At 74.5% G+C, this 55213-nt stretch carries 55 protein-coding genes and 1 pseudogene (1 of these 56 only partly in view); 30 read left to right on the forward strand and 26 right to left on the reverse strand.

Features of this window, described 5'->3' with window-relative positions:
• Window positions 1-129: 129 nt before the first annotated feature.
• The 6 genes from ACZ60W_RS09660 to ACZ60W_RS09685 all read left to right on the forward strand — a co-directional run bounded on the left by ACZ60W_RS09660 (window position 130) and on the right by ACZ60W_RS09685 (window position 6889).
• Window positions 130-747: a hypothetical protein gene (locus ACZ60W_RS09660; RefSeq protein ID WP_469754793.1), complete on the forward strand. Its 618-nt coding sequence runs from the start codon at window positions 130-132 to the stop codon at window positions 745-747.
• A gap of 123 nt (window positions 748-870) precedes the next feature.
• The gene (locus tag ACZ60W_RS09665; RefSeq protein WP_469754794.1) at window positions 871-1230 is read left to right on the forward strand and encodes a hypothetical protein; all 360 of its coding nucleotides are present in this window, start codon (window positions 871-873) and stop codon (window positions 1228-1230) included.
• A gap of 879 nt (window positions 1231-2109) precedes the next feature.
• Entirely contained in the window at window positions 2110-2604 is a 495-nt protein-coding gene (locus ACZ60W_RS09670) for a DUF6643 family protein (protein WP_469754795.1), read from the forward strand.
• A gap of 52 nt (window positions 2605-2656) precedes the next feature.
• Window positions 2657-3481, forward strand: coding sequence for an MOSC domain-containing protein (locus ACZ60W_RS09675; protein ID WP_469754796.1), 825 nt, complete (start codon window positions 2657-2659; stop codon window positions 3479-3481).
• A gap of 191 nt (window positions 3482-3672) precedes the next feature.
• Window positions 3673-4281, forward strand: coding sequence for an Rv1733c family protein (locus tag ACZ60W_RS09680; RefSeq protein ID WP_469754797.1), 609 nt, complete (start codon window positions 3673-3675; stop codon window positions 4279-4281).
• Between the two features lie 196 nt (window positions 4282-4477).
• Window positions 4478-6889 (forward strand): right-handed parallel beta-helix repeat-containing protein, encoded by a 2412-nt coding sequence (locus ACZ60W_RS09685; protein WP_469754798.1) that lies wholly within the window; start codon window positions 4478-4480, stop codon window positions 6887-6889.
• Here ACZ60W_RS09685 and ACZ60W_RS09690 read toward each other — a convergent pair.
• Window positions 6859-9282: a hypothetical protein gene (locus tag ACZ60W_RS09690; protein WP_469754799.1), complete on the reverse strand. Its 2424-nt coding sequence runs from the start codon at window positions 9280-9282 to the stop codon at window positions 6859-6861. The two genes, ACZ60W_RS09685 and ACZ60W_RS09690, sit on opposite strands and share 31 nt — an antisense overlap.
• Window positions 9283-9416: 134 nt before the next feature.
• Here ACZ60W_RS09690 and ACZ60W_RS09695 point away from each other — a divergent pair, with 134 nt between their 5' ends.
• The 3 genes from ACZ60W_RS09695 (at window position 9417) to ACZ60W_RS09705 (ending at window position 11267) form a co-directional block, all read left to right on the forward strand.
• A complete protein-coding gene (locus ACZ60W_RS09695) occupies window positions 9417-10244 on the forward strand; it encodes a DeoR/GlpR family DNA-binding transcription regulator (RefSeq protein WP_469754800.1) in 828 nt (275 codons plus the stop codon).
• Complete coding sequence (locus ACZ60W_RS09700) at window positions 10241-10678, forward strand: SRPBCC family protein (RefSeq protein WP_469754801.1); 438 nt, start codon at window positions 10241-10243, stop codon at window positions 10676-10678. Before ACZ60W_RS09695 ends, ACZ60W_RS09700 begins: the two co-directional genes overlap by 4 nt.
• Window positions 10679-10766: 88 nt before the next feature.
• Window positions 10767-11267, forward strand: coding sequence for an SRPBCC family protein (locus ACZ60W_RS09705; RefSeq protein ID WP_469754802.1), 501 nt, complete (start codon window positions 10767-10769; stop codon window positions 11265-11267).
• On the opposite strand, the gene cds1 is transcribed toward ACZ60W_RS09705, so the two are convergent.
• Complete coding sequence (gene cds1 / locus ACZ60W_RS09710) at window positions 11227-12414, reverse strand: L-cysteine desulfhydrase Cds1 (protein WP_469754803.1); 1188 nt, start codon at window positions 12412-12414, stop codon at window positions 11227-11229. The two genes, ACZ60W_RS09705 and cds1, sit on opposite strands and share 41 nt — an antisense overlap.
• A 175-nt stretch (window positions 12415-12589) precedes the next feature.
• On the opposite strand from cds1, the gene ACZ60W_RS09715 reads away from it, so the two are divergent.
• Both ACZ60W_RS09715 and ACZ60W_RS09720 read left to right on the forward strand, forming a co-directional pair.
• Complete coding sequence (locus ACZ60W_RS09715; protein WP_469754804.1) at window positions 12590-12910, forward strand: hypothetical protein; 321 nt, start codon at window positions 12590-12592, stop codon at window positions 12908-12910.
• A 185-nt stretch (window positions 12911-13095) separates the two neighbouring features.
• Window positions 13096-13701 carry an ATP-binding protein gene (locus ACZ60W_RS09720; RefSeq protein WP_469754805.1) on the forward strand — a complete coding sequence of 202 codons (606 nt, stop codon included), beginning with the start codon at window positions 13096-13098 and terminating at the stop codon, window positions 13699-13701.
• A 106-nt stretch (window positions 13702-13807) separates the two neighbouring features.
• Here ACZ60W_RS09720 and ACZ60W_RS09725 read toward each other — a convergent pair whose 3' ends face one another.
• Window positions 13808-14095, reverse strand: a complete 288-nt coding sequence (locus tag ACZ60W_RS09725; protein WP_469754806.1) for an SHOCT domain-containing protein — start codon at window positions 14093-14095, stop codon at window positions 13808-13810.
• Window positions 14096-14249: 154 nt separating this feature from the next.
• Here ACZ60W_RS09725 and ACZ60W_RS09730 point away from each other — a divergent pair, with 154 nt between their 5' ends.
• Complete coding sequence (locus ACZ60W_RS09730) at window positions 14250-14840, forward strand: TetR/AcrR family transcriptional regulator (protein ID WP_469754807.1); 591 nt, start codon at window positions 14250-14252, stop codon at window positions 14838-14840.
• A 75-nt stretch (window positions 14841-14915) separates the two neighbouring features.
• Window positions 14916-15500 (forward strand): DUF4865 family protein, encoded by a 585-nt coding sequence (locus ACZ60W_RS09735; protein WP_469754808.1) that lies wholly within the window; start codon window positions 14916-14918, stop codon window positions 15498-15500.
• A 168-nt stretch (window positions 15501-15668) separates the two neighbouring features.
• Here ACZ60W_RS09735 and ACZ60W_RS09740 read toward each other — a convergent pair whose 3' ends face one another.
• Window positions 15669-16439 (reverse strand): SAM-dependent methyltransferase, encoded by a 771-nt coding sequence (locus ACZ60W_RS09740; protein ID WP_469754809.1) that lies wholly within the window; start codon window positions 16437-16439, stop codon window positions 15669-15671.
• 115 nt (window positions 16440-16554) lie between these two features.
• Here ACZ60W_RS09740 and ACZ60W_RS09745 point away from each other — a divergent pair, with 115 nt between their 5' ends.
• Entirely contained in the window at window positions 16555-17028 is a 474-nt protein-coding gene (locus ACZ60W_RS09745) for an SRPBCC family protein (RefSeq protein ID WP_469754810.1), read from the forward strand.
• 54 nt (window positions 17029-17082) lie between these two features.
• Here ACZ60W_RS09745 and ACZ60W_RS09750 read toward each other — a convergent pair whose 3' ends face one another.
• Both ACZ60W_RS09750 and ACZ60W_RS09755 read right to left on the reverse strand, forming a co-directional pair.
• Window positions 17083-17997 carry an LLM class flavin-dependent oxidoreductase gene (locus ACZ60W_RS09750; RefSeq protein ID WP_469754811.1) on the reverse strand — a complete coding sequence of 305 codons (915 nt, stop codon included), beginning with the start codon at window positions 17995-17997 and terminating at the stop codon, window positions 17083-17085.
• Between the two features lie 236 nt (window positions 17998-18233).
• Complete coding sequence (locus ACZ60W_RS09755; protein ID WP_469754812.1) at window positions 18234-19460, reverse strand: ROK family protein; 1227 nt, start codon at window positions 19458-19460, stop codon at window positions 18234-18236.
• A gap of 125 nt (window positions 19461-19585) precedes the next feature.
• Between ACZ60W_RS09755 and ACZ60W_RS09760 the strand changes: the two genes are divergently transcribed.
• Window positions 19586-20818, forward strand: coding sequence for an MFS transporter (locus ACZ60W_RS09760; RefSeq protein ID WP_469754813.1), 1233 nt, complete (start codon window positions 19586-19588; stop codon window positions 20816-20818).
• 101 nt (window positions 20819-20919) lie between these two features.
• A complete protein-coding gene (locus ACZ60W_RS09765) occupies window positions 20920-21681 on the forward strand; it encodes a maleylpyruvate isomerase family mycothiol-dependent enzyme (protein ID WP_469754881.1) in 762 nt (253 codons plus the stop codon).
• A gap of 27 nt (window positions 21682-21708) precedes the next feature.
• On the opposite strand, the gene ACZ60W_RS09770 is transcribed toward ACZ60W_RS09765, so the two are convergent.
• The 3 genes from ACZ60W_RS09770 to ACZ60W_RS09780 form a co-directional block, all read right to left on the reverse strand.
• Window positions 21709-22371, reverse strand: coding sequence for a response regulator transcription factor (locus ACZ60W_RS09770; RefSeq protein ID WP_469754882.1), 663 nt, complete (start codon window positions 22369-22371; stop codon window positions 21709-21711).
• A gap of 62 nt (window positions 22372-22433) precedes the next feature.
• On the reverse strand, window positions 22434-23645 hold the full coding sequence (locus ACZ60W_RS09775; protein WP_469754814.1) for a sensor histidine kinase: 1212 nt from the start codon (window positions 23643-23645) through the stop codon (window positions 22434-22436).
• A 201-nt stretch (window positions 23646-23846) separates the two neighbouring features.
• A complete protein-coding gene (locus ACZ60W_RS09780) occupies window positions 23847-24542 on the reverse strand; it encodes a TetR/AcrR family transcriptional regulator (protein ID WP_469754815.1) in 696 nt (231 codons plus the stop codon).
• Between the two features lie 130 nt (window positions 24543-24672).
• On the opposite strand from ACZ60W_RS09780, the gene ACZ60W_RS09785 reads away from it, so the two are divergent.
• On the forward strand, window positions 24673-25176 hold the full coding sequence (locus ACZ60W_RS09785) for a nitroreductase family deazaflavin-dependent oxidoreductase (RefSeq protein WP_469754816.1): 504 nt from the start codon (window positions 24673-24675) through the stop codon (window positions 25174-25176).
• 100 nt (window positions 25177-25276) lie between these two features.
• On the opposite strand, the gene ACZ60W_RS09790 is transcribed toward ACZ60W_RS09785, so the two are convergent.
• Complete coding sequence (locus tag ACZ60W_RS09790) at window positions 25277-26596, reverse strand: geranylgeranyl reductase family protein (protein WP_469754883.1); 1320 nt, start codon at window positions 26594-26596, stop codon at window positions 25277-25279.
• A 470-nt stretch (window positions 26597-27066) separates the two neighbouring features.
• Here ACZ60W_RS09790 and ACZ60W_RS09795 point away from each other — a divergent pair, with 470 nt between their 5' ends.
• The 3 genes and pseudogenes from ACZ60W_RS09795 to ACZ60W_RS09805 all read left to right on the forward strand — a co-directional run bounded on the left by ACZ60W_RS09795 (window position 27067) and on the right by ACZ60W_RS09805 (window position 29824).
• Window positions 27067-28431 carry a M20/M25/M40 family metallo-hydrolase gene (locus ACZ60W_RS09795; RefSeq protein WP_469754817.1) on the forward strand — a complete coding sequence of 455 codons (1365 nt, stop codon included), beginning with the start codon at window positions 27067-27069 and terminating at the stop codon, window positions 28429-28431.
• Window positions 28432-28516: 85 nt separating this feature from the next.
• Window positions 28517-29209, forward strand: a pseudogene (locus ACZ60W_RS09800) (MBL fold metallo-hydrolase); the annotation flags it as partial.
• A gap of 87 nt (window positions 29210-29296) precedes the next feature.
• Entirely contained in the window at window positions 29297-29824 is a 528-nt protein-coding gene (locus tag ACZ60W_RS09805; protein ID WP_469754884.1) for a MarR family transcriptional regulator, read from the forward strand.
• 39 nt (window positions 29825-29863) lie between these two features.
• Here ACZ60W_RS09805 and ACZ60W_RS09810 read toward each other — a convergent pair whose 3' ends face one another.
• Window positions 29864-30913, reverse strand: a complete 1050-nt coding sequence (locus ACZ60W_RS09810; RefSeq protein WP_469754818.1) for an NUDIX hydrolase — start codon at window positions 30911-30913, stop codon at window positions 29864-29866.
• A gap of 137 nt (window positions 30914-31050) precedes the next feature.
• On the opposite strand from ACZ60W_RS09810, the gene ACZ60W_RS09815 reads away from it, so the two are divergent.
• A complete protein-coding gene (locus ACZ60W_RS09815) occupies window positions 31051-31230 on the forward strand; it encodes a hypothetical protein (protein ID WP_469754819.1) in 180 nt (59 codons plus the stop codon).
• A 127-nt stretch (window positions 31231-31357) separates the two neighbouring features.
• Here ACZ60W_RS09815 and ACZ60W_RS09820 read toward each other — a convergent pair whose 3' ends face one another.
• The gene (locus tag ACZ60W_RS09820; protein WP_469754820.1) at window positions 31358-32419 is read right to left on the reverse strand and encodes an ROK family protein; all 1062 of its coding nucleotides are present in this window, start codon (window positions 32417-32419) and stop codon (window positions 31358-31360) included.
• Window positions 32420-32567: 148 nt separating this feature from the next.
• On the opposite strand from ACZ60W_RS09820, the gene ACZ60W_RS09825 reads away from it, so the two are divergent.
• Complete coding sequence (locus ACZ60W_RS09825; RefSeq protein WP_469754821.1) at window positions 32568-33602, forward strand: LacI family DNA-binding transcriptional regulator; 1035 nt, start codon at window positions 32568-32570, stop codon at window positions 33600-33602.
• Between the two features lie 113 nt (window positions 33603-33715).
• On the opposite strand, the gene ACZ60W_RS09830 is transcribed toward ACZ60W_RS09825, so the two are convergent.
• From ACZ60W_RS09830 to ACZ60W_RS09855, 6 genes are all read right to left on the reverse strand, one after another.
• Window positions 33716-35701, reverse strand: coding sequence for a serine/threonine-protein kinase (locus ACZ60W_RS09830; protein WP_469754822.1), 1986 nt, complete (start codon window positions 35699-35701; stop codon window positions 33716-33718).
• Window positions 35702-35769: 68 nt separating this feature from the next.
• Entirely contained in the window at window positions 35770-37059 is a 1290-nt protein-coding gene (locus ACZ60W_RS09835) for a DUF6986 family protein (protein WP_469754823.1), read from the reverse strand.
• Window positions 37060-37212: 153 nt separating this feature from the next.
• Window positions 37213-38187 (reverse strand): electron transfer flavoprotein subunit alpha/FixB family protein, encoded by a 975-nt coding sequence (locus tag ACZ60W_RS09840; RefSeq protein WP_469754824.1) that lies wholly within the window; start codon window positions 38185-38187, stop codon window positions 37213-37215.
• Window positions 38188-38241: 54 nt separating this feature from the next.
• Entirely contained in the window at window positions 38242-39027 is a 786-nt protein-coding gene (locus ACZ60W_RS09845; protein ID WP_366301187.1) for an electron transfer flavoprotein subunit beta/FixA family protein, read from the reverse strand.
• 199 nt (window positions 39028-39226) lie between these two features.
• The gene (locus tag ACZ60W_RS09850; RefSeq protein ID WP_469754825.1) at window positions 39227-39751 is read right to left on the reverse strand and encodes a flavin reductase family protein; all 525 of its coding nucleotides are present in this window, start codon (window positions 39749-39751) and stop codon (window positions 39227-39229) included.
• A gap of 306 nt (window positions 39752-40057) precedes the next feature.
• A complete protein-coding gene (locus ACZ60W_RS09855; RefSeq protein WP_469754826.1) occupies window positions 40058-40369 on the reverse strand; it encodes a TlpA family protein disulfide reductase in 312 nt (103 codons plus the stop codon).
• Between the two features lie 221 nt (window positions 40370-40590).
• Here ACZ60W_RS09855 and ACZ60W_RS09860 point away from each other — a divergent pair, with 221 nt between their 5' ends.
• A complete protein-coding gene (locus ACZ60W_RS09860; protein WP_469754827.1) occupies window positions 40591-41313 on the forward strand; it encodes a lysophospholipid acyltransferase family protein in 723 nt (240 codons plus the stop codon).
• Window positions 41314-41352: 39 nt separating this feature from the next.
• Here ACZ60W_RS09860 and ACZ60W_RS09865 read toward each other — a convergent pair whose 3' ends face one another.
• From ACZ60W_RS09865 to ACZ60W_RS09885, 5 genes are all read right to left on the reverse strand, one after another.
• Window positions 41353-41949, reverse strand: a complete 597-nt coding sequence (locus ACZ60W_RS09865; RefSeq protein WP_469754828.1) for a transglutaminase-like domain-containing protein — start codon at window positions 41947-41949, stop codon at window positions 41353-41355.
• 77 nt (window positions 41950-42026) lie between these two features.
• On the reverse strand, window positions 42027-43106 hold the full coding sequence (locus ACZ60W_RS09870) for a threonine aldolase family protein (RefSeq protein WP_469754885.1): 1080 nt from the start codon (window positions 43104-43106) through the stop codon (window positions 42027-42029).
• The gene (locus ACZ60W_RS09875; protein WP_469754829.1) at window positions 43103-43864 is read right to left on the reverse strand and encodes an SDR family NAD(P)-dependent oxidoreductase; all 762 of its coding nucleotides are present in this window, start codon (window positions 43862-43864) and stop codon (window positions 43103-43105) included. The genes ACZ60W_RS09870 and ACZ60W_RS09875 overlap by 4 nt, the downstream gene beginning before the upstream one ends.
• 35 nt (window positions 43865-43899) lie before the next feature.
• Entirely contained in the window at window positions 43900-45300 is a 1401-nt protein-coding gene (locus tag ACZ60W_RS09880) for a DUF6421 family protein (RefSeq protein WP_469754830.1), read from the reverse strand.
• A 156-nt stretch (window positions 45301-45456) separates the two neighbouring features.
• Window positions 45457-46008 carry a GNAT family N-acetyltransferase gene (locus ACZ60W_RS09885; protein WP_469754831.1) on the reverse strand — a complete coding sequence of 184 codons (552 nt, stop codon included), beginning with the start codon at window positions 46006-46008 and terminating at the stop codon, window positions 45457-45459.
• A gap of 187 nt (window positions 46009-46195) precedes the next feature.
• On the opposite strand from ACZ60W_RS09885, the gene ACZ60W_RS09890 reads away from it, so the two are divergent.
• From ACZ60W_RS09890 to ACZ60W_RS09905, 4 genes are all read left to right on the forward strand, one after another.
• The gene (locus ACZ60W_RS09890) at window positions 46196-46759 is read left to right on the forward strand and encodes a DUF5134 domain-containing protein (RefSeq protein ID WP_469754832.1); all 564 of its coding nucleotides are present in this window, start codon (window positions 46196-46198) and stop codon (window positions 46757-46759) included.
• Window positions 46760-46922: 163 nt separating this feature from the next.
• Window positions 46923-47858 (forward strand): M56 family metallopeptidase, encoded by a 936-nt coding sequence (locus tag ACZ60W_RS09895; protein ID WP_469754833.1) that lies wholly within the window; start codon window positions 46923-46925, stop codon window positions 47856-47858.
• A 225-nt stretch (window positions 47859-48083) separates the two neighbouring features.
• Entirely contained in the window at window positions 48084-48824 is a 741-nt protein-coding gene (locus ACZ60W_RS09900; protein ID WP_469754834.1) for a phosphatase PAP2 family protein, read from the forward strand.
• A 129-nt stretch (window positions 48825-48953) separates the two neighbouring features.
• Entirely contained in the window at window positions 48954-49625 is a 672-nt protein-coding gene (locus ACZ60W_RS09905; RefSeq protein WP_469754835.1) for a TetR/AcrR family transcriptional regulator, read from the forward strand.
• Here the strand turns inward: ACZ60W_RS09905 and ACZ60W_RS09910 are convergent.
• The gene (locus tag ACZ60W_RS09910) at window positions 49604-51034 is read right to left on the reverse strand and encodes an LVIVD repeat-containing protein (RefSeq protein ID WP_469754886.1); all 1431 of its coding nucleotides are present in this window, start codon (window positions 51032-51034) and stop codon (window positions 49604-49606) included. The two genes, ACZ60W_RS09905 and ACZ60W_RS09910, sit on opposite strands and share 22 nt — an antisense overlap.
• Window positions 51035-51315: 281 nt before the next feature.
• Here ACZ60W_RS09910 and ACZ60W_RS09915 point away from each other — a divergent pair, with 281 nt between their 5' ends.
• Window positions 51316-51966, forward strand: a complete 651-nt coding sequence (locus tag ACZ60W_RS09915) for a DUF305 domain-containing protein (protein WP_469754887.1) — start codon at window positions 51316-51318, stop codon at window positions 51964-51966.
• A gap of 126 nt (window positions 51967-52092) precedes the next feature.
• Here the strand turns inward: ACZ60W_RS09915 and ACZ60W_RS09920 are convergent, their stop codons facing one another.
• Complete coding sequence (locus tag ACZ60W_RS09920) at window positions 52093-52464, reverse strand: ArsR/SmtB family transcription factor (RefSeq protein ID WP_469754836.1); 372 nt, start codon at window positions 52462-52464, stop codon at window positions 52093-52095.
• A 121-nt stretch (window positions 52465-52585) separates the two neighbouring features.
• Between ACZ60W_RS09920 and ACZ60W_RS09925 the strand changes: the two genes are divergently transcribed.
• Both ACZ60W_RS09925 and ACZ60W_RS09930 read left to right on the forward strand, forming a co-directional pair.
• Window positions 52586-53668: an NADH:flavin oxidoreductase/NADH oxidase gene (locus ACZ60W_RS09925; RefSeq protein WP_469754837.1), complete on the forward strand. Its 1083-nt coding sequence runs from the start codon at window positions 52586-52588 to the stop codon at window positions 53666-53668.
• Window positions 53669-53824: 156 nt separating this feature from the next.
• Window positions 53825-54907 carry a WD40/YVTN/BNR-like repeat-containing protein gene (locus tag ACZ60W_RS09930; RefSeq protein WP_469754838.1) on the forward strand — a complete coding sequence of 361 codons (1083 nt, stop codon included), beginning with the start codon at window positions 53825-53827 and terminating at the stop codon, window positions 54905-54907.
• 208 nt (window positions 54908-55115) lie between these two features.
• Here the strand turns inward: ACZ60W_RS09930 and ACZ60W_RS09935 are convergent, their stop codons facing one another.
• On the reverse strand, window positions 55116-55213 hold the 3' end of the coding sequence (locus ACZ60W_RS09935) for a uracil-DNA glycosylase (RefSeq protein ID WP_469754839.1). The gene runs 580 nt beyond the window's last position; 98 of the gene's 678 nt are visible here — the last part of the coding sequence; its start codon lies off the right edge, out of view — the gene reads right to left on this strand; it ends in the stop codon at window positions 55116-55118.

Consider the following 55213-nt stretch of genomic DNA (forward strand, 5'->3'; position numbering starts at 1 on the left):
ACCGCCCGGGGCCCACCCGCGGGAAGCAGTCGGGACCCCTCGATCTCATGTGCCGACGCCGTTGGGGCAGCGGCCTGTCGACCGTGTCCGGAGCCGCGGGCTTGACCGTCGGCCTGCCCGGCGAGGGTCGTGCCTCTGGGGGAGCGGGCGCGGGCGAGCGGGGACCACGCCGCCGCGCTGCAGTCGCTGTGCGACCAGGGGTACTGGGAGCACCGGGCCGGCGGCACGAAGGCGGCGCTCCGCTCCTTCCGGGCGATGGAGCAGGAGGCGGTACGGCGTTTCGGCACGGGGCACACGCTCGCGGACACCGCGCGGACGCGGTACGCCGAGCTGGCCGACGACCTGCCGTTCGGCTCGCCGGGCGGGCGGGCGGCGGTGACGTCCCTGCTGCACGCCGCGGTGGACGTCGCGGAGGCCGGGGACGCGGTTCGGGCGGAGCGGCTGTACGGGAAGGCGGCCGAACGGGCGGTCGAGGTGTGCGGTCCGGCGGGCGGGGAACGGCTGACCGCCCTGGTGGGCGTCGCCGAGCAGCGGGTGCGGGCGGGTGCCCGGGCGGCGGCCGCGGCGCCCCCGAAGGCGTACGTGCACGGGACGGCGGAGGCGCTGGGCGGCCGGCGCACGCCGGAGCGCGCCTGGAGCGCGGACGGGAAGGAGACCTGGTTCGGGCCGTACCGGGCCCTGGAGGAGGTGGGGCGCGGCGGATACGGGAGGGTGCTCCTGGGTCAGGACGCCGACGGGGCCTCGTGACGGTGAAGATCCTCCTCCGCATCTGGCCGACGAGCGGGGCAAGCGCACCGGGGCTTCGCCGACCCGTACCGGTTCGCGGCTCCGGAGCAGCTGAGGGGCGGGGAACTGACGTGCGCGGCGGACGTGTTCGCACTGGGGACGACGCTGGTGTGGCTGGCGCGGGGACGGGGGCCGTGGGGCGGGGACGAACCGCTGTCCGTGGCGTGGCACATCTGCGAGACCGAACCCGACCTGACGGACCTGCCCGCCGGCTTCGCCGCCGTGGTCGCCCGCCGCCTCGCCAGGAAGCCCGCCGAGCGCCCCGCGCCCACGGAGATCGCCCGCGTCCTCGCACCGGACGGTTCGGGGGCGCCGCGCCTCTCCCTCGCACCGCACACCCGTGATGTCGTCCGCACCCAGGCCGAGTTGCCCGCGACTCGGCGCCTGACGGTCCGTGAGACCGTCGCGGAGGAGGAGTGGACGACGGTCGACCCCGCCGAGTGACGCACGGGGACGGCGGGTCCGGGCACGGTATTGCGCGGCGGTGCGCGAGAGCGTTCGGGGGGCGGTCGCCGGGTGGCGACGAAGCGTTCTCGACATGGTCGTCCAAGTGCCTTCCGATACGCATTCTTTGACGCCGCGTCCGGCGCGGGCCACTCGCCGCCGGACCCCGGGGCGCGAGCGGTTCCGGCATCGCCGGGGACGTCAGGATCCGCGCGGCGCTCGGGTGTTCATGATCCTTGAAGGACGGCCGCGCGGCCGGAGCGAAGATCCTTGCCGACACCCGGCCGAGAAAGACACAAGTGAAGACGGGATAAAAGAAAGAGGAACCGCGCGGCGGGGAGAGGCGTGGACCTCGGCCCAGGGGCGCGCACGCGCGACCCGGCCCGGACGGAACCCCCCGCACCCTCCGCACGCGACGGCCCCCCGCCGGCGCATACGCCGGGCACCTGGCCTGGGAATCGGCCGGACACTGCTCTCCCCCGGCCACGCGGCGCCCAAACCCCGTACAGCCCCGCGGATACGCCGCTGCGAGGGGAACACGAAATCCTCACTCCCTCCGTGATCGCGTGACCACCATGCGTATACGGAACGGCGGGGAAAGGGAAAGCGAGCCCAGTTACCTTCAGTAATCGGATGATAGACACCTGGTGGCGGGGGCGAGGGATTGAAGAGGCCGCCCGGAAGAGCGTCTTTCGGATGTCGGCTCGGGGCCTGGCCGACACTTCTCGTTAACCAGGGAGCGCGGGCCGGGGAAAACCCTTGGCGTTAACACCGGCTTAACGACGTTTCGGCAGGTCAGGCGGGCAAAACCAGCGTAAAACGGATAACCGCAAGATGGGGGCTCCCCAACCAGCACATCGTGGGCTTAACTTATGTGCCATGACCTCCCCCCGCTCCACCTATGGAGGCGGTTACCACACCGCGCCGTCCTTCCCGGACACCCCCATCTACGACTCCCTGGTCGCGGAGCGGGGCACGCCTCAGATCGCCCCGATCCGAGTGCCCGCCGCCTACGACACCGGCAGCGGCTTCTCCGGAAGCAGCTCGTACCTGCCGGCCCTCCCGTCGGCGCTGCCCGCCCTCCCGGCGGCGCCCAGCCCGCACCCCGCCCCCGCGTACGGCGGCGGTTACGGCTACCCCCAGCCCTCGCAGCAGATGGCCCCCGTTCCGCTGCAGCACGCGCCCACGCCGTACATCCCGCAGCAGCCCGTCGCCCCGCGCGGCTACCAGCCGGGGCAGTACCCGCAGCAGGCGCGTCCGGCGCCCGTGGGGTACGAGGCGATGCGCCCGGCGGCTCCCCGGCCCGCGCCGGTGCCGTCCCCCGCGCCGTACGACGACCCGTACAACCGCCCCTACCAGGGCGGGGGTTACTGACCGGCCCCGCCCACCGGCCGACGACGGCCGGAGCGGCTGGCAGGATGACGGCATGCCCACTCCTGTTCTCCGCTCCGTCCACGTCCACCCGGTGAAGGCCATGCGCGCGCTGGCGCCCATGGAGGCCGAGGTGCAGCCCTGGGGGCTGGCCGGAGACCGCCGCTGGGCGGTCGTCGACGCCGGCGGGAAGGTCGTGACCCAGCGCCGTCACCCCCGGATGGCGCTGGCCACCGCCGAGCTGCTGCCGGACGGCGCGATCGCGCTGTCCGCTCCCGGCCACGCGACGCTGACGGTCGAGGTTCCGCACCCCTCGGCCACCGTCACGGTGGAGATCTTCGACTCGTTCGTGGAGGCCGTCCCCGCCGGCGAGGCCGCCGCCGCGTGGCTCTCGGCGTACCTCGGGTCGGAGGCCACGCTCGTGCACATGGACGCGCCCGAACACCGGCGCCCGGTCGACCCCGCGTACGCGCTCCCCGGCGAGACGGTCAGCTTCGCCGACGGGTACCCCCTGCTCATCGCCGCCACCTCCTCGCTCGACGCGCTGAACTCCCTGATCGCCCAGGGGGACCATGCCGACGAGGGCCCGCTGCCCATGAACCGGTTCCGCCCCAACCTGGTCGTCGAGGGGACCGTGCCCTGGGCCGAGGACGGCTGGACCCGGCTCGCGGTCGGCGAGGTCACCTTCCGCGTCGCCAGGCCCTGCGGTCGCTGCGTCGTCACGACGACGAACCAGTTCACCGCCGAGCGGGGCAAGGAACCGCTGCGGACCCTGGCCCGGCACCGCACGCAGGCCGGCAAGGTCATCTTCGGCCAGAACCTCGTCCCCGAGCACACCGGCACCGTCCGGGTCGGCGACGAGGTGAAGATCCTCGACTGAGCCGCCCGGCACACCGCCGTCGCGTCCCCCTCGCGGCGGCTCCGGCTCGCGCTCGCGACCCGCTCGCCCCCGCCTCGGACGGGCTCCCCGCGGGCCGGTGACGACGCCCCGATCCCCCGGCCCGGCGGGCGGGGAGCCGTCCCCCGGGGCACACTCGTCGGAGCAACGGCGGACAACGAGGGGGTACCTACGTGCGCGCAGCCATCGGAGTCTGGCGCTGGCGGCACAACCCCCTGCGCCGGCCCACGGATCTCGTCGAGGCGTGGATCGCCTTCGCGGCCGCCGTGCTGCTCTGCGTCGCGGTGCCGCTGACGGGCTGGGCCGCCGGATCCTCCGCGAACGGCTCGCTCCAGCGCGCGGTGCGGACCCAGGCCGAGCAGCGGGTGCAGACGACGGCGCGGGTGGTGCGCCCCGCCGAGGGACCCTCGGCCCGCCCGCGCACCGCCGACGCCGCCGGGGAGGACCGGCTGCGCCGCGCGGTGGTGGCCCGCTGGACGGCCCCGGACGGATCGGCCGTCACGGGGACGGTGACGACGGCCCGCCGCCACTCCGCGCCCGGCGACTCCTTCCCGCTCTGGACGGACCGGAGCGGGCGGCAGACGACTCCGCCCCTGCGGGCCGGCACGGCCCGCGGCCACGCGGTGATCGCCGGCCTGATGGCCGCGCTGCTCACCGGGCTCATGGTGGAGACCGTCCGTCGCCTGGCCGTGCGCCGGATGCTCCTCGCCCGGTACGCGCGGCTCGACCGCGCCTGGGCCGCGACGGGCCCCGACTGGGGCCGTACGGGCACCGGCAGCTGACCCGCCGGGCGCGTCGGCACCGGCCCTCGCACGGGGGTACGGTCCGGGCCGACCGAGCACGATCGTCCCGGACCACTGCCGACCGTGCCCGACCACCTCGGACCGGCCCGGCGACCCGTCATCCCCGCACCGCCGCGCGCGCTACGGTGGGACCTCGGATCAGCGGCGAGGCATGAGGCGGGGGCAGGACACACCCATGGCACAGGGCACGGTCCAGGTGACGCACACCGGCACATCGCGGTGGCGGCGCCGCACGGGTGAGTACCCCTCCCTCGCCGCCGCGCTGGAGGCCGCCGGCGACGGGGACGTCCTCACGGTCGCTCCGGGCACGTACCGCGAGAACCTCGTGGTGCGGCGCGCCGTGACGCTGCGCGGCCCGGAGGGAGGGGTCGGCTCGGTGCGGATCGCGCCCCCGGACGGCGTGCCGCTGACGCTGCGGGCCTCCGTCACCGTCCAGGACCTGCACATCGAGGGGCAGGACGTGGCCGCGCCCGCGCTGCTCGTCGAGGACGGCACGCCCGAACTGCTCGACCTGCGGATCATGACGCGCTCGGCGGCCGGGATCGAGGTGCGCGGCGCCGCCCGTCCGACGGCCCGCCGGTGCACGATCGACAACCCGGCGGGCGTCGGCATCGCCGTGCTCGACGGCGCGGGCGGGGTCTTCGAGGAGTGCGAGGTCGTCTCGGCCGGACAGGCGGGCGTCTCGGTGCGCGGCGGGGCCCATCCGCGGCTGGAGCGGTGCCGGGTCCACCACGCCTCCGGCGCCGGGATCGCGGTGACGGGCGAGGGCAGCGGACTGGAGGCCGTCGGCTGCGAGGTGTACGAGATCAAGGGCGCGGGCCTGCAGATCGCGTCCCGTGCGACCGCCCATCTCAGCGACTCGTCGGTGCACCGCACCTCGGGGGACGGCATCACGCTCGACACGGACGCGGTGCTGACGCTGTCGGACTGCGACATCCACGACGTGCCCGAGAACGCGGTGGACCTGCGGTCCCGCTCGGTGCTGACGCTGACCCGGTCCACCGTCCGCCGCTTCGGCCGGAACGGCCTGTCGGTGTGGGACCCGGGGACGCGGGTCGACGCCAACCAGTGCGAGATCCACGACAGCACGGGCGACTACCCGGCGGTGTGGGTGAGCGACGGGGCGACCGCCGTCCTCGACGCCTGCCGGGTGCACGACGTGCCGGACGCGCTGTTCGTCCTCGACCGCGGGTCGCGGGTCGACGTCGTCGACAGTGATCTGACGCAGGTGCGGAACACGGCGGTGTCGGTGAGCGACGGGGCGACGGCCCAGCTCGACGACTGCCGCATCCGGGAGGCGTCCACCGGAGCCTGGTTCCGGGACCACGGCAGCGGCGGCACCCTGGGCGGCTGCACGATCGACTCGGTGCAGACCGGGGTCATCGTCACCAAGGGCGCCGACCCCACGATCGACCGGTGCACCGTCACCTCCCCCGCCGAGGCCGGCTTCTACGTCTCCGCGGAGGGCCGCGGCTCCTTCCACGGCTGCCGGGTGACGGGCAGCGGCGGGTACGGCTTCCACGTGACCGACGGCTGCCGGACGACGCTGCGCAAGTGCCGCACGGAGCGGTGCGCGCGCGGCGGGTACGAGTTCCCCGAAGAGGGCGCGAGCGCGGAGGACTGCACCAGCGACGAGAGCGCGGTCCGCTCGTCCGTGCCCGACGGCGGGACGGTCCTGACGGCCACGCAGTCGGCCGGCCTGCTGGGGACGGTGCCGGTGCCGCGCGCGCAGCCCCCGGCCGCGGCGCCGCCGGCCGACGGCCCGGCCCCCTCCTCGCGTGCGTCGCAGGACGTGCTCGGAGAGCTGGACGCCCTGGTGGGCCTGGACAGCGTCAAGCTGGAGGTGCGGACCCTCACCAACATGATCGAGGTGGGGCGCCGACGCCAGGAGGCGGGCCTCAAGGCGGCCTCGGTCCGCCGCCACCTGGTCTTCACCGGCAATCCGGGCACGGGCAAGACGACCGTGGCACGGCTGTACGGGGAGATCCTGGCGTCCCTCGGGGTGCTGGAGCGCGGGCACCTGGTGGAGGTGTCCCGGGTGGACCTGGTCGGCGAGCACATCGGCTCGACCGCGATCCGCACGCAGGAGGCGTTCGACCGGGCGCGGGGCGGGGTGCTGTTCGTCGACGAGGCGTACGCGCTGTCGCCGGAGGACTCGGGGCGTGACTTCGGCCGCGAGGCGATCGACACCCTGGTGAAGCTGATGGAGGACCACCGGGACGCGGTGGTGGTGATCGTGGCCGGGTACACCGCGGAGATGGAGCGCTTCCTGACCGTGAACCCGGGTGTGGCCTCGCGCTTCTCACGGACCATCACGTTCGGCGACTACGAGCCGGAGGAGCTGCTGAGGATCGTGGGCCAGCAGGCCGACGACCACGAGTACCGGCTCGCCGAGGGCACGGACGAGGCACTGAGGGCGTACTTCGCGAAGCTGCCCAAGGGGCCGGCGTTCGGCAACGGCCGTACGGCGCGCCAGACGTTCGAGTCGATGGTGGAGCGGCACGCCGGCCGGGTCGCCGAGCTCGCCGAGGCGAGCACGGACGACCTGACCCTCCTCTACCCGGAGGATCTGCCCGAACTGCCCTGATCCGAGGATGCGTCGGCGTCGGACCGGCCGGGAGGCCCGTTCGGGTCGCGCTGGCGCGGCATCGCGGGCAGCAGCCGGTCGAGGAGGGCCGAGCGCCGCAGGGCGAACGCCGGGTCGGCCTGGTAGTCGGAGTGGCCCAGGATCGGTTCGGGCAGCGGATGGCGCCGGGTCCGGCCGTAGGCGACGGGGTCGAGGAGGACCTCCGCGTCGACGGCGGGCCGGCCGTCCTCGGCCGGCACCCGGACGGGTCCGCCGATGGGGTCCGTGGCGCGGTACAGGTTGCTCCAGCAGTCGACCGTGCGGTGCAGGGCGCGCAGGGCCTCGGGGCCGAAGTAGGCCGGGAACCACCGTCCGTAGAGCCGCTCCAGGGGTGAGCCGTAGGTGAGGAGCGCGACCCGCCCCCGGGTGGCGGGCGGCAGCTGCCAGACGGCGGCCGCGGCGAGGACGCTGCCCTGTGAGTGGCCGGAGATGACGAGCCGCCCGCCGGTGGCCCGCGTCCAGGAGCTCATCCGCCAGGTGAGGTCGGGCACGGCCCGCTCCGCGTAGCAGGGCGGGGCGAACGGGTGGGCGGCGCGGGGCCAGAAGGTGCCGACGTCCCAGAGGATGCCGATGGTGCGCCGGGCGGACGCGTCCCGGTAGGCGCGCCGTCCCCAGGTGACGAAGAGCAGGAAGCCGAAGCCGATCATCCAGGAGCCGAGCGCCTGGGTCACCGAGGCGAGGGAGGCGATCGCGGGATGGGCGCCGTCGAAGGCGCGGCCGGGGACGTTCCCGCTGGCCCAGGCGCCGGCGACGGAGGCGGCGCCGAGGAGCAGCGTGGCGCCGGAGACGACGCCGACGAGGACCGGGGCGGAGTCGGTGAGCCCGGCCCGCGCCCGGCCGGACGCGATGCGGCCGGTGCGGACCGGGTCGCGCTCCTCGGCCGGGGCTGCGTAGTCCTCCTCGACCCGGGGCCGCAGCCGCCGGGCGGTGAGCAGGGTCCGTACGGCGAGGAGGGCGGCGGGCGCGAGCAGCAGCAGGAGCAGGACGGGGATGACGGACGCCTGCCAGCTGAGCAGCACGGGCGGGCCGATGCGCGGTCCGTCGCCCATGCCGGGGGTGGCCGGGCCGTCGAGCCAGTCGGCGACGCGCTGGGCCACGCCGCCGGACATGACGCCGGCGAGGGCGCAGGCGAGCATGGCGACCGCGGGGCCGCCGAGGCCGCGCAGTGCGGTCCGCGGGTCCCGGCGGGGCCGCTGGAGGAGCAGGGCGACGACGCCGAGGGCGACGACCAGGCCGCCCTGGGCGAGGGTGAGGGCCCCGAAGACGGCGTCGCCGGGGAGCGTCCCCGCGGAGCTCCAGCCGGGGCGGGCCCAGCCGGTGTGGAGAGCGGTGACCGCGAGCACCGCGAGGGAGGCGGCGGGCAGCCAGGAGACGACGGCGCGTTCGACGCGCAGGTCGAGCCGGCTCTCGCTGCGGCCCCGGCGGCAGACGACCCAGACGACGAGGACGCAGAGGACGGCGAGGGCGGCGCGCAGGGACCAGCCGAGGGCCGTGAGCGCGCCCGGCCGGGCGGCGTCGTGGCGGGCGGTGGCCGAGGCGAGGGCGGCGGAGACCGTGAGGAAGCCGGCGGCGGTGTGGGCGGCCCTGAGCCGGGCGACGAGCCGGCGCCCGTACCAGAAGCCGGGGCGGCCGAGGGCGGGGCGCGGCTCGGCGGCCCCGGTGTCGCCCGCGCCGTCGGCGCTCTCGGTGTCGGCCCGCGGTTCCGCGACCGGTGCGTCGTAGCCGGCGGGGGGACGCTGGGCCTCGTAGGCGCTCCAGGTCCGGTTGGAGAGGTACCAGAGGAGGCCGACGAGGGCGACGGGCACCAGGGCGGCGACGACGAGCCGCCGGCCCGGCAGGGACCACCAGCCGCCGCGTCCGGCGGAGAGGAAGCCGAGCCAGGAGTACGCGTCGGCGCACGCGGCGGTCCCGGCGCACTGCCAGGCCGTCAGGTCGAGTGCGACCTCGCAGGCGGCGGCGGTGAGGAGCACGGTGAGGGTGAGGGCGACGAGGCGGACCAGGACGCCGTAGAGCCGGACGGCCCCGGGCCGGTTCCGGGCGGGCGGGCGCATCCAGTGCGCCAGGTTGGCGACCATGAAGGGCAGGAGCAGCAGCCACAGCGCGCGGGCGCCGTCGCCGGAGGTGAGGTTGGACCAGCAGTACGCCTCCGGGACCGGGCGGGCGGCGTACCGATCGGGGTGCTCCTCGGCGTCGACGTCCTCGCCGCGCCGGTACATGGCCGCGGTCCGGTCGCCGGTGATGCGGACGGTCCTGGGGTCGTCGAGCATGTCCTGGGGGGTGGCTCCGCCGACTCCGTGGACGAGGAGTTCGAGCGCCGCGCCCCCGTCCTCCGGGGCGGGTGTGGCAGGGGACACTGAGGCGACTTCCTCTCGGAGTGGGAAGATGCGACGTCGGCACCAGGATCGCGGACGGCCGCGCGCTCGCGCACCGTCCCTCACCGAATCCGACACCCATCCCCTTGTCTCCTGCGGAAGGACCGGCCCCGGCGGTGACTGACAACCAGAACCTCCTCGCGGAGCAGCGGCGCGCCCTGATCCTCGACGAGGTCCGGCGGCGCGGCGGTGTCCGGGTCAACGAGCTGACCCGTCGCCTGAACGTCTCGGACATGACGATCCGTCGCGACCTGGACGCGCTGGCGCGTCAGGGCATGGTGGCGAAGGTGCACGGCGGGGCCGTTCCGGTGGTCGAGGCCAGCACCCACGAGCCGGGGTTCGAGGCGAAGTCGGTGCTGGAACCGAGCGCCAAGGACGAGATCGCGCGGGCGGCCGCCGCCCTGGTCGCCCCGGGCACGGCGATCGCCCTGTCCGGGGGCACGACGACGTTCGCGCTGGCCCGGCACCTGCTGGACGTGCCGGATCTGACGGTGGTGACGAACTCGGTGCGGGTCGCGGACGTGTTCCACGAGGCGCAGGCGACGGGTGCCGGGAGCGAGGCGCGGCGCGGGGCGGCGACGGTCGTCCTGACGGGCGGTGTCCGGACGCCGTCCGACGCGCTGGTGGGTCCGGTGGCGGACCGGGCGATCCGCTCGCTCCACTTCGACCTGCTGTTCCTGGGCGTGCACGGGGTGTCGGCGGAGGCCGGCCTGTCGACGCCGAACCTGGCGGAGGCGGAGACCAACCGCTGCCTGATGCGTTCGGCGCGCCGGGTGGTGGTCGTCGCCGACCACACCAAGTGGGGGACGGTGGGGCTGAGTTCGTTCGGCGACCTCGGCGAGGTCGACACCTGGGTGACGGACGGCGGACTCCCCGACGCGGTGCGCGCCGAGGTGGCGGAGCACCTGCCGGGCGTCGTGGTGGCGGGGGAGGAACCGGCGTGAGCCTGTTCCGGATCGAGCGGACGGTGCCCCTCGCGCCGGACGAGGTGTGGCGCCGGCTGACGGACTGGCCCGCGCACGGCCGCCAGGTGCCGCTGACCCGGACGCGGGTGCTGACGCCGGGTCCGAACGGGCTCGGGACGCGGTTCACCGCGCGCACGGGTGTCGGCCGGCTGTCCTTCGACGACCCGATGGAGGTCGTGCGCTGGGAGCCGCCGGCCCCGGGCGTGCCCGGGGCGTGCCGGCTGGCGAAGTCCGGCCGGGTCGTCCTCGGCTGGGCGCTGGTCGAGGTCGCCGAGGCGCCGGCCGGGTCCCGGGTGGTGTGGACGGAGGAGGTGGCGGTGCGCGGTGTGCCGCGGTTCTTCGATCCGGTACTGAGCGGGGCCGGGCGGGTGCTGTTCGGCCGGGCCCTGGACGCGCTGCTGCGGTCGGCCTGAGGCGTCCGCCACACCGCCTCCCTCTTTGCCGCTGACATGGTGTCAGTTAGGGTGCACTTCCGTTGTCCGACCCGGGGAGGTCCGGTCCATGGCACGCCGACTGAGGCCGGTGGAGCTCGACTTCACCGCGTCCGCGCCCGTCCGCCTGGTCTTCACCGCGCGGCTCGCCGCCCCTCCGTCCGCCGTCTACCGGTCGGTGGCGCTGGAGGTGGGGAGCATGCCGGCCTGGTTCACCGCCGTCACCTCCGCCGTCCCCACGGGCGACGGCACGGGCCGCACGGTCCGGCTGCGCGGCGGGATCGCCTTCGAGGAGACGATCCTGGCCGCCGAGCCCGACGTCCGCTACGCCTACCGGATCGACGAGACGAACGCGCCCGCGGTGACCGCCATGGCGGAGGAGTGGGCCCTCTCCCCCGCCGGCAGGGGCACGCGGCTGCGCTGGACCATGGCCCTCGACGGACCGGCCGCGCTCCGGCTGGCGCTGCGCGCCGCCGCGCCGGGTGTCGGCCTGTCCTTCCGGGACGCGGCGCGGCGGCTCGACCGCCGGCTCACTCCGGCCAGACCCCCGTCGACAGGAAGCGTGCGATAGCGGCGGTGTAGGGGGCGATGTCGAGCCCCTGCGCGGCCAGCCAGTCGTCGGAGTAGTACTTGTCGAGGTAGCGCTCGCCGCCGTCGCAGATCAGGGTGACGACGCTGCCGGTGCGCTCCTCGGCGACCATCTCGGCCACGATCTTCAGGGCGCTCCACAGGCCCGTGCCCGTGGAGCCGCCCGCCTTGCGGCCGATGGCGTCCTCCAGGGCGCGGACGGCGGCGATGCTCGCCGCGTCGGGCACCTTCATCATGCGGTCGATGGCACCGGGCACGAAGCTCGGCTCCATGCGGGGCCGGCCGATGCCCTCGATGCGGGAGCCGCAGTCTGCCGTGGCGTGCGGGTCCTGGCGCGTCCAGCCGTCGAAGAAACAGGAGTTCTCGGGGTCGGCGACGCAGATCCGGGTGTCGTGCTGCATGTAGTGGACGTAGCGGGCGATCGTCGCCGACGTGCCGCCGGTCCCCGCGGTGGCCACGATCCAGGCGGGCTCCGGGTAGCGCTCCAGCCCGAGCTGCTGGTACATCGACTCGGCGATGTTGTTGTTGCCGCGCCAGTCGGTGGCCCGCTCCGCGTAGGTGAACTGGTCCATGTAGTGGCCGCCGGTGCGCTCGGCGAGCGCGGCGGACTCCTCGTACATGGTGCGCGAGTCGTCGACGAAGTGGCACTGCCCGCCGTGGAACTCGATGAGCCGGCACTTCTCCGGGCTCGTCGTGCGGGGCATGACGGCGATGAACGGGACGCCGATGAGCTTCGCGAAGTACGCCTCGGAGACGGCGGTCGAGCCGCTGGACGCCTCGATGACCGGCTTGCCCGGCCGGATCCAGCCGTTGCAGAGGCCGTAGAGGAACAGGGAGCGGGCGAGCCGGTGCTTGAGGCTGCCGGTGGGGTGGGTGGACTCGTCCTTCAGGTACAGGTCGATGCCCCACTTCTCGGGCAGCGGGAACCGCAGCAGATGGGTGTCGGCGGAGCGGTTGGCGTCGGCCTGGACCTTGCGGACGGCCTCCTTGAGCCAGGTCCGGTACGCCGGGTCGCTGTGGTCGACGTCGCGGGTCACCGCGGCCGCCGCCGCCCCCGGCGTCCCCGGCGCCGCCGGCGCCTCCGCGGCCCCCCGCGCCCCCGCCGCCGCGCCGTTCTCCGTGGTGCTCATCCGTGCCTCTCCTCGGTCGCTTCCACTCGCTTCCCGACTGTCGACGATACCCCTCTCACCTGGGCAAACGTTCCCTTTGGGGATCCATAGGGATGACTTGCGGGAGGGCCCCTGGTGCGCTCGCGGAGGGCCCGGCACACTGGAGGCGACAACCGGGTGAAAGGGGCGGATCCACATGGCGGAACCGGAGTTCACGGCGCGGGGCGTACGGATCGCACGCTGGCCCCGTTCGCTGACGCGCGCGGGCGAGGTCCGGATCGAGGACGGCCGGCTCGCCCTGCTCACCAGCTACGGCAGCGAGATCGACAGCGCCCCGGTGAGCGCCGTCCGGGCGGGACGGCCCTGGTTCGCGAAGTCCGACGAGGCGGTCGCGACCGTGAACGGCACCCGGTACCGGCTGACGCTGCACCGGGACGGCGACGACCGGGCCGGCGAGGAGTCGGTCGAGTCGGGGCGGTTCCTGGCGGCGCTGAAGCGGGCGGCCGGCCGGCGCTGACCGCGGCACCCCGCTGACCTGGCCCGAGTCGCCGCGAGTTGCGGGCCCGTCACGGCTGGCTCACTCTGGAACAGTCTCACCAAGCGTCATCGGCGGTGACACAGTGTTTCTGTCACCGCCCTGCTGTACCGCATGAGCAAGCGGAATCTTCGTCTTCTTCCGGACTACTTCGGGGAGTCGCAGCCGTGATCAGCGAGCCGAGCAGGTACTACGCGGTGGAGCTCCAGGCCCTGCCGTCGCGGATCGGACAGGTCCGCAGAATCGTTTCCGCCCATTTGCGCCACTGGCATCTCGACGCCTTGATCGACCATGCCGCGCTCGGGGTCACCGAGCTTCTCAGCAACGTCCACCGGCACGCGCAGCCGGACAAGCGGTGCACCGTCGAGATCGAGCTGCTGCTCGACCGGCTGACGGTCTCCGTCCGGGACCACGACCCCCGCCTGCCGGAGGCCGCGACCCCGGAGCCGTACGACCCGGCCGACGCGCTCGACGCCCTCGACTCCTACGAGCGCCTCGCGACCTCGGGCCGCGGCCTCGCGCTCGTCGGCGCCGTCAGCGAGAGCTGGGGCGTCCGTCCGTGCGGCGCCGACGGGAAGGTCGTCTGGTTCACCCTCGCGGCCCCGCCGGCCGACCCGGTCCACGCGGGCGTGCAGGCGGCGTACGGCGTCCTGACCGACGGCCCCCTCGCGGGCTACGGCCGCTTCCCGGTCGGCGTCCCCCTCAGCACCCCGATCGACCCGGTCCTGAGCCCGCTCACGGCCCGCTCGGTCCTCGTCGGCCGGCCCGGCTGACCCGACGGCCGACGAGGGCGACGCGGACGGCCAGGCCGACCCGGCTCTGCCCCCGCCCGGCCGACCCGGCCCTGCCCCGCCCGGCAAGCCCGCCCGCCGGTCACGGTCAGCTCCGGCGTCCCTTCCCGGTCGCGGAGCGGCCGAACTGCTCCTCCAGGACCGTCAGACGGCGCCAGTACTCGTCCTCGTCGATCTCGCCGGCGGCGAACCGGTGGCCGAGCAGGGCGAGCGGCGAGTGCTCGCCCGGTCCTCCGTCGAAGCCCCGGCGCCCGGGGCGGCCCGGCCGCCATCCGGCCCGACGGGCCACGGTGACCACCGCGAGGACGACGGCGGCCCACACGAGGGGGACGAAGAGGATCCACGGGCCGGGGCCCGCGTGGGCGAGTGTGTTCATGTCGGTTCAGCTCCTCGGTGAGCGGTCGTGATGTCCGTGCTTCGAGACTCCCGCGCCGAGGGGGTCCGGGGCGTCGTCCCCCCGGCGGCTCCCCGCGTACGACGGCGGGAGTAGACGAGCGGAGCGACCGGACCTTCCCTCTGTACCTACCGGTATGTACAGTGCGGCCATGAGCACGAGCACCTCCGAACGGCTGATCGAGGCCACCCGCGCGCTCCTCTGGGAGCGCGGCTACGTGGGGACCAGCCCCAAGGCCGTCCAGCAGGCGGCCGGCGCCGGCCAGGGCAGCATGTACCACCACTTCGCGGGCAAGCCCGACCTCGCCCTCGCCGCCATCCGGCGCACCGCCGACGAGCTCGTCGCTGCGGCCGAGACGGTGCTCGGCGCCGAGGGGTCGGCGTACGCGCGCGTCGAGGGCTACCTGCTCCGCGAGCGCGAGGTCCTGCGCGGCTGCCCGGTGGGGCGGCTCACGATGGACCCGGAGGTCGTCGCCCGTCCCGAGCTGCGCGCCCCGGTCGAGGAGGCCCTCGGCCGGCTGCGCGGCCGGCTCGCCGAGGTCGTCCGGGAGGGCCTGGACCGGGGCGAGTTCCCCGGCCGCCCCGACCCCGAGGAGATCGCGGCGACGGTGGTGGCCACCGTGCAGGGCGGCTACGTCCTCGCCCGCGCCACCGGCTCCCCGGCCTCCTTCGACAGCGCCGTACGCGGCCTGCTCTCCCTCCTCGCCCCGCGCACCGACCCGTCCTGAGCCGTCGTACGACCGCCGCGAGGAGCCGGCGGCCGCACGACACGCCGCACCGTCCCGAGAAGCGGAGCCCGCCCCGTGCACGCGATGCAGTACGAGATCACCCTGCCCGCCGACTACGACATGGGCGTGATCCACGCGCGCGTCGCGACCCGGGGACACCTGCTGGACTCCTTCCCCGGGCTGGGCCTGAAGGCCTATCTGGTCCGGGAGCGGGCGGCCGGATCGCCGGTGAACCAGTACGCGCCGTTCTACCTGTGGACCGCGCCCGAGGGCATGAACGCGTTCCTGTGGGGGCCGGGGTTCCAGGGCATCGTGAACGACTTCGGCCGGCCCGCGGTGCGGCACTGGGCAGGGCTCTCGTACGAGGAGGGCCCGGCCGCGGCGGCGGCTCCGGGTGCCGCCACGCGCCGCCGGACCCCGCTCGGGGAGGCGGTCGATCCGGGCGAGGCGGTGGCGGACGCGGTCGCCGGGCACGCGCGCGAGGCGCGGCGGGACGGCGTCGTCGCCTCCGCCCTCGCCATCGACCCGCACCACTGGGAACTGCTCTCGTTCACCCTCTGGGCCGACGCGGAAGCGCCCGCCGACGAGGGCGAGCGCTACCGGGTGCTGCGCCTCTCGGCCCCCGAGCGGGCGCGGCTGGGGGCCGGGCGCCAGTGGTGAGGCGGCCGGCCGGGACGTGATCCCGTACGGCCCGGGGACGTACGGCCCGAGGGCATGCGGCCCGGGGACGTGCGGTCCTCGTCGGGCGACCCGCGTCGGGGACGCGCGTCGCGTGCACGGGGGCGCTCGCGCTCGGGAGAACCGTTGCCCGGCCGGCGGGAAGGTGCCTCAGGCCACGGCGACCAGGGTGAGGTAGGCGATGCCGAGGACGCCCCGGTAGCCGTTCAGCCAGGACGCGCGCTGCCGGTCCACCCGCTCGCGGGTCTCGGCGGCGAGCGGGTGGTCGGGGTGGGCGGCGAGCCAGACCTCGGTGTCGTACCGGTAGCCGGACTCGAACTCCTCCCACTCGCCCCGGCTCGCCGTCTCGATCCACGCGGGCCGGAAGCCCGCCTCGATCGCCAGGTCGACGAGCGCGCCGAGGGCGACGTGGTCGTCGGTCCGGGCGCCCGGCCACATCCCGGCGAGCTCCGCCTCGGTCGGGGTGCGCTCCCAGAAGCCCTCGCCGAGCACGACGCGCCCGCCCGGCCGCACGAGCCGGCGCAGCTCGCGCAGGGCGACGGCCGGGTCGTGCGGCAGCTCCGGGTCGCACAGCGCCTGGCTCGATCCCAGACAGAGCACCGCGTCGACCGGGCCCCGGTCCGTGCCGAGCGCCGACTCCTCGACGAAGGCCACGCGGTCGGCGAGCCCCCGCTCCTCGGCGAGGGCGCGGCCGCGGGCGAGGTCCTCGGCGTCGATGTCGAGCCCGGCCCCCTCGGCGCCCGGCGCGGCCTCCAGGACGCGCAGCAGCAGTTCGCCCCAGCCGCAGCCGATGTCGAGGACGTCGGCGGGTCCGGTGGCGGCGAGCCGCTCGATCATGCGCGCGGCGCGTTCCTCGGAGAGCGGCCCGTGGAAGGTGAGGCTGCCGAGGCGCGGGGGGAGATCGGATTCGGTGGTGATCATGAGGCGGAACGGTACGTCGTGGGGACGGCCCCGCCAACCGGTTTCCGGCCGCGCCCGGGGGCGGCCCGCGCGCTCACCGCCCTCCCCCGGCCGGTCGGGTACTAGCCTGGTAGGCGTGTACACCACACGCGCGGCCCGCCACATCGACGCCCCGCCGTCGGCCGTCTACCGGTCGCTGCTCGACCGCGACGCGGTCGAACGGTGGCGGGTGCCGGACGGGATGACCTGCGAGGTGCACTCCTTCGACGTCCGCGAAGGGGGCGAGTTCCGGGTCTCCCTGCACCACGGCTCCGGGGACGGCACCGGGAAGTCGGGGGCCGGCACGGACACGTACCACGGCCGCTTCGTGGAGCTGGTGCCGGACGAACGGGTCGTCGAGATCATCGAGTTCGAGTCCCCGGACCCCCGTCTGCACGGTGCGATGACCCTCACCACGACCCTGATCCCGGTCGGCGGCGGCACCGAGGTCCGTCTCGTCCACGAGGGGGTTCCGGACGCGATCGCCCCGGCGGACAACGACACCGGCACCCGCATGGCCCTGGACCGGCTTGCCGCGCTGGCCGAGGAGCGGCAGGACCCGCGGGGGTGACGGCGGGGCCGGCCTCCCGGCCGGGCCCGCGCCGGGACCCGGAGCCCTCGGCCGTCAGCCGTTCTCCTTCGCGACGGCCTCGCGTACGGCCGGGACGATCTCCCGGCCCCAGCGGGCGAGCGCGTCGAGGTCCTGCGCGCCGCCGCCCTCCGAGAAGAGGACGAAGCCCGAGGCGTCGTGCTCCAGCACGGCTCCGGTGAGCTCCTCGACCCACTGGTCCACGGAACCGCCGATCCAGCGCCCGTCCTCGCCCCGGGTGGCCGTGAGGGGCCGCTCGGTGATCCGCCCCGGGAGGTTGTAGACGGTACGGATCTCCCGCGGGTCGCGCCCGACGGCGGCGGCCGCCTCGTCGATGACCGGCCGCGAGGTGCGGTAGCGCTCACTGAGCCAGTCCGCCGCGTGCCCGGGGAGCCAGCCGTCGGCGACCCGGCCGGTGACGGCCAGGGACTTGCGGCCGTTGGACCCGGTCCACACGGGCGGCGCGGCGACGGGCGCGGGCTCGATGCCGTCCACCCGGTAGTGACGGCCGTGGTGGGTGACCGGCCCGCCGCCGCCGGAGAGCGCCTTGATCAGGACGATGGCCTCCTCGAACGCCTCCACGGCCTCGCCCGGGGAGAGCTTCGGCACGCCCATGTCGGCGATCCGGTCCCACAGGCCGCCGGCGCCCATGCCGAGCACGACGCGGCCGCCGGTGAGCGCCGAGAGGGTGGTCACGGTGCGGGCCAGCATCGGGGCCGGGCGCGTGGGCAGGTTGGTGACGTTGGCGAAGCCCGCGATGTGCCGCGTGCCGCCGAGGAGGAAGCCCAGGGTGGCGTACGCGTCGAGGCGCCCGCCGAGGTAGGGGTGGTCCGACAGCGAGAAGAGGTCGAGCCCGTCGGCGTCGGCCTGCCGCACCCTGCGGATCAGTTCGGGGCCGTCGTCGACGCCGCTGTGTGCGCCGAAGCCGAAGACCACCTGTCGTCCGGTCATTGTCTCGCCCTTTCCCCGTGGAGCCGCCGAGCGGCCGTATCGTGCCGAAGGACCGCACCCGCAGGCGCAGTTCGCATCACGAACATTATTAGTTCGTGATGCGAACCGCAACCGGCGGGATCGACGCGGGCGGAGTGGGGGCGCGCCGCCGGGCCCGGGCGGCACGGGCGCGGAGACGGCGCCGGGCGGCACGGAACCTCCCCGTGCCGCCCGGCGCTCCGCCCCGCGGGCTTCCCTCAGACCGCCTCGCGCCCCAGCGCGGCCAGCGGGTCGTCGAGCACCGGCTGCCAGGCGAGTTCGGCCGCGCCGACGAGGCTGTTGTGGTCGAGGGTGCACGGCAGGATCGGGACGCCGCCGCTGCGGCCCCAGAGGCTGCGGTCGGCGACGACCGCGCGCAGCCGCTCCGGGTCGGCGTCCAGGAGCTCGCGGTGGAGGCCGCCGAGGATGATCCGGTCGGGGTTGAGGATGTTCACCAGGCCCGCGAGCCCCAGGCCGAGGCGGTCGATGAGCTCCCCGACCGCGACCCGTACGCCGGGGTCGTCGCGCTGGGTCCGCAGCAGGTCGCGGGCCTGCTGGAGGAGCGAGACCTCGGGCCCCGGGGCGCGTCCGGCCACGGTGAGGAAGGCAAGCGGGTCGGTCTCCACGTCCAGGCAGCCCCGGCTGCCGCAGTGGCAGGGCCGCCCCTCGGGGTTGACCGTGAGGTGGCCGACCTCCAGGGCGAGGCCGGCGCTGCCGGTGTGCAGACGGCCGTCGAGGACGAGGGCGCCGCCGACGCCCCGGTGGCCGGTGGCGACGCAGAGCAGGTCGCGGGCGCCGCGCCCGGCGCCGTGGCGGTGCTCGGCGAGGGCGGCGAGGTTGACGTCGTTGCCGGTGAAGGCCGGGCCCTCGATGCCGGCGGCCCGTACCCGCTCGGCGAAGATCTCGCGCACCGGCGCACCGGCGGGCCACGCCAGGTGGAGCGGGTTGAGCGCGGTGCCCTCCGGTTCCGCCACCGCGGAGGGGGCCGCGAGGCCGGCTCCGACGCAGCGGCGGCCGCTCTCGTGGAGCAGGGCGGCTCCGGCGTCGACGACGGCACCGAGGACCTGGGCGGGGTCGGCGGAGACGGTGACGCAGCCGGGCGCGGTGGCGACGATGGTGCCGCCGAGGCCGACGAGGGCGGCGCGGAAGCCGTCTGCGTGCACCTGGGCCGCGAGCGCGACAGGACCCTTCTCGTCGACCGCGAGCCGGTGCGAGGGGCGACCCTGGGAACCGGCGGCGGCCCCCGGGTTGGAGTCGACCCGGATGAGACCGAGGGCCTCCAGCTCGGCGGCGACGGCGCCGGCGGTGGCCCGGGTGACCCCGAGCTCCGCGGTGAGGACGGCCCGGGTCGGGGCCCTGCCGGTGTGCACCAGCTCCAGTGCGGGGCCGAGCGCGTTGCGCCCCCTGTCCAGCCGTGTCCGGGCCGTCGTCGCCTTGCCGTTCATGGGGGCGAGTCTCCCATGATCGGACCGCCCCGCGGCCCGTGCCCCGGCGGCGGGCGGACGGTCCGGATCCGGCGGCGCCGACGGCCCGGTTGATTCCACGGGCCGCCGCCCCCTATCCTGAGTTTGTGCCGCTACTAAACAAAGTACGGACGGCCGCATCGGGGGACACCGGCGGAGACACCGCCGACCACTCCCTGACCCGCCTCCGCTCCGCCCTGACCCTCTTCTTCGCCCTCGACGGCTTCCTGTTCGCCGGCTGGGTGGTCCGCATCCCCGCCGTCAAGCAGCAGACCGGCGCCTCGGCCGGCGACCTCGGCCTCGCCCTGCTCGGCGTGTCGGCGGGCGCCGTGATCACCATGACGCTGACCGGCCGGCTCTGCCGCCGCCACGGCTCCCACCCGGTCACCGTCGCGACCGCCGTCCTCCTCTCCCTCTCGGTCGCCCTGCCGGCGCTCACCCGCTCCCCCCTCGCGCTCGGACTCGTCCTGCTGGTCTTCGGGGCCGCGTACGGCGGGATCAACGTCGCCATGAACAGCGCGGCCGTCGACCTGGTCACCGCCCTGCGCCGCCCGGTGATGCCGAGCTTCCACGCCGCGTTCAGCCTCGGCGGCATGCTCGGCGCCGGCATCGGCGGGCTGCTCGCCGGCAGCCTCTCCCCCACCGCGCACCTCCTCGGCCTCACCGTCGTCGGCCTGGCCCTGACGGCCGCCGCCGGACCCGTCCTCCTGCGCCACCCCGCCCCCACGCTGCCCGAGACCCTCGCGGCGCCCTCCGGTTCCGGCGCGACCGGCCCGCGGACGCGTGCGTCCCGCCGCGCCGTCGTCGTCTTCGGCGTGATCGCGCTCTGCACGGCGTACGGCGAAGGAGCGCTCGCCGACTGGGGCGCCCTCCACCTCGAACAGGACCTCCGGGCCCACCCCGGCGTCGCGGCCGCCGGCTACTCCGTCTTCGCGCTGACCATGACCGCCGGCCGGCTCTCCGGCACCGCGCTGCTCGAACGCCTCGGCCAGACCCGCACCCTGGTCGCCGGCGGCGCGACCGCCGCCGCCGGCATGCTGCTCGGCGCGCTCGCGCCGACCGTCTGGGCCACGCTCCTCGGCTTCGCGATCACCGGACTCGGCCTCGCCAACATCTTCCCCGTCGCCGTGGCCCGCGCCGGCGCCCTCGCCGGACCCGGCGGCGTCGCGACGGCCTCCACCCTCGGCTACGGCGGCATGCTCCTCGGCCCGCCCTCCATCGGCTTCCTCGCCGACTGGTTCTCCCTGCCGGTGGCGCTCACCACCGTCGCCGTGCTCGCCGCCGGCGCCGCGGCGATGGGCTACTGGGCGCGCAACGCGGGAACCCCGCGGACGAGTTGACCACCCACGGCGGCACCTCCCCCTCGCCGGCGTCCACCCGCCGGCGAGGGACCGGGACCTGTCAGACTTCCCCCATGGACGCCACCGCCGAGCAGTACTCCCTGACGATCACGGAACACATCGACGCGCTGGAGACCGCGGGCCGGGCCCTCGCGGACGCCGCCGCCGTGGCCGGCCCCGACGCCGAGGTGCCGCCCTGCCCCGACTGGCGCGTCCGTGACCTCCTCCGCCACACGGCCATGGTGCACCGCTGGGCCACCACCCTCGTGGTCGAACGGCACACCACGTACCACCCGGAGGCGGCCGAGACGTCCCTCGACGGCGACGAGCTGATCGCGTACTTCCGCGAGGGCCACGCCCTCCTCGTCGGCGCCCTCCGTGCCGCGCCCGACACCCTGGAGTGCTGGACGTTCCTCCCGGCGCCCTCCCCCCTCGCCTTCTGGGCCCGGCGCCAGGCCCACGAGACCACCGTCCACCGCGCCGACGCCGAGTCCGCGCTCCCGGCCGGCCCCGGCACCGTCCCCGCGGCCCTCGCCGCCGACGGCATCGACGAACTCCTCCGCGGCTTCCACGCCCTCGACCGCAGCAAGGTCCGCACCCCCGAGCCCCGCACCCTGCACGTCCGCGCCACCGACACCGGCGACCTCTGGACGGTGCGCCTTTCGGAGGCGGAGCCGCCCCGCACGGAGCGGGCCCTCCCCGCCCCGACGGCCCCCGGGGACCTCCCCGTCGACACCGAGATCAGCGGCACCGCGGAACACCTCTACCTGACGCTGTGGAACCGCCTGCCCGCCGACGCCGTGACGGTGACCGGCGACGCGGACCTCGCCCGCCTGTGGCGGGAGACCTCGGCCGTCGTCTGAGCGGGACGCGCCCGGACCGGCCCCCTCTCAGCCGAGCCACCCCGGCCGCACCAGACCCGATTCGTAGGCCAGGACGACGAGTTGGGCGCGGTCCCGGGCACCGAGCTTGACCATGGCCCGGCTGACGTGGGTCTTCGCCGTGAGGGGGCTGACGACGAGGCGCCGGGCGATCTCCTCGTTCGACAGACCGATCCCGACCAGGGCCATCACCTCCCGCTCGCGCTCGGTCAGGACGCCGAGGGCCGCCGTGGCCGTCGGCGCCTTGGACCGGGCCGCGAACTCCTCGATCAGCCGGCGCGTCACGCCCGGCGAGAGCAGGGCGTCGCCGTGGACGACGGCCCGCACCGCCCGGAGCAGCTCCTCCGGTTCCGTGTCCTTGACCAGGAATCCGGAGGCGCCCGCGCGGATCGCCTCGAAGACGTACGCGTCGAGCTCGAAGGTCGTCAGCATGACGACCCGCACCCCGGCGAGGTCCGGGTCCTCCGTGATCCGCCGCGTGGCGTCGAGCCCGTCGAGCCGCGGCATCCTGATGTCCATCAGCACCACGTCCGGCCGCAGCGCGCGTACCCGCTCCACGGCCTCCTCGCCGTCCGCCGCCTCCCCCGCCACCGCGATGTCCGGCTGCGCGTCGAGCAGCGCCCGGAACCCCGCCCTGACCAGCGACTGGTCGTCGGCTAGCAGGACGCGGATCGCGGGGTGACCGCCGCCGTCGCCGGCGGCAGGGACGTCCTCGGGTACGGGGCCGGCGCCGGTCACGGGGTCTCCTCCACGGGCAGCGGGAGTACGGCGTGGACGCGGAAGCCGCCGTCGGGACGGACGCCCGCCTCGATCGTGCCACCGAGGGCGGCGGCGCGCTCCCGCATCCCGGCGAGGCCGTTGCCGCTGCCACCCGCCTCCGTCCCGGTGGTGGGGCCGTCGTCGTCGACGCGCAGGTCCAGCCGGCCGGGGCCGCGAGTGATCTCGACCCGGGCGGCGCGCGAACCGGAGTGCCGGACCACGTTGGTGAGCGCCTCCTGCACGATCCGGAAGGCGGCCAGGTCGGCGCCGGGCGGCAGGGCCGTCCGGGGACCGCTCGTCGTCACGGTCACGGTGAGGCCCGTGGCGGCGGCCTGCTCGACGAGGTCGGGGAGCCGGTCGAGGCCGGGGGCGGGGGCCCGGGGCGCGTCGCCGGGGGCCCGGAGGGTGTCGAGGACCTGCCGCACCTCGCCGAGCGCCTCCTTGCTGGCCGCCCTGATGGTGGTCAGCGCCGTACGGGCCTGCTCGGGGTCGGAGTCCAGCAGGGCGAGCCCCACCCCCGCCTGCACGTTGATCACCGCGATCGAGTGGGCCAGCACGTCGTGCAGCTCCCGGGCGATCCGCAGCCGCTCCTCGTCCGCCCGCCGCCGTTCGGCCGCGGCCCGCTCCGCCCGGCGCTGCGCCCCCTGCTCGCGGCGGACCCGCACCAGCTCCGACGCGGCCAGGACGGCCAGGGCGAACGCCGCCGCCGGCAGCTCCTGCCCCCAGGGTGCCGGGCCGTCACCCGCCGGCGGCAGCCGGCGGTACAGCCAGTGCGCGAGCAGCAGGTGCCCCGCCCACAACAGCCCCAGCGCCCACCACGCGGCGGTGCGGTGGCCGTGGACGACGGCCGCGAAACACGCCACGGCCACCAGGACGAAGACCGGCCCGTACGGATACCCGGCCGCGAGGTAGCCCAGGATCACGCCCGCCACCACGAACACCACGGGCACCGGCCTGCGGTGACGGAACGCCAGCGGCGCCGCCGCCAGCAGCAACAGCGTCCGCCCGAGCGCGTCGAAGTCCTCGCGCCCCGTCTGGTTCCGCGCCGCGAACCCCGTCCCCGCCGTCACGACCACGGCGATCACCACCGTGGACCGCCACGCGAGCCCGCGCCCCTCGGCCGCCCTGCCCCACCGCCGTCCGAAGCGCGGACCGCCCCGTCCGTCCGCCCACTCCTCCTCGTCCATACCGGCCACGCTAACCGCGTGCCCCACCGAACCACGTCAGCCCGGCGGGGTGGTCCCTCCTACTCCCCCCGGAGTACACGCCCGGCCCCGGAGCGGCGCTGCACGGCTTCGGCGGCCGGTGCCGGCCCGTGGCCCGGCGGCCGGGCACGCGCGCCGGCGCCGGCCACCGGGCCACGGGCCGGCGGGGGCGTGTCGGCCCGGTCAGCCGCGGGGCAGCAGGCCGACGTCCTGGCCGAGGCGGCGGGCGGCGGCGGTGAAGAAGGCGTCGCGGTCCTCGACGACGCGGTGGAACTGGCCGAAGAGCTCGAAGGAGAGGAGGCCGAAGAGCTGGGACCAGGCGGCGACGAGGGCGACGGCGAGGGCGGGCGGGAGGTCGGGGACGAGGTCGGCGGCGATGCGTTCGGCCTCGGGGCGCAGCGCGTCGGGGAGCGGCGGGAGGGCGAGGCCCTCGCCGTCGTGGGCGCGGCGGGTGATGCCGATGAGGACGAGGCCGACGCGGGAGGCGGGGGCGACGGTGTCCTGCGGGGCGGAGTACCCGGGGACCGGGGAGCCGTAGATGAGGGCGTACTCGTGGGGGTGGGCGACGGCCCAGGCGCGGACGGCCCGGCAGACGGCGGTCCACCGGTCGAGGGGGCGCTGCCCTGCGCTGTCGGCGTCCGCCTTCTCGGCGGCGGCGCCGACGGCGTCGTAGGCGTCGACGATGAGGGCGGTGAGCAGGTCGTCGCGGCTGGGGAAGTAGCGGTAGAGCGCGGAGGAGACCATGCCGAGCTCGCGGGCGACGGCCCGGAGGGAGAGCTTGGCGGCGCCCTCGGCGGCGAGCTGGGTGCGGGCCTCGTCCTTGATGGCGGCGGTGATCTCGATGCGGGCGCGGGCGCGGGCTCCTCGAACGGTCGTCATGGAGAGCAGTGTGCCACTTTCGGAGCACCGACACGAAACGAGAGCGCTGCTCTTGCTTGTGAGCACCAAGCCGTGCACACTGATCTCAAGCGAGAGCAGCGCTCACACTTTGACTCCTCAGGAGGACACCATGTCCGCTCGGCCCGCCACCCCCGCCGGCTCCACCCCCGCCGCCCACGTCATGAAGCCCGGCTGGTTCACCGTGAACGTCCTCAACCGCACCGTCTCCTGGATGACCCGCCGCGGAATCAGCGTCTGGGGCTCCCGCGTGCTGGCCGTCCGCGGCCGCAAGAGCGGCGAGTGGCGCCGCACCCCCGTGAACCTGCTGACGGTGGACGGCGTCCAGTACCTGGTGGCGCCCCGCGGCCACGTCCAGTGGACCCACAACATGCGGGCCGCCGGCGGCGGGGAGCTGCACCTCGGCAAGCACATGCAGGAGTTCACGGCGGTCGAGGTCGCCGACGACGACAAGCCCGACGTGCTCCGCGCCTACCTCAAGCGGTGGAAGGCCGAGGTCGGCGTCTTCTTCGACGGCGTGGGCCCGGACTCCTCCGTGGCGGAGCTGCGCGCCGCCGCCCCCAAGCACCCCGTCTTCCGCATCACGACGACGGGCCCCGCCACCCGGGCGGCGTGAACCGGCCCGGACGGCGGAGCCCGTCCTCACGCGTCACGGAACCGGTCCGCGCCCGCACGGCGGTGACGCGCGCGGCGCACGCGCCGCCCGCACCGCACCCTCAGAGCTCCTCGGGAGCCTCCGTGTCGTCCTGCTCGGCGGCCGCCCGCTCCTTCTGCGAGACGCCCCGGCCCGCCGGGCCGACGCCGGAGGACGTGTCCATCCGCCGGTCCAGCATCTCCAGCGCGCGCCGGGCCAGACCGTTCGACCGGACCATGCCACCGAGGGTGGCGGAGCCGCGGGTGATGTCGGCGAAGGCGTTCCAGGCCGGCCGCACGCCCGTGATGGTGGCGTGCAGCAGTCCCGGACGGCGCTCGAAGACGGCGAGCATGCGCCGCCCGACCGCCATCTCGACGCCGAGGCCGGCCTTGATGGCGAAGGCGTAGTTGAGGGCCTGGCGCCGGGCGTCGACCGCGTCGTTCGCCTCGGCGACCCGCACGGCCCACTCGCCGGCGAGCCGGCCCGAGCGGAGCGCGTACGAGATGCCCTCGCGCGTCCAGGGCTCCAGGAGGCCCGCCGCGTCGCCGCAGACGAGCACCCGGCCGCGGGAGAGCGGCGAGTCGTCGGTGCGGCAGCGGGTCAGGTGGCCGGAGGAGATCGTGGGCTCGAAGCCGGCGAGGCCGAGCCGGGCGACGAAGTCCTCCATGTACCGCTTGGTGGCGGCGCCCTCGCCACGCGCCGAGATGACGCCGACGGTGAGGGTGTCCCCCTTGGGGAAGACCCAGCCGTAACTGCCCGGCATGGGGCCCCAGTCGATGAGGACGCGGCCCTTCCAGTCCTCCGCGACCGACGGCGGCACCGGGATCTCCGCCTCCAGGCCCAGGTCGACCTGACCGAGCTTGACCCCGACGTGAGCGCCTATCCGACTGGCGCTGCCGTCGGCGCCGACGACGGCGCGGGCGAGCAGGGTCTCGCCGTCGGCGAGGACGACGGCGGCGGTGCGGCGGTCCGGCACCGAGGGGCCGTGCTGTTCGACGCGGACGACCGTGGCGCCGGTGCGCAGTTCGGCGCCGGCCTTCTGGGCGTGCTCGACGAGCTGTGCGTCGAACTCGGGCCGGTTGATGAGGCCGAAGAGCATCCGGCGCGAGCGGCGGGTGCGGGCGAAGCGTCCGTCCAGGGAGAAGGTGACGGCGTGCACCCGGTCCTGGAGGGGAAGTTCGAAGCCCGGCGGGAGGGAGTCGCGGGAGGGGCCGATGATGCCGCCGCCGCAGGTCTTGTAGCGGGGCAGTTCGGACTTCTCCAGGAGCAGCACCCGGCGGCCGGCCACCGCGGCGGCGTAGGCCGCGGACGCGCCGGCCGGGCCCGCGCCGACGACGACGACGTCCCAGACCTCCGCGGACGCGTCCTCGGGGGTGCCCTCCGTCGCGTCCGCCGCCTCCACCGCGGGCGCGGGGGCGGCCGGCTGCGGGTCCGTCACGTCGCCCGCGACCTCACCCGGGCGCGGGTCCGCCGCGAGGGGCGCGCCCTCGGCGTCCGCGGTCCCGGGACCGGCGGACCCGGCGTCGGCTCCCTCGGGATCGGCGGATCCGGCCGCCGACGTCCCGGTGCCGGCCACGAGGGCCGTGACCTCGGACGTCGCGGTGTCGGGGCCCGGGTCCGCCGCGGCCTGCGCGCCGCCGGCCCCGGGAGCCGCGCCCACTGGCTCGGTGTGCTCCGGGCCGGCGTTCTCTCCGTGCTCGCTGCTCACGATGTGTTTCTGCTCCTGATCCGACCGGTGGTCTGCTCCTGACGCATCCTACGGCGCGGTAGCCAGGGCACGGCGCCGTAGGATCGACGGTGCGTTCGCCGTACCACGACCTACGCCGAACGCCGTCCTCACCTCGTAACGTCGCACCCATCAGGAGCGTGCCCATGTCCTCGAATCCGATCGCCGAGACCGTCCGGTCCCTGATGCCCACGGCCAAGGCCGAGCTGGCCGAGCTGGTGGCCTTCGAGTCGGTGGCGGACGAGGCCGTGGCGCCGCGCAGCGAGTGCGAGGGCGCGGCGAACTGGGTCGCGGACGCCCTGCGCGCCGAGGGCTTCCAGGACGTGGCGCTGCTCGACACGCCGGACGGCTCGCAGTCGGTGTACGGCCTCCTGCCCGGACCGCAGAACGCTCCGACGGTACTGCTGTACGCGCACTACGACGTGCAGCCGAAGCTGGACGAGTCGGCGTGGCTGACCCCGCCGTTCGAGCTGACCGAGCGCGACGGGCGCTGGTACGGGCGCGGCGCCGCCGACTGCAAGGGCGGCTTCGTCCTGCACCTGCTGGCGCTGCGCGCCCTGAAGGCGAACGGCGGCGTCCCGGTCACCGTCAAGGTGATCGTGGAGGGTTCGGAGGAGCAGGGCACCGGCGGTCTGGAGCGGTACGCGGAGCAGCACCCCGAGCTGCTGGCCGCCGACGCGATCGTGATCGGCGACGCGGGCAACTTCCGGGTGGGCCTCCCGACGGTGACGGCGACCCTGCGCGGCATGACGATGATCCGGGTGCAGATCGACACCCTGGAGGGCAACCTGCACTCCGGTCAGTTCGGCGGCGCCGCCCCGGACGCGCTGGCCGCGATGATCCGCGTCCTGGACTCACTGCGCGCCGAGGACGGCTCGACCGTCGTGGACGGGCTGCCGGGCGACCAGGTGTGGGAGGGGCTGCAGTACCCGGAGGAGGACTTCCGCCAGGACGCCAAGGTGCTCTCGGACGTGGCGCTGCCGGGTGCCGGGACGATCGCCGACCGGATCTGGGCGCGTCCCGCCGTCACCGTCATCGGCATCGACTGCCACCCGGTGGCCGGCGCGACCCCGTCGATCCCGAAGTCGGCCCGCGCCCAGCTGAGCCTGCGGGTGCCGCCGGGCCAGGACGCGGCGGAGGCGACGAAGCTGCTCTACGCCCACATCGAGAAGCACACCCCGTGGAACGCCCGGGTCTCCTTCGAGCAGGTCGGCCAGGGCCAGGCGTTCCAGGCGGACACGTCGAGCCCTGCGTACGCCTCGATGGCCGAGGCGATGCGGGTCGCGTACCCGGGTCAGGAGATGCAGACGGCGGGCATGGGCGGCTCGATCCCGCTGTGCAACACGCTGGCGTCGCTGTACCCCGAGTCGGAGATCCTGCTGATCGGTCTCAGCGAGCCGGAGGCGCAGATCCACGCGCCGAACGAGTCCGTGTCCCCGGAGGAGCTGGAGCGCCTCTCGGTGGCCGAGGCGCACTTCCTGGTCAACTACGCGCGCTCGAAGCAGGTCTGACGGCCGGTCGGATTCAGCGCTCGGCGAAGCTCGCCGAGAGCGTAGAAGCGTACGGCGGACCTGCGGCTCTCCGTAGGTTCGCCGTATGGCACCCATCGAGCTCATCCCGATCAGCCCGCGTCTGCACCTGCTGGACTTCTCCATCGGCCAGGCCTATCTGTGGCAGGACGACGGGGAGCTGACCCTGATCGACGCCGGCTGGACCGGTACGGCGCCCGCGATCGCGGAGGCGATACGGTCGGCCGGCCTCGACCCGGCCCGGCTGCGCCGGATCGTGCTGACGCACTGCCACCGCGACCACGTGGGCGCGGCGGGCGAGCTGGCGGAGGCGTACGGCGCCGAGATCGTCGCGCACCGCCTCGACGCGCCGGTCGTCCGGGGCGAGGCACCGGTGCCCGAGCCCGACCTCCTGGAGTGGGAGGTCCCGCTGTTCGCGCACGGCCTGACGGTTCCGGAGGCGCCGCCGACCCGGGTGGACCGGGAGGTGGAGGACGGCGAGGAGCTCGGTTTCGGGGACGGCGCCGTGGTCGTCCACACTCCCGGGCACACCCCCGGCTCGATGGCCGTCCATCTGCCGCGCCACGGCGTGCTGTTCGCCGGGGACACGGCGGCCTCGGTGCAGGGGGTGACCTTCGGCGTCTTCCACGTCGACCGCGCCCTCGCGCGCACGTCCCTGCGGGCGCTGGCCGAGCTGGCCCCGTCGGTGTTGTGCTGTGGTCACGGCGCTCCGGTGACCACGGACACGGCGGCCCGGCTGGCCGAGGCGGTGGCGGCGGCGGGGACCGGCGACGAGGAGCGGCCGGCTCCCGGGACAGCGGCAGCCGACCCGGCGCGGCCGACCGGCCGGACACCGGCCGGCGGACCCCTGACCGATCAGGCGCCGGCCGACCCGGCCGCCGACGACGAGGAGCTGCTGCACCAGCCCGTCGGGTACTGGACCGGCCTCGCGCACCGGGCCGTCACCCGGCATCTGCGGGACGCCATGGCCCGGTCCGACGTCGCGCAGCCGCAGTACTGGGTCCTCAACGACGTCGGCGGCGGGGTCGGGGCCCCGACCCGCGAGGAGGTCGTCGGCCGGCTGACCCCGCTCGCGGACGGACCGGATGAGATCGGCCGGGTCGTCGCCCAGCTGGTCCACCGGGAGTGGCTGCGGGTCGACGCGGACGGCCGCCTGCACCTCACCGGGGCCGGTGAGTCGGCCCGGGTGCGCGTCCGCCGGCTGGTGACGGAGGTGCGGGCGGAGGTCCACGAGGGCATCGACGACGTGGAGTACGTCGCCGCGCTCAAGGTGCTCCGCAGGATGATCGCCCATGTGGAGGGCGCCGCGCCGGAGGCCGCGAGGACGGTGGCCGGCCGAGACGCCGGCGGCCGGTCCCTCCGCCCGGGGCCGTGAGGCCCCGGGCCGTGAGGCCCCGGGCCGTGGGCCCGGTGGTCAACCGGTCCCTCGTCCGCCGACCGGGACGCCGGCCTCCAGGTTGAGCACGGTGCCGCGTTCGCGGGCGCGCAGGGCCCATCGCAGACGGCGGTAGCGGACGGGCGGCAGGAGGTCGGCCGCCTCCTCCTCGGTGACGAAGCGCCAGTCGCGCAGTTCGGCGCCGGGGAGGTGGAGGCGGGCGGTGTCGTCGGCGCGCAGGGTGCCGCCGTCGAAGAGGAGGCGCAGGCCGCCGTGGCCGGGGGGCTGGGGCCGCTCCCAGTCGACGAGCAGCAGGCGGGGCACGGCGTCGAGTTCGAGGCCGATCTCCTCGGCGACCTCGCGCATCCCGGCGCGGGCCGGCGGTTCGCCGCGCTCGACGACGCCGCCGGGGAACTCCCAGCCGGGCTTGTAGGTCGGGTCGACGAGCAGGAAGCGGTCCTGTTCGTCGAAGAGGAGCACCCCGGCCGCGAGGGTCTCGCCGGTCGGTTCCGGGGTCTGGACGATGCCGCAGGGGGCCGCGCGGCCGGCCAGGACCGCGTCGGCGACGGTCCGGGCGGCCTCGGCCACGGTGAGGGAGGAGGTGTCGACGGCGTAGGCGTCGGCGGTGAGCCAGCCGAGCGCGGACCGGTAGGGGGCGAGGTGGTCGTGGCACCAGGTGCGGACGCGTGCGTCGGTCTCGGGGTCGCCGTACTCGGCCCGCTCGTCGATCCGTTGGCGCAGGATCGTTTCCTCCGGTGCGAGCAGGACATGCCGCACCTCGATCCGGCGGGCGGCGAGCCCGCCGAAGATCTCGTCCCGGTAGTCCTGGCGGAGCAGGGTCATCGGGACGATCAGGACGCCGCCGACCTCGGCGAGCAGGGCGGCGGCGGTGTCGACGACCAGGCGCCGCCAGATCGGCAGGTCCTGGTAGTCGTCGACCTCGGCGAGCCGTTTGGCCGGCAGCAGCCGGCGCAGCCCGCCGCCGGTGACCTCGGGGTCGTACAGGGTGCTGTTCGGGATCAGATCGACCAGCTCGCGCGCGGTGCTCGACTTGCCCGCGCCGAACGTCCCGTTGATCCAGACGATCACGATTCCCCCTCATCGGTAGCCCCCTGTGGCTTGCCCTCAACACCCTGCCACGGAAACCCGTGAACGCGTGTCCGGCCTCGACCGTGACGCCTGCGCCCCTCGGTCGTTGACAACGGCGAGCACGAGGGGGTGCGGAGATGAGCCGTAGGATTCTGGAGCGTTTTCCGGCCGGCGGTCCGCGGGGCAGCTGGCCGGCGGAGGAGTTCGCCGGGGCGCGACGGGACGAGGGGGTGCCGGCCCGGGTGGTCATGGACCTGGAGACCGACACCTTCCTGGTGATCGTGGAACAGCGGACGGCGGAGCGCGTACGGGAATGATGGGGAGGCCCGCCTCCTCCGTGCCGGGCGGTCCACCGCGGCGCTCAGGAGCGGGAGGGCCGGACGGTCCACCGTGTCCGGGCGCTCGGTCCCGGACCGGTCCGGGACGCTCCCTCGACGCAAGTCCTCAGGCGTCGGCCCCCGCGTCCGCGCGCGGGCCGGTGACCGCACCCACGCCGGCGGCCGGGCCGGCCTCGTGGCCCGTCGCCCCGCCCGGGACGCCCGCCGCGAAGGCCCTCCACACACCGTCACGCGCGTGCGTGGCGGCGGCCGCGGCACCGAGCAGGCCCGCGTCGGTGCCGGTGAGGGCGGGGACGACGGTGAGGCCACGGGTGAAGGAGAGCGTGGCGTAGTCGGCGAGGCTGCGGCGGAGGGGGGCGAAGAGGACCTCGCCCGCGCCCGCGACGCCGCCCCCGACGACGGCGATGTCGATCTCGACGAGGGCGGCGGTGGCCGCGATGCCGGCCGCCAGCGCCTGGGCCGCGCGCGCGAAGGCCGCGAGGGCGACGGGGTCGCCGGCGCGCGCGGAGGCGGCCACCGCGGCGGCGGAGACGTCGCCGTCGGGGCCGGGCCGCCAGCCGTCGTCCAGCGCGCGGCGGGCGAGGTGGGGGCCGCTGGCGAGGCGCTCGACGCAGCCCCGGGCGCCACAGGCGCAGGGATCGCCGTCGAGGTCCACCGCGATGTGGCCGATGTGGCCGGCGTTGCCGGTGGGGCCCGGATGGACCCGGCCGCCGAGGACGAGGCCGCCGCCGACGCCCGTGGAGACGACGAGGCACAGGGCGTTGTCGTGGCCTCGGGCGGCGCCCACCCAGTGCTCGGCGGCCGTCATGGCGACGCCGTCGCCGACGAGGGTGACGGGCCGTCCGCCCGTGACGCGCCGGACGCCTTCGACGAGCGGGTAGTCGCGCCAGCCGGGGACGTTCACCGGGCTCACCGTGCCCCGGGAGGCGTCGACCGGGCCGGCGCTGCCGATGCCGACCGCCTCCGCGGTCTCCCACAGCGGCGAGGCCGCCAGGTCCCCGAGGACCGCCTCGACCGCGCGCATCACGGTGGCGGCGTCCTCACGCGCGGGCGTGGGCCGCCGGGACCGGACGAGGACCCGCCCTCCGCCGTCGACCAGGGCGCCGGCGATCTTGGTGCCGCCGATGTCGAGCGCGACGGCGAGGCCCGCGGCGGGGTCGGTGTGCATGGGCGCGGGATCTCCAGTCGGCGGCCGGGAACGGTACGTGGTCACGTACAGTCTTCCGCGCGGTGACAACGTTGTCCAGGCCCTATGCTCGACCCGGGACGGCGCGTCGTCCCGCCGGGACCCCGATCCGACGGAGGAATCGCACACCGTGGCCGACATCGCCCGCCGCCCCGAGCACCGCTACGGCAACCGGCCCACGATGAAGGACGTCGCCGCCCGCGCGGGGGTCGGCCTGAAGACGGTGTCGCGGGTGGTCAACGGCGAACCGGGCGTCACCCCCGACACCGAGCGCCGGGTGCAGGAGGCCATCGAGATCCTCGGGTTCCGCCGCAACGACAGCGCCCGCGTCCTGCGCAAGGGCCGGACCGCGACCGTCGGCCTCGTCCTGGAGGACCTCGCCGACCCCTTCTACGGGCCGCTGAGCCGCGCCGTCGAGGAGGTCGCGCGGGCGCACGGAGCGCTCCTCATCAACGGGTCGAGCGCCGAGGACCCCGAGCGCGAGCAGGAGCTCGCCCTGGCGCTGTGCGCGCGCCGGGTCGACGGGCTCATCGTCATCCCCGCCGGCGACGACCACCGGTATCTGGAGCCGGAGATCAGGGCGGGCGTCGCCACGGTCTTCGTCGACCGTCCGGCCGGCCGCATCGACGCGGACGCCGTCCTCTCCGACAGCTTCGGCGGGGCGCGTGCCGGCGTGGCCCATCTCATCGCCCACGGGCACCGCCGGATCGGCTTCATCGGTGACCGGCCCCGCATCCACACCTCCGCCGAGCGGCTGCGCGGCTATCGCACGGCGATGGAGGACGCCGGACTGCCGGTCCGGGACGCGTGGGTGTCGCCCGGCTCCACCGACCCCGAGCGCGTGGGCACCGCCGTACGGGAGCTGCTGGCCGGGCCTGAGCCGGTGACCGCGCTGTTCGCCGGCAACAACCGGGTCACCGTCACCGTGGTCCGCGCCCTCGCCGGGTACCCGCGGCCCGTCGCCCTCGTCGGCTTCGACGACATCGAACTGGCCGACCTCCTCGGCGTGACCGTCGTCGCCCAGGACGCGGCCGCCCTCGGCCGGACGGCCGCGGAGCGGCTCTTCCGCCGTCTCGACGGCGCGGACGAGGCGCCGGAGCGCGTGGTCCTCGGCACCACCCTCCTCGCCCGCGGCTCGGGCGAGATCGCGCCCCAGGCCGGCTGAGGGGGCATGCCCGGGGCCGTACGCCGGCGGACGGCGCGCACCGGGCGGCCGTGGAGTTCTCCCCCTCGCGCGGTGTGCGCCCCCGGACGGCGTCCGGGGGCGGACCCGTGTCCTCAGCAGACGCGCAGGCCGGCGACCGCGCCACCGGCGGCTCCGCCGGAGAGGTGGAGGACGCTCAGATAGACGTTGGTGTTGCCGCTGTCGTCGTCGGTGCGGGCGAACCAGCGGCTGGTGCGGCCCCCGTACGACTCCGTGCGGTCGAGGTCCACCTGGCAGAAGAAGGTGTGCGGACCGGCGCCGACGGTGCCCATCTCGCCGCCGTCGTAACGGGTGGTGGTGGCCCCGCGCACGACCTGGCAGGTGGCGGAGGAGCCGGTGGCGGTGCAGCCCTCGGCAGGCGGCGGGGCCTGGGTGGTGGGTGCCGGGCCGGCGCCGCCGCCCGACGGGCCGCCGGTCGTGTCCGCCCCGCCCGCCGAGGTGTCGCCGCCGGTGCCGCCCGGGGCCGTCGTGGCGCCGCCGCCCGAGGGGGGCCGCGTCCCGGAACCGCCCGCCGCGGCGCCGGCGGCCCCGCCCGCGCCCGCCCCGCCCGCGTCCGCCCCGCCGGCGCTGTCGCCTCCCCCGCCCGGCGTGCCCGCGCCGGGCGGGCGCCCGGAGGCGGTCGGCTCGCCGGGGCGCGCGCCGGCCGACGGCGAGGCCGTGCCGCTCGGCCGCTGCGAGGACGACGCGCCGCCGGTGGCGGGGTCGAGCACCCGGCCCGGGTCCCCGCCGACCGCGCCCCGGCCGTCGGCCTGCGCGGTGTCGCCGGCGGCCCTGTTCCCCGTCCCGTGGTCCAGGAGCGCGTACGTGAGGCCGCCGCCGGCCAGCAGCACCGCGGCCACGGAAGCGGCCACCAGGACCGGCCCCCTGCGCGACGCGCCGCCCGCCCGGCGGGCGGCCCGGGCCCCGGCCCGCCCCGCCGGCGTCCCCACGGGTCCGGCGACGGGAGGCACGCTTCCCGCCGGGGGCACGGGGACGGCCGGCCCGAAGGCTCCGCCGGGTGCGATCCCGCCGGCCGGGTACGGCTCGGAGGGGGCCGCGAAGGGGGCCCCGAAGCCGGCGGCGGGTCCGGCGGCCGCCTCGGCCGGGTCTGGGGCGGCGTGCTGGAGCGCCGGGTCCTCGGCCGGCCCGCCGGTCCGGGCGTCCGTCGGGGCGTCGGCGTCCGTTCCGCCGTGCGCCGCCGGTCCGGCCGCCGGTGCGGCGACCTCGTCCAGGAGCCGCGCCGCCTCGCGGGCCGTCGGCCGGGAGGCCGGGTCCTTGTCGAGGAGACGGCGCAGGACGGGCGCGAGGGGTCCGGCGTGGCGGGGTTCGGGGAGGGGCTCGGTGACGATGGCGGCGAGGGTCGACCAGGTGGAGGTGCGGCGGAAGGGCGAGGCGCCCTCGACGGCCGCGTACAGCGTGGCCCCCAGCGCCCAGACGTCCGAGGCGGGGCCGGGGTCCTGGCCACGGGCTCGCTCGGGGGCGAGGTAGTCGAGGGAGCCGACGATCTCGCCGCTGCGGGTGAGGTGGGTCGCGGAGCCGTCGCCCGGGTCCTCCATCGTGGCGATGCCGAAGTCGGTGAGGACGATCCGCCCCGAGCGGTCGAGCAGGACGTTGCCGGGCTTCACGTCCCGGTGCAGGACGCCCGCGTCGTGGGCGGCGGCCAGGGCCTCCAGGACACGGGCGCCGATCCGGGCGGCCTCGACGGGGTCGAGCGTGCCGCGCTCGCCGAGGACGTCGTCGAGGGAGGGCCCGTCGACGAGTTCCATGACGATGACGGGCCGGCCCTCGTGTTCGGTGACGTCGTGGACGGCCACGACCCCGGGGTGGCGGACGCGGGCGGCGGCCCGTGCCTCCCGGGTCATCCGCAGCCGCAGATCGGCCAGTTCGGGCGCGGCCGCGTCCGAATAGGTGCGGAGCTCCTTGACGGCGACCTCGCGGCCGAGGACCTCGTCGACGGCCCGCCAGACGACCCCCATGCCCCCGCGTCCGAGCCGGCCCACGATTCTGTAGCGGCCCGCGAGCCGCCCGTTCTCCCCCGATGACACCGAAGCCCCGTTCCCCTGTCGAGCATCCGCGCGCATGGCGCTTTAACTCGTACAGGGTACGGGGCAGTTGGCCGGATCGAGACCCTTGTTGGATCTTTGTCCGGCTACTCGGCGGAGGCCGTGAGGTCGCCGCGCCGCGGGGCGGCGAACCGGTCGAGGGCGGCGCGGTCCATGCCGGTGAGGGCGTCGACCTCGGCGGTGTCGAGGGCACCGCAGTCGATGCCGCGCAGCAGGTAGGAGCCGAGGGCCTTGGCGGTCGCGGGCTCGTCCATGACCTCGCCGCCGGCGTGGTTGGCGTACGCGGAGAGACGCTTGGCGGCGGCCTCGAAGCCCTCGCGGTAGAAGGCGAAGACCGCGGCGTAGCGGGTGGGGATGTGACCGGGGTGCATGTCCCAGCCCTGGTAGTAGGCGCGCGCGAGGGCGCGGCGGGTGAGGCCGTAGTGCAGGCGCCAGGCCTCGTGGACGTGCGCGGTGGAGCCGACGGGGAGGACGTTGGTGGAGCCGTCGGAGACGCGGACGCCGGTGCCGGCGGCGGCGACCTGCATGATCGCCTTGGCGTGGTCGGCGGCCGGGTGGTCGCTGGCCTGGTAGGCGGCGGAGACGCCGAGGCAGGCGCTGTAGTCGAAGGTGCCGTAGTGCAGGCCGGTGGCGCGGCCCTCGGCGGCGCCGATCATGCGGGCGACCGCGGCGGTGCCGTCGGTGGCCAGGATGGACTGGCTGGTCTCGATCTGGATCTCGAAGCCGAGGCGCCCCTCGTCGAGGCCGTGCGCCTTCTCGAAGGCCTCCAGGAGGCGGACGAAGGCGGAGACCTGCTCGGGGTAGGTCACCTTCGGGAGGGTGAGGACGAGGCCGTCGGGGAGGCCGCCGTTCTCCAGGAGGCCGGTGAGGAAGACGTCGGTGGTGCGGATGCCGCGGTCGCGGACGGCGGACTCCATGCACTTCATCCGGATGCCCATGTACGGGGCGGCCGTGCCGTTCGCGTACGCCTCCGAGATCAGGCGGGCGGCGCGGGCGGCGTCCTGGTCCTCGTCCCGGCCTGCGTACCCGTCCTCGAAGTCGACCCGGAGGTCCTCGACCGGCTCCCGCTCCAGCTTGGCCCGTACGCGGTCGTGGACGTCCTCGGCGAGGGCGTCCGGGAGGCCGAGGACCGCGGCGAAGGAGGCTGCGTCGGGGGCGTGCTCGTCGAGGGCGGCGAGCGCCTGGTCACCCCAGGAACGGATGGTGCCGGCGTCGAAGACGTCGCCGGGGACGTAGACGGTGTGGACGGGCTGGCGGGTGCCGGGGTCGCCCGGGTAGCGGCGGTCCAGTTCGGCGTCCACCGCGGCGAGGGAGGCGCTGATGCCCTCGCTGACCGCGCCCGCGAGGCTCGTCGACACCTTCTCCTGCTGACCCATCCTGCATCCTCCTGTTTTCCGCTGCACGGAATCAACAATCCGTATGGCGAAGTTAGTAGGCCGTCGGGACCTGAGTCAATGGTTGTCCGAAACGACCGGGGGCCGCACGGCGACAGATCGCCGTGCGGCCCCCAGGCCGAACAGAACCGCAGGTCAGCCCTTGCGGGTCTTGACCTCTTCGGTCAGCTGCGGGACGACGTCGAAGAGGTCGCCGACCACGCCGTAGTCGACGAGGTCGAAGATCGGGGCCTCGGCGTCCTTGTTGACGGCGACGATCGTCTTCGAGGTCTGCATGCCCGCGCGGTGCTGGATCGCGCCGGAGATGCCGGAGGCGATGTACAGCTGCGGCGAGACCGACTTGCCGGTCTGGCCGACCTGGTTGGAGTGCGGGTACCAGCCGGCGTCGACGGCGGCGCGGGAGGCGCCGACGGCGGCACCGAGGGAGTCGGCGAGCGCCTCGATGATCGCGAAGTTCTCGGCGCCGTTGACGCCGCGGCCGCCGGAGACCACGATCGCGGCCTCGGTCAGCTCGGGGCGGCCGGTGGACTCGCGCGGGGTGCGCGCGGTCACCTTGGTGCCGGTGGCCAGGGCGCCGAAGGAGACCGCGAGGGTCTCCACCGCACCGGCGGCCGGGGCGGCCTCGACGGGCGCCGAGTTCGGCTTGACCGTGATGACCGGGGTGCCCTTGGAGACACGGGACTTGGTGGTGAAGGAGGCGGCGAACGCGGACTGCGTCGCGACCGGGCCCTCGTCACCGGCCTCCAGGTCGACGGCGTCGGTGATGATGCCGGAGCCGATGCGGACCGCGAGGCGGGCCGCGATCTCCTTGCCCTCGGCCGAGGACGGGACGAGCACGGCAGCCAGGGAGCCGGCGGCGGACACCGACTCGTACGCGGCCTGGAGGGCGTCGACCTTCGGGACGACGAGGTAGTCGGCGAACTCGGGGGCGTCGGCCGTGAGGACCTTCACCGCGCCGTGCTCGGCGAGCGCGGCCGCGGTGTCGGCGGCGCCGTTGCCCAGCGCGACGGCGACCGGCTCGCCCAGGCGGCGGGCGAGGGTCAGCAGCTCCAGGGTGGGCTTGCGGACGGCTCCGTCGACGTGGTCGACGTAGACGAGAATCTCAGCCATGGGACTTCAATCTCCTGCGAACGAAAGGGACGGTCTGAGGGGCTCGCGCGAGCCTTAGATGAACTTCTGGCTCACGAGGAACTCGGCGAGCTGCTTGCCGCCCTCGCCCTCGTCCTTGACGATCGTGCCCGCGGTGCGCGCCGGACGCTCGGCGGCGGAGTCGACGGCGGTCCAGGCGCCGGCGAGGCCGACCTCGTCCGCGTCGATGTCCAGGTCGTCCAGCTCCAGGGACTCCACCGGCTTCTTCTTGGCGGCCATGATGCCCTTGAAGGACGGGTAGCGCGCCTCGCCCGACTGGTCGGTCACGGACACGACGGCCGGGAGGGAGGCCTCCAGCTGCTCGGAGGCGGAGTCGCCGTCACGGCGGCCGGTGACCTTGCCGTCCTCGATCTTGACCTCGGAGAGCAGCGTGACCTGCGGGACGCCCAGGCGCTCCGCGAGGATGGCCGGGAGGACGCCCATGGTGCCGTCGGTGGAGGCCATGCCGGCGATGACGACGTCGTAGCCGGTCTTCTCGATGGCCTTGGCGAGCACGAGCGAGGTGCCCATCACGTCGGTGCCGTGGAGGTCGTCGTCCTCGACGTGGACGGCCTTGTCGGCGCCCATGGAGAGCGCCTTGCGGAGCGCGTCCTTGGCGTCCTCGGGGCCGACCGTGAGCACGGTGACCTCGGCGTCGTCCGCCTCCTCGGCGATCTGCAGGGCCTGCTCGACCGCGTACTCGTCGAGCTCCGACAGCAGACCGTCGACGTCGTCGCGGTCGACCGTGAGGTCGTCGGCGAACTTCCGGTCTCCGGTCGCGTCGGGCACGTACTTCACACAGACAACGATCCTCAAGCTCACGCCGGCTCTCCTACTGCATCGTCATAACTGGGCTGCCTTGTTGCTCGCAGCATAGGCGCCTGAAGGGCGGGTTTCCGGTCGGGGCGCCGGACGCCCCGACCGGAATATTACTCGTCAGTACACCCAGTTTGTTACCAGTAAGCAAGCGCTCAGGCGTGTGATCTGGCCAACGCGCGCAGAGCGGCGCGTCCGGGAACCCTCAGTCGCGCAGCGCGTGGAAGCGGCCGTGGTGGTAGAGCAGCGGCCGGCCCGCGCCGTCCGGGTCGCCGGCCACCGCCTGCGCGATGACGATCCGGTGGTCACCGGCCGGCACGCGGGCCACCACGCGGCAGACCAGCCAGGCCAGGACGCCGTCGAGCACCGGCACGCCCTCGGGTCCGACGCTCCAGCGGGTGTCGTCGCCGAACCGGTCGGCGCCGCTGCGGGCGAAGGTGGCGGCCAGCTCCTGCTGGTGTTCCCCGAGTATGTGCACGCCGATGAACTCGGTCTCGGCCAGCACCGGCCAGCTGGAGGAGGTGGTGCCCACCCCGAAGGAGACCAGCGGGGGTTCGGCGGCGACGGAGTTCAGCGAGGTCGCGGTGAAACCGACGGGACGCTCGCCGTGCGCGGTGATCACGGCCACACCGGCGGCGTGCCGGCGGAAGACGGAGCGGAGCAGATCGGGAGAGGCCTGGCGGGGCGCGCCGATGGTGGGCACGGTACGGAGCTCGGGCGAAACCGTCATGGAGTTGTCCTTCTGCGAGGGCGGCATGAGGGGGGTCCTGGGGTGCTCAGACACCCGGACAGCGCGCGCTCGCGTTGCGGGCCAGGTCCACGTGGACGCGGCCGTAGAGAAGGAGTTCTAGGGGCACTCCGTCAGGGTGACGATCGTTGCGGGGTGCAGTCAAGCGTGTACCGCAATATGGGAGAAGCGTCACCGCCCGGGAGAGAGCATGGGCGAGGGGTTCCCCGACACCTTCCGCGCCCCCGGATCCGTCAGGTCCGGGCGCCCCCCCATGGGAGGAGCGGCGTGCGGCGGCGTGGCGGCGCGTCAGACCGCCTGCCCCAGCGCGGCGATGACGTCCGCGCGGCGGGGCTGCCCCGCCGCCCGGCGGACGACACGGCCCGCCCCGTCGAGGACGAGGACGGTGGGCGTACGGGCGATGCCCAGCTCACGGACCAGGTCGAGCCGCTCCTCGGCGTCGATCTCCACGTGCCCCACGCCCGGCACCATGGCGGCGACCTCGGCGAGGGTGCGGCGGGTGGCCCGGCAGGGCTGGCAGAAGGCGGTGGAGAACTGCACGAGCGTGGCCCGCTCCCCCAGTTCGGCCCCGAGCGCCTCCGGCCCCAGGATCTCGCCCATCCGTCTCCCCTTCCTCACCCGTCTCCGAGTCCAGCGTCGCACGGCACCGTTCGATTCCCGCCACGGCCACCGCGAGTGACGAGAATCTCCCCGTACGAAGCCGCCTGGACTGGTCACGGGGCCCCACATGGGGCACGATCTGCCCAAAGCCGAAAACCTACGGCCGCGTAACTTCGCCGGGAGAACCCGCTCCGGGCACACGAAGAAGAGGTTCCTCTCCGATGGCAGAACTCGTCTATCGACCGGTCGTCGGTGCCGCGCTCACCCTGTTCAAGGCGCTCGACCTGAAGATCGACACCCAGGGTTCGGAGCACATCCCGCGGACGGGCGGCGCCGTGCTGGTGAGCAACCACATCAGCTATCTGGACTTCATCTTCACCGGCCTCGCGGCCCTGCCCCAGAAGCGTCTGGTGCGCTTCATGGCGAAGGACTCGGTCTTCCGGCACAAGGTCTCCGGCCCGCTGATGCGCGGCATGAAGCACATCCCCGTCGACCGCTCCCAGGGCGAGCACGCCTACCGCCACGCCCTGGAGTCGCTGCGGGCGGGCGAGATCGTCGGCGTCTTCCCCGAGGCGACCATCTCCCCGTCGTTCACGCTGAAGGGCTTCAAGACGGGCGCGGCGCGCCTGGCGCAGGAGGCCGGGGTGCCGCTGATCCCCATGGCGCTGTGGGGCACCCAGCGGCTGTGGACCAAGGGCCGCCCGCGGAACTTCAAGCGCAGCCACATCCCGGTGACGATCCGGGTGGGCGAGCCCGTCGAGGCTCCGGCCGACCAGTACGCGGGCGCCATCACCCGGCGGCTGCGCGAGCGGGTCCAGGAGCTCCTGGAAGCCGCCCAGCGCGCCTACCCGGTCCGCCCGAAGGACGCGGACGACACCTGGTGGATCCCCGCCCACCTCGGCGGTACGGCCCCGACGCCGGCCCAGGTCAAGGAAGCGGGCTGACCGCACCGCTCCCGTGACCCCCGGCGCACCGCGCCGGGGTCACAGTTCGCCGGGGAGGGTCCTCCAGAGGTGGGTGCGGTCCGGGGCGGCCCTGAGGGCGTCCAGGACGGCCGGGTGCGGCTCGGCCCACAGCTCCGGGTAGTCCACCTCCCCGAACTCCGGGCGTACGGTCCAGGCCAGCCGCTCCTCCGCGAGCGAGAACCGGGCGTCGACGCCGGGCTTGTTCCCCCGTACGTCCTGGCGTGCCCAGCGCCCGCCGGGCAGCAGGACGGCGACGAGGCCGTGGACGGCCGGGTTCGAGCCGTCGTCGTCGGCGAGCCGCTGGTAGCAGAGGGCGGCCGGGATGCCCCGGGCCCGCAGGAGCGCGGCGTACGCGATGGACTTGGCGTAGCAGATGCCGGTGCGCTGCTCCAGGACGTCGGAGGCGCGCCAAGTGACCCGGGGGTCGCCGGAGTCCGCCGAGTGCGGGACGGTGTCGCGGACGTAGGCGTAGGCCGCCTCGGCATAGGCATGCACGTCGGGATGGTCCGCGGTGAGCGCTTCGGCCACGGCCCGGACCTGCGGGTGGGTATGGTCGACGGACTCGCTCGCGCGAAGGTACGCGGTGATGTCAGGGTCCTGCTGAAGGAGTTCCATGCGGGACGACCCTAGGAAAACGGCCGGACGGAGTCAATGACTTTCCGTCCGGCCGTATATTCATGCATCACTGCGGATTACCGGGCGAGCTCTTCCTTCAACGCCTGGAGGAAGGCGTCGACGTCGTCCTCCGTGGTGTCGAAGGCGCACATCCAGCGCACGTCGCCGGCGGTCTCGTCCCAGAAGTAGAAGCGGAAGCGTTCCTGCAGACGCCGGGTGACGTCGTGCGGCAGCCGGGCGAAGACCGCGTTGGCCTGCACCGGGTAGAGGATCTCCACCCCGTCGACCTCGCGCACCCCGGCCGCGAGCCGCTGCGCCATCGCGTTGGCGTGGCGGGCGTTGCGCAGCCAGAGGTCCTTCGCGAGGAGCGCTTCGAGCTGCACCGACACGAAGCGCATCTTCGAGGCGAGCTGCATGGACAGCTTGCGCAGGTGCTTCATGTGGCTCACCGCGTCGGGGTTGAGCACCACGACGGCCTCGCCGAAGAGCATGCCGTTCTTCGTGCCGCCGTACGAGATCACGTCCACGCCCACGGCGTTGGTGAAGGCGCGCATCGGCACGTCCAGGGAGGCCGCCGCGTTGGCGATCCGGGCCCCGTCGAGGTGCACCTTCATGCCCTTGGCATGGGCGTGCTCGACGATCGCACGGATCTCCTCGACCGTGTAGACCGTGCCCAGCTCGGTGTTCTGGGTGATCGAGACGACCTGCGGCATCGCCCGGTGCTCGTCCTCCCAGCCCCATGCCTGCCGGTCGATCAGCTCGGGGGTGAGCTTGCCGTCCGGGGTCGGCACGGTGAGCAGCTTGAGGCCGCCCATCCGCTCCGGCGCGCCGCCCTCGTCCACGTTGATGTGGGCGGACTCGGCGCAGATCACGGCACCCCAGCGGTCGGTGAGCGCCTGGAGGGCGGTCACGTTCGCGCCGGTGCCGTTGAAGACCGGGAACGCCTCGGCGGTGGGGCCGAAGTGGCTGTGCATGATCCGCTGGAGGTGGTCGGTGTACGCGTCCTCGCCGTAGGCGACCTGGTGGCCGTCGTTGGCGAGGGCGAGTGCGGCGAGCACCTCCGGGTGGGCGCCGGCGTAGTTGTCGCTGGCGAAGCCCCGGACCGACGGGTCGTGGTGACGACGTGCGTCGGTCCTGGGGCCGAGGGCCGCTGTCACGGCTTGGGGGTCAGCCACAGACGCTGTCCATTCACTTCCTGGGCGGGCTTGTCCCACAGGCCGGCGATCTCGTCGGCCAGGTCCTTGACGTCGGTGAAGCCCGCGAACTTCGCGCTGGGGCGCTCGGCGCGCATGGCGTCGTGCACCAGCGCCTTGATCACCAGGATGGCAGCCGCCGCCTGCGGGCCCTCGTCGCCCCCCAGCTTGCGGAAGGAGTCGGCCATGGCGAGCGTCCACGCCTCGGCGGCCGCCTTGCCGGCGTTGTACGCGGCGTTGTTGGCGAGCGGCTTGTGCGCGCCGACCTGGCTGACCAGCGCGTAGCGGCCGCGGCCGCCGCTGCGCAGCAGTCCGTCGTGGAAGGCCAGCGAGGTGTGCTGGACCGTGCGGATCAGGAGCTTCTCCAGGAAGTCCCAGTCCGCGAGGTCGGACTCGGTGAAGGAGGGGGCTCCGCGCCAGCCGCCGACGAGGTGCACCACTCCGTCGATCCGGCCGAACTCCTTCTCGGTCTTCGCGGCCCAGTCACGCGTGGCGGCGAGGTCGAGGAGGTCGACGGTGTCCCCGATGACCTTGGCCCCGCCGTGGGCGTAGCGGGCGGCGTCGACGGCCTCCGCGAGGCGCGCCGGGTCCGCGTCGGAGCCGACGACGGTGGCGCCGGCCTCGGCGAGGCGGATCAGGGTCGCGCGGCCCGCGGGGCCGGCCGCGCCGGCGACCGCGATGACGGCGCCGTCGAGCGGCCCGCCGTTTCCGTTGGCGTTCATGGTCGACGCCTCCTCCGTGTGCTCCGTCGATTCGCTCACGCGGCGGCCCGCTCAGAGACGTCGGCGGCGGTGATCCCCTTGGTGTCGGCGATCACGCCCTTCAGCTTCTTGGCGAGGGCCTCAAAGAACATGCTGAGCGGAAACTCGTCCGGAAGCACGTCGTCGACGAGCTTGCGCGGCGGGAGGGACAGGTCCAGGGCGTCGGGACCCTTGGCCCACTTCGATCCCGGGTGCGGGGCGAGGTAGGTGGAGACGAGCTCGTACGCCTTGAACCAGTGGACGAGCTTGGGGCGGTCGATGCCCTCGCGGTAGAGGGTCTCGATCTCGGCGCAGAGCTGGTTGGTGACCTGCGGGGCGCGCTGCCAGTCGATCTTGAGGGTGTTGTCCGTCCAGCGCACCACGTCGTGCTTGTGGAGGTACGCGAAGAGGAGCTGGCCGCCGAGACCGTCGTAGTTGCGGACGCGGTCGCCGGAGAGCGGGAAGCGGAACATCCGGTCGAAGAGGACGGCGTACTGCACGTCGCGGCCGTGCGGGTTGCCCTCGGACTCCAGCTTCACTGCCTCCTTGAAGGCGGTGAGGTCGCAGCGGAGCTCCTCCAGGCCGTACATCCAGAACGGCTGGCGCTGCTTGATCATGAAGGGGTCGAAGGGCAGGTCGCCGTGGCTGTGGGTGCGGTCGTGGACCATGTCCCAGAGCACGAAGGCCTGCTCGCAGCGGGTCTGGTCGTCGACCATCGCGGCGATGTCCTCGGGCAGCTTGATGCCCAGGGTGTCCACGGCGGCCTCGGTGACCTTGCGGAAGCGGGCGGCCTCACGGTCGCAGAAGATGCCGCCCCAGCTGAAGCGCTCGGGGGCCTCGCGGACGGCGATGGTCTCGGGGAAGAGGACGGCCGAGTTGGTGTCGTACCCGGCGGTGAAGTCCTCGAAGGTGATGCCACAGAAGAGCGGGTTGTCGTAGCGGGTGCGCTCCAGCTCGGAGAGCCACTCCGGCCAGACCATGCGCAGCACGACGGCCTCGAAGTTGCGGTCCGGGTTGCCGTTCTGCGTGTACATGGGGAAGAGCACGAGGTGCTGGAGCCCGTCCACGCGGTCCGCGGCCGGCTGGAAGGCCAGCAGCGAGTCCAGGAAGTCCGGGACCTCGAAGCCGCCCTCGGCCCACTTGCGCAGGTCGGAGACGAGCGCGCGGTGGTAGGCGCCGTCGTGCGGGACCAGCGGGGAGAGCTGCTCCAGCGCGGCGACGACGCGGTCGACGGTCAGCCCCACGACGGAGCGCGCGGGCGCGCCCTCGGCGTCGAGGTCGACGGACCCGTCGGGGCGCTGCCAGGCGCGGATCTCCTCCACGGCATTCTTGAGCTCGGGCCAGGCCGGGTGGTCGATCACCCGGGCGTCGGTGGCTATGCCCCCACCAGTCACGTCCTGCACAAGAATTTCCGTCATTCCTCTTCCTCCACAGGAGAACCTCGCGTCAACCCACGTTAACCACTGACGGTTCTCCACCACAAGGGGAGCAAGAGAAATTATCCTGCCTGACCCCCCTGCCGACGGAAGTTTTTCCTGTCAGGCAGGGAGGAGGCCACGCTTCCGCCGCAGAGATCAGTGCAGCGGCTTGATCAGCAGCTCGAACTCCAGATCGTCTCGCTGCGGCACGCCGAAGCGCTCGTCTCCGTACGGGAACGGCGTCATCCGGCCGGTGCGCCGGTAGCCGCGCCGCTCGTACCAGGCGATGAGCTCCTCGCGCACGGAGATCACCGTCATGTGCATCTCGCGGACGTCCCACAGCTCGCGCACCCGGCGCTCGGCCTCCGCGATGATCTGCTTGCCCAGACCGCCGCCCTGGAGCTCGGGACGGACCGCGAACATGCCGAAGTACGCTGCCTCGCCGCGGTGCTCCAGCTGGCAGCAGGCGATGACGTCCCCGTCGCGCTCCACGACCAGCAGACGGCTGCCCGGGGTGGTGATGACGGCGGCCACCCCGTCGGGGTCGGTCCGCTGCCCCTGGAGGAGGTCCGCCTCCGTCGTCCAGCCGCCGCGGCTGGCGTCGCCCCGGTAGGCCGACTCGACGAGCGGGACGAGCGCGGGAACGTCGTCCAGGACCGCCTCTCGATAGCTGATCCGGCCGGTCTCCTGGGACGTGGCGGTCTCCATGTGGGCGGGGCTCCCCTCGGGCGCTGAGGCCTGTGCGCTGACGATCGCCGTGCGCGATCGTCCCGAGCCTAACGCGCGCGCCTCGCACTCCCCCTCGTACATCCGTGCGCGCCCGTGCGCCCGCGTGCCGGTCCCGGGCCGCGGGCATTCCTCCCTGGACGGGACGGCGTCGAGGGGGAGGTGTTCCGTGCACGGACCGGCCCTGTCCGGGTGGCTGCTGGTCGCGCTCTGCGCGGCGACCGGCCTCTCCTGCCTGCTCCGGATGCGGGCGTCCGCCGGGGAGGACCGACGCGTCGCGGGCGGCGAGGCGGTCATGGGCTTCGGGATGGCCGCCATGGCCGTGCCCGCCGCGGCCCTCTCGCCGCCGGAGTGGGGCTGGGCGCTCTACGCGGCGGTCTTCGGCGGCGCGACCCTGCACGGCCTTCCGGCACTGCGACGGGGCGGCCACCACCTGCACCATCTGATCGGGTCGCTGGCCATGCTCTACATGGCGGTGGCGATGGCCGCCCCCGGCGCGCCGGGGGCGCACGCGGCGCACGCGGCCGTGACGGGACCGGCGGGCGGCATACCCGTCCTGACGGGCACGCTGCTCCTCTACTACACGGCCTACGTGCTGCGCGCGGGCACCCGGCTCGTCCCGGTGGCGGCCGGCGGCGGTCCGGGCCCGGCGTGGGCGGCGCGGCCGGAGTTCACGCTCGCCTGCCGGCTCGCCATGGCGCTCGCGACCCTGGCCATGCTGGTCACGCTCTGAGCCCGGAGGGCGCGGCGACCGAGCCCGGAGGGCCGGCGGAGGGCTCGGGGGCGGCGGTCGCGGGCCGGGTGCGGCAGGGTCCGGCGTCCAACGAAACCGTGGCGTACGTCACTTGCCCCGCGAGGCCGTATCCCCGGCCGAACCGCCCTCATAGGCTGACGCCATGTGGGTCTCCCTCGCACTGCTCCTGCTCGGCGTCCTGACCGCCCTGGCGGCCCCTCGGCTGCTCTCGCGGGCCGACTGGGCGGAGCGAGAACCCGTGGTCGCCCTGTGGGTGTGGCAGTGCGTGGTCGCGGCCGTCCTGCTCAGCTTCGCCCTCTCCATGACCCTCAGTGCCTCCACCGCCTGGCAGGCCGTCCGGGGGCAGCTCTTCGCCCCCGCGCCGCGCGCGGTGGTCGACGCCTACGAACTCGGCACCACCGGGCCCTGGTCCGGCGTCCTCGCCGTCGCCCTGGCGGCCGGCGGCGCGTGGTCCGGGGCGATGCTGGGCCGGGAGATCGGGCGGGCCCGCGCGCGGCGGCGGCAGCGGCACTGCGACCTCCTCGTCCGCTCCCCGCTGCTGCCCGGCGAGCAGCCGGGCGGCGAACGGCTCGTGGTCCTGGAGGGCGAGCGGCCCGACGTCTGGTGGCTGCCGGGCGCCACGCCCCAGCTGGTCATCACCACGGCGGCGCTGCGGCGGCTGAAGGGACGACAGCTCGACGCGGTGCTCGCCCACGAACAGGGCCACGCGCGCGCCCGGCACGACTGGCTGCTGCACTGTTCGGCCGCACTGGCCGAGGGGTTTCCCGGCATCCCGGTCTTCGCCGCCTTCCGCGAGGAGATGCACCGGCTGGTCGAACTGGCCGCCGACGACGTGGCCTCGCGCCGCTTCGGCCGTCTGACCATCGCGCTCGCCCTCGTCGAACTCAACGAGGACCGCGGGGTGTTCGGCCCGGGCCCCGGCCCGGACGGCGATCTGCCGCAGCGCGTGAACCGGCTCCTGACGGCCGCGCCCCGGCTCACCGCCGGACGCCGTCTCCGCCTCACGGCCGCCGCCTCCCTCGTCCCGGTGGTGCCGGTCCTCGTCGCCTTCGTGCCGGCGCTCAGCGCGCTCGGCTAGGCCGTCTCGTTCGTATCCTGCCGGTTGAGCCCGTGGCGTCCGGTGCCGTGGATCGCAAGGCGGAGAGGCTGCCGCGTACGGGGCGTCCTCGGGTGCCTCGACGACGCGGCGGGAGGCGGTGCCGGGCGGCACGGGTCAGGCAAGACACGAAAGGGATGCCCATCCGCGGCGCGCGGGGCGCGCACGGACGGTCCGCCGAGGCGCTCCGTCGGGCAGGATCGGCCCATGCGCACCTCCGCCGTGGTCTCCGGCGCCCTGTCCGTCCTCCTGCTCGTCCTCGTCGCCGTGGGGTGGCCGCCCCTGCTGGCGTTCGACCGGTCGGTCGCCACCACGCTGCACCGGAGCGCCCTCGCCCATCCCGGTTTCACCCACCTCAACCGCGTCCTCACGGACTGGGTGTGGGACCCGTGGACCATGCGCGCCCTGGCCGCCGCCGTCGTCGTCCTGCTCTGCTTCCGGCGCGCGTTCCGCCTCGCGCTGTGGGTGGCGGTCACGACCCTGGTGGCCGCCGGCCTCCAGCAGGGCATGAAGGCCCTGGTGGGCCGCGAGCGGCCGGAGTGGACCGTCCCGGTCGACTCGGCCCGGTACGCGGCCTTCCCGTCCGGGCACGCGATGGCGGCGACGGTGACCTGCGGACTGGTCCTCTGGGTCCTGGCGCTCCACTGGCGGCCCGAGTGGCGCGGCTGGGGCGTCATCGCGGGCGCCGCGCTCGTCTCGGTCGCCGGCGTCGGGTGGACGCGGGTCTACCTGGGCGTGCACTGGCCGTCGGACGTCGTCGAGGGATGGCTCCTCGGCTGGTGCTGCGTGGCCGTGGCCGTCCTCACCTACCGGTGGAGCGGAAGCCGGCCGGCGCGGACCGCGGCGGGGGACGGCTCGTCCGGCGGGCTCCCCGGAGACGGCCGGACACCCGGCGCGGACCCGCCCGGCGGCCCGGCCGACGGGCGCGGAGCGGAGAAAGAACGATGACGCCGCCTGTTCTGGACGATCCCCCGTGTCGCCCAGAACAGACGGCATGCCCGACGACCCACCACACAGGCGGGCCGACCGGCTGCGCCGAGTATATTGGCTGGCAGCCAGTCAACGCAGGAGCCCAGCATGTCCCCGCGTAGCCCATCGGTCAATGAAGAGCTCCGACGACGGTCCCGTGAGCGCATTCTGCAGGCCACCGTGGACCTCGTCGGCACGAACGGCTACGAGGCGACCACGCTCGGCGACATAGCGGAGCGGGCCGGCACGGCGCGCGGTCTCGTCTCGTACTACTTCCCGGGCAAGCGCGAGCTGCTGCAGGCGGCGGTGCACCGGCTGATGCACCTCACGCTGGAGGCGGGGCTCGAACGCGAGCCGCGCACGGAGGACGGGCGCGAGCGGATGGCCCGTGCGATCGACGCGATCCTGGGCCTGGCGGCGACGCGGCCGACGCTGATGCGGACCCACATGGCGGGCATCCTGCAGGCCGACGGGTTCGTGCAGTGCCAGGAGCAGCAGCGCCTCGCGTTCCTGCTGCGGGACACGGTCACGCGGTACGGCTCGCCGGACGTGGACACGGACTATCCGCTGCTGCGCGCGCTGCTGATGGGCGCCGTGGTCGCGGTGCTGCTGCCGGGCGCCCCGATGCCGCTGGCGCGTCTGCGGGCGGAGCTGTTCCACCGGTACGGGCTGGACTGGGAGATGGGTGCGCCGCCGGACGGAGGTCCGCCCGGCGGCGCGCCGGCGTCCGGGCCCTCAGCGGGCCCGCACGGTCCGGATCAGTCGTCGAAGTCGAAGTAGTCCGGCTGGGTCTGGACGTTGAGCTCGTCCATCCGGATGCGCTTCGCGGGGTCGGTGCGGCGGTCGGAGATCTTCAGGACGTCGAAGCCCTTGGCGATGTCGTTCGAGTAGATGTAGCCGTTGTAGTAGTACGCCGACCACGAGCCGCCGGTGGCGAGGGTGGTCGCGGAGACCGGGCCGCGCTCGAAGTAGGCGATCTCCTTCGGGCGGGAGGAGTCGGTGAAGTCCCAGACGGAGACACCGCCCTGGTACCAGGCCTGGACCATGATGTCCTTGCCCTTCACCGGGATCAGCGAGCCGTTGTGGGCGACGCAGTTCTCGGTGTCGGCCTGGTGGCGCGGGATCTTGAAGTAGCTGCGGAAGACGAGCTTGCGGTGCTTGCCCTTGCCGACGATGTCGTAGATGCCGTCGGCACCGCGATGGGGGCCGACCACGGCGTTGCAGGTGGCCGCGCCGCCGCCGCCGAGCTCGTCGGTGAAGACGACCTTGTTCGCCTTCTGGTTGAAGGTCGCGGAGTGCCAGAACGCGAAGTTCACGTTGTCCTGGACCCGGTCGATCACGCGCGGGTGCTCGGGGTCCTCGATGTCGAAGAGGATGCCGTCACCCATGCACGCGCCGGCCGCGAGGTCCTGCTCGGGGAGCACGGTGATGTCGTGGCAGCCGGTGGTCTTGGAGACACCCGGGTTGGTGGGCGCGCCCGGGTTGCCGCCGCCGTCCGGGCCCTCGCCCGGGAAGAGGACGGGGAAGTTGACGACCGCGGCCTTCTCCGGCGCCTTGCGGGGCACCTTGATGACCGAGATGCCGTCGTGCGGGGGCTGGCAGTCGGGGAACGCGGCGCTGGGCGAGTACGAGGAGACGTAGATGTACACGTCCTTGCGCTTCGGCAGGATCGTGTTCGTGTGGGATCCGCAGGCGGTCTCGACGGCGGCGACGTACTTCGGGTTGGCGATGTCGCTGATGTCGAAGATCTTCATGCCCTCCCAGGATTCCTTGACCGAGGCGGGCTGCGTGGTGCTGGCGCAGGAGTTGTCGCTCCGGGAGGAGTCGGTGGAGAGGAAGAGCAGGTCCCCGGAGACGGAGACGTCGTTCTGGGAGCCCGGGCAGAGGACCTGGGCAACGGTCTTCGGGGCCTTCGGGTTGCTGATGTCGAAGATCCGGAAGCCGTCGTAGTTGCCGGCGAAGGCGTACTTGCCCTGGAAGGCGAGGTCCGAGTTGATGCCCTGGAGGGCGTCCTTCGGGATGTTCACGAGGTGCTCGATGTTCGCGCTGTGGACGATCTCGTCCACGCCGGGTATCTCGCCGCTCCGGATGGCGGAGCGCGCCTCGGCCGCCTGCTCGGCGGAGACCTTGCCCTGGACGGGCGCGTCACCGGGGTCGGGCGTGGCGGCCGCGGGGCCTGCCACGAGCATGGCGGCCAGCAGTCCGGCGGCGGCCGATGCCACGCCCAGACGTCTGATCCGTGCACGCGGGTCTCGCGTGTCGTGCGTCGTACGCGGGGTACGCAACGAAGTCACTCCGTCCTCCCTGGTATCCGTTCAGCCTTGAACGGGTGTTGGACCCCGGCAGTATCTTCCTTGCCGTGCACATCTCAACAGATGGCAACACAGACGTAATGAAGGTTTTTGATCGACCGGTCCGAGAAAAGTGCTAGGAACGGTCCTTGTCCCCGCAAGAACACCTGGAGGTCGCGTTGTTGATCCGCCGTCAGCGTGCTGCCGTCGCCGTGCTCGTGTCCGCCGCCGCCGTACTCGCCCTGGCCGCCTGCGAGTCGGGGACGGACGGGGCCGCGCCGCAGGCCGCGGGGTCGACCGCGAACACGGTGGTGGCGCCGGGGAAGCCCGGCGAGCCGGCCCGGCGGATCTCCCCCGAGGAGGCCGCCCGGCTGCTTCCCGACGAGAGCCCGAACAGCGCCGACTTCCGTTATGTACAGATGATGATCGTCCACCACCGCCAGGCCCTGACCATGACGGCCCTCGCCCCGCAGCGGGCGAGTTCCCCGCAGGTCAAGAAGGTCGCGGAACGGATCTCGGCGGCTCAGCAGCCGGAGATCGGCGCCATGGAAGGTTGGCTGAAAAACAACGGCGGTCCGCGCGAGCAGGGCGGCCACGACCATCACTCGATGCCCGGCATGGCCTCCGAGGCCCAGCTGAAGGAACTGGCGGGCGCGAAGGGCAGGGCCTTCGACGCGCTCTTCCTGAAGCTCATGATCACGCACCACCAGGGCGCCGTGACGATGGCCTCGGAAGCCCTGGGCGAGGGCAACAACAGCCTCGTGGAGGAGATGGCGAACGACGTGATCGCGCAGCAGACCGCGGAGATCAGCCGGATGCGGTCGCTGTAGTCACGGCCCCGCGGGAGTCACGGGAGGACGGGCGGGGACGGCAAGCGGCGGACCCGGAGGACGGGCGGCCCGCCGGGCCGCCGCCCGGGGCCGGGTCCTCCCGGACCACGGGACGGTCCGGGGAGGTCAGGCCGTCCCCTCCTCACCCTCGCCCGCGTCGTCGCGCGCCGCCTGGGCTCCCGAGGACGCCAGGACGGCGTCGAGGAGGCCGGGGAAGAGGGCGTCGAGGTCGTCCCCGCGCAGCGCGTTGAGCTTGGCCGTACCGCGGTATGTCTGCCGGATCACGCCGCTCTCGCGCAGCACCCGGAAGTGGTGCGTCGTCGTCGACTTGGTGACCGGGAGGTCGAAGCAGGAGCAGCTCAACTCGGCGCCCTCGCGCGCCATGTCGCGCACGATCCGCAGCCGCACCGGGTCAGCGAGCGCGTGGAGCACCGCCTCCAGGCGGATCTGCTCGCGGGCGGGGTGTTCGAGGGCGCGGGCGCTGGTCGTGGTCGTCATGGCGGCGGCTCCACTTCATCCGGGTGCGCCCATTGTACGAGAACCCTCGTAGTTTGACAGTTGCCGTACTACGATGCGTATCGTACGAGTGTCGTCGAGGCACCCCGAAACGGAGTCCGTCATGAGCGTCGCCCTGTTCGAGCCCTACACCCTGCGTTCCCTGACCGTGCCCAACCGGGTCTGGATGGCGCCCATGTGCCAGTACTCCGCGGAGACGACCGGGCCGAACGCAGGCGTCGCCGGCGACTGGCACTTCGCCCACTACGCCGCCCGCGCCACCGGGGGCGCGGGACTCGTCCTCGTCGAGGCGACCGCCGTCGCGCCCGAGGGCCGGATCAGCCCGGCGGACCTGGGGCTCTGGAACGACGCCCAGACCGAGGGCCTGCGGCGCATCGCGGGATTCCTCAAGGAGCACGGCACCGTCCCCGGCATCCAGATCGGCCACGCCGGCCGCAAGGCGTCCACCGACCGCCCGTGGGAGGGCCGCGGCCCCGTCGCGCAGGGCGGTGACGGCTGGCAGCCCGTCGGCCCGAGCCCGGTGCCCTTCGCCGAGGGCTACCCGGTGCCGACCGAGCTGACGGTGGACGCGATCCGGGAGATCACCGCCCGGTTCGCCGACGCCGCCCGCCGGGCCCTCGACGCCGGCTTCGAGGTCGTCGAGGTGCACGGCGCCCACGGCTACCTCATCGGCGAGTTCCTCTCCCCGCACAGCAACCGCCGCACGGACGAGTACGGCGGCTCCTTCGAGAACCGGACCCGGCTCGCGCTGGAGGTCGTCGACGCCGTGCGCGCCGTGTGGCCCGAGAAGCTGCCCGTCTTCTTCCGCGTCTCCGCCACCGACTGGCTGGAGGAGCAGGGCTGGACGGTCGACGAGACCGTCCGCTTCGCCGCGCTGCTCCGCGAGCACGGCGTGGACCTGCTCGACGTCTCCAGCGGCGGCAACGGGGGACCGGCGGCGATCCCGGTCGGCCCCGGCTACCAGGTGCCCTTCGCCGCCCGCGTCAAGGCGGAGACCGGGCTTCCGGTGGCCGCCGTCGGCCTCATCACCGAGAGCGGGCAGGCGGAGAGGATCCTCGCCGACGGCGAGGCCGACGCGGTGCTGCTCGGCCGCGAGCTGCTGCGCGACGCCTCCTGGCCGCGCCGCGCCGCCCGCGAGCTGGGCGCCGAGACCCACGCGCCCGCCCCGTACGCCTGGGCCATCTGACCCGGCGGGACCGCCCGCCGGGCCCCGCCGGGGACCTGCGCGCGGCCGGTGTGCGCACCCTCCGTGACCGGGGGCGGGTGTGTCCGGGGGCCGTTGTCAGTGGGCGGGTGCAGACTGGCCCGTATCCGCGACAACGGCGTCCTGGAGGTGGCAGACATGCCCGACGTACTCCTCACCGTAGGCACCCGCAAGGGGCTCTTCATCGGCCGCAGGCACGACGGACGATGGGAGTTCGACGATCCGGGCTTCCCCGCCCAGGCGGTCTACTCGGTCGCCATCGACACCCGGGGGCCCGCCCCGCGGCTGCTCGTCGGCGGCGACAGCTCCCACTGGGGGCCCTCCGTCTTCCACTCCGACGACCTCGGCAGGACCTGGACGGAGCCGGCCCGGCCCGCCGTGAAGTTCCCCGAGGACACCGGCGCCTCCCTGGAGCGCGTCTGGCAGCTGCATCCGGCCCCCGACCACTCCCCCGACGTGGTCTACGCGGGGACCGAGCCCGCCGCGCTCTTCCGGTCGGCGGACCGCGGCGAGTCCTTCGAGCTCGTCCGGCCGCTGTGGGAGCACCCCACCCGCTCCCGGTGGGTGCCCGGCGGCGGTGGCGAGGCCGTCCACACCGTCGTGACCGACCCCCGGGACCCGGACGCGCTGACGGTCGCCGTCTCCACCGCCGGCGTGTTCCGCTCCCGCGACGGCGGGGCCGCCTGGGAGCCCTCCAACCACGGCGTGTCCGCCGTCTTCCTGCCCGACCCGAACCCCGAGTTCGGACAGTGCGTCCACAAGATCGCCCAGGACGCGGGCGACCGCGACCGGCTCTACCTCCAGAACCACTGGGGCGTCTTCCGCAGCGACGACGCGGGCGGCAACTGGTCCGACATCGGCTCCGGCCTCCCCTCCGACTTCGGCTTCGCCGTCGCCGCGCACCCCCACCGCCCCGACACCGCCTACGTCTTCCCGATCACCGCCGACTCCGACCGGGTCCCCGCCGACCACCGCTGCCGCGTCTACCGCACCACCGACGCGGGAGCCACCTGGGAGCCCCTCACCCGCGGCCTCCCCGACGGCGACCATTACGGCACGGTCCTGCGCGACGCCCTCTGCACGGACGACGCGGACCCGGCGGGCGTCTACTTCGGCAACCGCAACGGCGAGGTCTACGCGAGCGACGACGACGGCGACAGCTGGACCCGCCTCGCCGAACACCTCCCGGACGTGCTGTGCGTGCGGGCCGCGGTGATCTGAGGACCACCGCCGTCGCGCGACGAGCACCGCGCTCGGCCCGGCCGGTTCAGCGGCACGACTCCGCGAGGGCGGTCCCGCATCCGGGGAACTCCCGTGCGGCCGCCGCGACGGTCTCCGCGGCCGTCGCCCGGCGGTCCGGGGCATGCGGAGGGCGTCGCCGTCGAGGGCGTCGTCGCCCGTCCACGCGCGGAACCACTCCGTCGTCGCGTCAGGGCAGGCGCCAGTCGACGGGCTCGGCGCCCTGTTCCAGGAGGAGTTGGTTGGCACGGCTGAAGGGGCGGGAGCCGAAGAAGCCGCGGTCGGCGG

Source organism: Streptomyces sp. NPDC104202, assembly GCF_055584185.1.

What these genes read in the sequence shown, in the direction of transcription:
- ACZ60W_RS09930 (WP_469754838.1), top strand. Translation starts at nt 53,825, where the DNA reads ATGCCCGACGTACTCCTCACCGTAGGCACCCGCAAGGGGCTCTTCATC.
- ACZ60W_RS09705 (WP_469754802.1), top strand. Translation starts at nt 10,767, where the DNA reads ATGGCACGCCGACTGAGGCCGGTGGAGCTCGACTTCACCGCGTCCGCG.
- ACZ60W_RS09780 (WP_469754815.1), bottom strand. Translation starts at nt 24,542, where the DNA reads ATGACGACCGTTCGAGGAGCCCGCGCCCGCGCCCGCATCGAGATCACC.
- ACZ60W_RS09855 (WP_469754826.1), bottom strand. Translation starts at nt 40,369, where the DNA reads ATGGGCGAGATCCTGGGGCCGGAGGCGCTCGGGGCCGAACTGGGGGAG.
- ACZ60W_RS09795 (WP_469754817.1), top strand. Translation starts at nt 27,067, where the DNA reads ATGTCCTCGAATCCGATCGCCGAGACCGTCCGGTCCCTGATGCCCACG.
- ACZ60W_RS09685 (WP_469754798.1), top strand. Translation starts at nt 4,478, where the DNA reads ATGGCACAGGGCACGGTCCAGGTGACGCACACCGGCACATCGCGGTGG.
- ACZ60W_RS09895 (WP_469754833.1), top strand. Translation starts at nt 46,923, where the DNA reads ATGTGGGTCTCCCTCGCACTGCTCCTGCTCGGCGTCCTGACCGCCCTG.
- ACZ60W_RS09920 (WP_469754836.1), bottom strand. Translation starts at nt 52,464, where the DNA reads ATGACGACCACGACCAGCGCCCGCGCCCTCGAACACCCCGCCCGCGAG.
- ACZ60W_RS09815 (WP_469754819.1), top strand. Translation starts at nt 31,051, where the DNA reads ATGAGCCGTAGGATTCTGGAGCGTTTTCCGGCCGGCGGTCCGCGGGGC.
- ACZ60W_RS09670 (WP_469754795.1), top strand. Translation starts at nt 2,110, where the DNA reads ATGACCTCCCCCCGCTCCACCTATGGAGGCGGTTACCACACCGCGCCG.
- ACZ60W_RS09750 (WP_469754811.1), bottom strand. Translation starts at nt 17,997, where the DNA reads ATGACCGGACGACAGGTGGTCTTCGGCTTCGGCGCACACAGCGGCGTC.
- ACZ60W_RS09860 (WP_469754827.1), top strand. Translation starts at nt 40,591, where the DNA reads ATGGCAGAACTCGTCTATCGACCGGTCGTCGGTGCCGCGCTCACCCTG.
- ACZ60W_RS09835 (WP_469754823.1), bottom strand. Translation starts at nt 37,059, where the DNA reads ATGGGTCAGCAGGAGAAGGTGTCGACGAGCCTCGCGGGCGCGGTCAGC.
- ACZ60W_RS09715 (WP_469754804.1), top strand. Translation starts at nt 12,590, where the DNA reads ATGGCGGAACCGGAGTTCACGGCGCGGGGCGTACGGATCGCACGCTGG.
- cds1 (WP_469754803.1), bottom strand. Translation starts at nt 12,414, where the DNA reads ATGAGCACCACGGAGAACGGCGCGGCGGCGGGGGCGCGGGGGGCCGCG.
- ACZ60W_RS09675 (WP_469754796.1), top strand. Translation starts at nt 2,657, where the DNA reads ATGCCCACTCCTGTTCTCCGCTCCGTCCACGTCCACCCGGTGAAGGCC.
- ACZ60W_RS09730 (WP_469754807.1), top strand. Translation starts at nt 14,250, where the DNA reads ATGTACAGTGCGGCCATGAGCACGAGCACCTCCGAACGGCTGATCGAG.
- ACZ60W_RS09830 (WP_469754822.1), bottom strand. Translation starts at nt 35,701, where the DNA reads ATGCGCGCGGATGCTCGACAGGGGAACGGGGCTTCGGTGTCATCGGGG.
- ACZ60W_RS09865 (WP_469754828.1), bottom strand. Translation starts at nt 41,949, where the DNA reads ATGGAACTCCTTCAGCAGGACCCTGACATCACCGCGTACCTTCGCGCG.
- ACZ60W_RS09725 (WP_469754806.1), bottom strand. Translation starts at nt 14,095, where the DNA reads ATGAACACACTCGCCCACGCGGGCCCCGGCCCGTGGATCCTCTTCGTC.
- ACZ60W_RS09755 (WP_469754812.1), bottom strand. Translation starts at nt 19,460, where the DNA reads ATGAACGGCAAGGCGACGACGGCCCGGACACGGCTGGACAGGGGGCGC.
- ACZ60W_RS09900 (WP_469754834.1), top strand. Translation starts at nt 48,084, where the DNA reads ATGCGCACCTCCGCCGTGGTCTCCGGCGCCCTGTCCGTCCTCCTGCTC.
- ACZ60W_RS09820 (WP_469754820.1), bottom strand. Translation starts at nt 32,419, where the DNA reads ATGCACACCGACCCCGCCGCGGGCCTCGCCGTCGCGCTCGACATCGGC.
- ACZ60W_RS09740 (WP_469754809.1), bottom strand. Translation starts at nt 16,439, where the DNA reads ATGATCACCACCGAATCCGATCTCCCCCCGCGCCTCGGCAGCCTCACC.
- ACZ60W_RS09785 (WP_469754816.1), top strand. Translation starts at nt 24,673, where the DNA reads ATGTCCGCTCGGCCCGCCACCCCCGCCGGCTCCACCCCCGCCGCCCAC.
- ACZ60W_RS09775 (WP_469754814.1), bottom strand. Translation starts at nt 23,645, where the DNA reads ATGGACGAGGAGGAGTGGGCGGACGGACGGGGCGGTCCGCGCTTCGGA.
- ACZ60W_RS09905 (WP_469754835.1), top strand. Translation starts at nt 48,954, where the DNA reads ATGTCCCCGCGTAGCCCATCGGTCAATGAAGAGCTCCGACGACGGTCC.
- ACZ60W_RS09885 (WP_469754831.1), bottom strand. Translation starts at nt 46,008, where the DNA reads ATGGAGACCGCCACGTCCCAGGAGACCGGCCGGATCAGCTATCGAGAG.
- ACZ60W_RS09850 (WP_469754825.1), bottom strand. Translation starts at nt 39,751, where the DNA reads ATGACGGTTTCGCCCGAGCTCCGTACCGTGCCCACCATCGGCGCGCCC.
- ACZ60W_RS09875 (WP_469754829.1), bottom strand. Translation starts at nt 43,864, where the DNA reads ATGAACGCCAACGGAAACGGCGGGCCGCTCGACGGCGCCGTCATCGCG.
- ACZ60W_RS09925 (WP_469754837.1), top strand. Translation starts at nt 52,586, where the DNA reads ATGAGCGTCGCCCTGTTCGAGCCCTACACCCTGCGTTCCCTGACCGTG.
- ACZ60W_RS09840 (WP_469754824.1), bottom strand. Translation starts at nt 38,187, where the DNA reads ATGGCTGAGATTCTCGTCTACGTCGACCACGTCGACGGAGCCGTCCGC.
- ACZ60W_RS09910 (WP_469754886.1), bottom strand. Translation starts at nt 51,034, where the DNA reads ATGCTCGTGGCAGGCCCCGCGGCCGCCACGCCCGACCCCGGTGACGCG.
- ACZ60W_RS09880 (WP_469754830.1), bottom strand. Translation starts at nt 45,300, where the DNA reads ATGACGGAAATTCTTGTGCAGGACGTGACTGGTGGGGGCATAGCCACC.